Here is a 55,559-nt window from a genome sequence, read left to right as displayed (position 1 = left end):
AGCAGGATGAGTGCGACAAAGAAATGCCCCAGCTCCACGCCCGACAGCGCCACGGCCCCCGCGGCCCCGAGGATCAGGAGCCCCAGCCCCATGATCCGCTCGACCCCGAACTTCACGATCAGATGCCCGGTGAAGAACGAGGGCGCAAACATCGCCAGCACGTGGCCGGTGACCACATTGGAGGCATCCGCTACGGCAAAGCCGCAGCCCACGACGGCCAGGGGCGTCGAGGTCATCACCAGGTTCATCAGCGCGTAGGACACCATCGCGCAGATCACCGCCACGGCGATGCGCGGCGTCTTCAGGAGCTCCGCGACCGAGCGCCCGCGCGGCGACTCTTCAGTGGGCTTCGGCGGCGTCGGAATGTCGAGAAACGCAAAGAGCAGCATCCCCAGCACGTTCAGCGCCATCGCCGCCATATAGACCGGGAAGAACCGCATCACGGTCGCATCCGGGTTGGTGCTGGTCAGATACCCTACCAGCTGTGGCCCGATGATCGCCGACAAGAGCCCGCCTGCCATCACATAGGAGATTGCCTTGGGCCGAAAGGCATCCGATGCGGTGTCGGCGGCGGCAAATCGGAAAAAGCCCTGGCTCGACATATAGATGCCGGTCAGATAGCTGCCGACGAGGAAGATCCAGAAATTCGACAGCGTCAGCGCAAATGCGCAAATCGCCGCTCCGACCAGCCCGCCGAGCGCACCTACGATGAAGCCTGCGCGTCGTCCGAACCGCTGCATCAGGCTCGAGAGCCACGGCGCCGTGGTCATCGAGCCGAAGACGATCATCGAGATCGGCAGCGTCGCCAGACAGGCGTTCACCGCCATCTGCTGCCCCGCAAGCCCGCCGATCACGAAGATCATCGTGATCTGGCTGCCGAGGAAGGCCTGCGCCATCACGAGCACCATCACGTTGCGCTTGGCGCGGCTGTCATCGGGGGTCATCATGGGCATTGAGTATTGCTCTGGGCAGGCCGGGGCAAGCCCTCTTGCGTCGTCTGTCTCGTGGCCTAAAGTCGCGGCATGGGTGGCACCGGCACAATTCTCGTGATGGCAGGCGCGCGCGAGGCGCATGGGATCGTCGCCCGGCTGCTCGGACGCGGGCGCGATGTCATCGCAAGCCTGCCGGAGCCCGAACGCAGCTTTGGCCCGCTGCCGGTGCCAACGCGGATCGGCGCCTTCCCGCACCAGATGGCGTTCGACGCGTGGATGGCGCGCAAGAACGTTGTCTCGGTCATCGATGCCAGCCATGCCTTTGACGCGGACGTCTCGCATATGGCCGCCCTGATCTGCCGCGCACGGGACCTCAGGTACCTGCGGGTTCTGCGTCCGCCCTGGCGCGCATCGCGGCTCGATGTCTGGACCGCCTATCGCAGCGTGCGGCGCGCGGCCGAGGATATGCCGGAGGGCGCGCGGGTCTTCAGCAACACGGGCCGCGCCACCCAGGGCGCCTTCGAAGGCTTCCGCGGCGAGGCACTGTTTCTGCGTCAGACCCGGCCGCAGACCGAGCCGCCGCCGTTCGAGTTCCTCACCTATGTGGAAGGCACACCGCCATTCTCGCAGGGCGATGAAGAGGCGCTGTTTCGCGAATTGCGGATCAACCGGCTGATCTGCCGCAACGTGGGTGGCAGCGCCAGCATTTCCAAGCTGCTTGCGGCGCGGCGCCTTGAATTGCCGGTCGCGATGATCGAACGGCCCGCGCCACCGCCGTCGGCAACCGTGGTCGAGACTGTGGTCGATGCACTGGCCTGGGAAGCAAGCTTGTGAGCGTGGGGCGGCTCGTCGAGACCGAGGATGACGTCGCAGAAGGGGCCGCCTGGCTTGCGGCGCAGGATCCGCGGCTGGCCGCGGCGCTCACGGCTTGCGGGCCGCTGCCGCTGCGCCGCAAGCCCGACGGCTTTGCCGAACTGCTCAGCGCCATCGTAAGCCAGCAGGTCAGCGTCGCCTCCGCTCGCGCCCTCTGGTCGAACCTGGAGGAGGCGCAGGTGATCACGCCTGAGGCGGTGCTGCGCCAAAGCCCGGAGGCGCTGCGCGCCCTCGGCCTCAGCCGCCAGAAGGCGCGTTATGCCCATGCGCTTGCGGCGGCGGGGATAGACTACGACGCCCTGCGCCGCGCCCCCGACAGCGAGGTGATCGAGACGCTCACGGCAGTGACCGGTATCGGTGTCTGGACGGCCGAGATCTATGCCATGTTTTCCCTGGGCCGCGCCGATGTCTTTGCCCCGGGCGATCTTGCGCTTCAGGAGGCCGCGCGCGCGATCTACGCGCTGCCGGAGCGACCGACCGAACGCGCGCTGCGCGAGATGTCGCTGGCCTGGTCGCCCTGGCGTGCGGTTGCGGCGCGGCTGTTCTTTACCTACTACCGGCACATCAAGCAGAGGGACGGGATCACATGACACGGGTACTCAACGCAGGTCGACGCGATCCGGCCTCAGGCGACACGCGCTCGGTCGTCGTCTTTCTGCACGGTTACGGCGCGAACGGTGCCGACCTTCTGGGCCTCGCCGACCCGCTGGCCGAGCACCTGCCCGATACGCTCTTTGTCGCCCCCGATGCGCCCGAAGCCTGCGCCGGGGCGCCGATGGGGTTCCAGTGGTTTCCGATCCCCTGGATCGACGGATCGTCGGAGGAGGAGTCCATGCGCGGCATGATGCAGGCGGTCGACGACCTCAACGCCTTCCTCGACGCGCTGATGGTGGACGAGGATGTGCTGCCCGAACAGGTGGTGCTCTTCGGCTTTTCCCAGGGCACGATGATGGCGCTGCATGTGGCGCCGCGCCGCGAGGATGCCGTGGCCGGCATCGTCGCCTTCTCGGGCCGGTTGCTGAGCCCCGACACCCTCGCCGACGAGGTGGTGGTGCGCCCGCCGGTGCTGCTGGTGCATGGCGATGCCGATGACGTGGTGCCGCCGCAGTCGCTGCCGCAAGCCGCCGAGGCGCTCCAGGCCGCGGGCTGGCAGGATGTCTATGCGCATATCATGAAGGGGACAGGCCACGGCATCGCGCCCGATGGCCTCTCCGTGGCGTTGGCCTTCATGCGCGACAAGCTGGGGCTCTGAGCGAGGGCAGGGCGGTCAGACCGCGATCTCTGCTGCCATACCTGCGCGCACCAGCACCGCAAGATGGTTGCGCGCCGCCTGCGCGGTCAGCCCGCTGATCGTTTGCTTTGCCGCAAGCGTCGTCAGCCCGTGAACGGACGCCCAGAGCAGCGTCAGCCGCATCGCCTCGGGCCCGTCCGTCTCGGTCACGCCTGCTGCCCCGCGCAGCATCGCCAGAAGCGTGTCCTGCACCGCGAAAATCCGCCCGTCGGGGGGCGTCTGAACCGGGTAGTCGAAGAGCGCGCGCCAGCGTTGCGGCTGGGTGACGGCGAAATCGAAATAGGCCTCCGCCATTGCGATCAGCCGTGCTTCCAGCCCCGGTGGTGCCTGCTCCAGCGCCTCCGTCAGGACCCCCTGCAAGAGCTTCGCCGAGCGCAGGTTCACTTCGCGCACAACACCGTCGATATGTCCGAAGGCATTATAGAGCGCACCCACGGAACAGCCCGTCGCCTTCGCCAGACCGCGGGCGGAGAGGGCTTCGTAGCCCTGCTCCAGCAACAGACGCTCGGCCACTTCGCCACCTTTGCGGCGGATCTCGGCCAGATTGCGATCCCGGCGTGACGTAACGTTCTTTTCCTCCATTACGTGAACATGGTTCACAGAATTGACTTTGTCAAATATGAACAATGTTCATGAACGATGTTTTCAGTATTTGATAGAGGAGGGTCCACCATGCCGCGATTTGCAACCCCCCGGGCCTTCGCCCGCGATGTCCGAGAGCAGGGCCTCGCCTATCTGCGCCACCAGCCGGGCGGGCGCTGTGCCTCGCCGGGCCAGTGGGGCACGGCCGCGTTCTGGACCACGGCGTTCGGTCTGTCGGTCGCGCTTCTGCTCAGCACGACAGGCCCGCCGGGCTTTCTTTGGTGCGCTTTGGCTGGTCTTTTCGCCTTCTTCATGCTGGCCACGCTCTGCCATGACGCCGCGCATGGATCGCTGTCGCGGCACGCGGGCGTCAATCGGACGGTACTCACGCTTGGCTTCGGGCTCTTCGGCGTCTCGGGCGCGCTGTGGCGCTGGCGTCACATCCGGCTGCATCACATGTTCCCGAACGTCGAAGGCACCGACATCGACGGCGAAGGTTCGCTGCTGATCCGAGTCGCGCCCTATGGGCCCTGGCGCGTCTGGCATCGCGCGCAGGCCCTCTATGCGCCGCTTCTCTATGCGCTTTTGATGGCACATCTGGCCTGGATCGAAGACTGGAAGAACCGCGCGATGGCTCGCCGGATGGCGCCAGAGCTCTTCGCCACCCGGGCTGCGACCATCGAGTTCCTTTTGGTCAAGCTGCTGCATGCGGCCCTGGCGCTGGGTCTGCCTTGGCTGGTGCTGCAGCCGCCGCTCTGGGCGCTGGTGCTCGGCTATCTGATCTACACCGGGGTAGCCTCTGTCCTCTTCATCGTGATCGTCGCGGGCTCGCACCTGAGCGAGGAGGCGGAGTTCGTCTCGCCGCAAGACGGTCAGATCGCCCATGACTGGGCTGCGCACCAGCTGCGCACTTGCCTCGATTGGGCGCCACAGAGCCGGGCCGCCGCGCTCTTCTCCAGCGGATCAAACGCGCACACCGCGCATCACCTCTTTCCGCAGGTGGCCCATTGCCACAACGCAGCGCTGAGCGAAATCGTCTCGGATGCGGCGGCGCGGCACGGTCTCACCCACAACATCACCAGTTTTGCAGGGCTCATCCTTTCTCATGTCCAGCACCTGCACGCGCTTGGGCGCTGCCCGGCGTTGCCCGATCCTCAAACCAAGGAGACACACCCATGAGATCCCTTCCATCCCATATCCGTTGCATCGGCCTGATCGCCGGGCTTGCAATCACCCTCACCGCCTGCACCGCACCCTGGGGTGGCGGCGGGCCGCCTGTCCCGGTGCAGCCGAAGCTTGCGGGTGCGAAGGGGCTCGATGTCTACGCGGGGCTGCCCGCCGACACCCGCCCACGGTTCAGAGGCACCCGCTCCACGGAGGTCACAGCCTATCACAACGGCAGGGCGGTGCCGGACGCGGAATGCCAGATCAGCAACGACGCCTTCGGTCTGCGGTTCAAGAGCCTTCAGGTTCTCGACCTGCCCGACTATGGCCGCGCGTCACCGCCGGCAACCGTGACCTGCCGCAAGGGCGATCTTGGCGGCGAGGCGCGGCTGGAGGTCGTGAATGTGTCTGCGGAACTGCGCCAGCGCCGCTCGGGTCGCGGTGCACTGCCCGGCGCGCCGATGATCACACTTCGCGTTCCGCTCGGCCGTGATGACCGCCCTGACGATATCTGGGTCTATCCGCAAAAGGTGCGTGTACACTTGAGCTAGGTCTGGGCCGCCTTGCGGTAGGCGCCGGGGCTCTGCCCCATGACCCGGTTGAACTCGGCATAGAAGTTCGACCGGGTCAGAAACCCTGCAGCCTCGCCCACCGCGCCGACCGGGTCGCTGCTCTCCCGCAACAGCTGCGCGGCCTCGGCGACGCGAAACGCGTTGATGAATTGCGAGACATTCTTGTCCCGGGCCCGATTGACCGCTTCCGAGAGCGCCCGGTCCGTCACGCCCAACCGCCGCGCGAGCCGAGTGAGCGAGAGTTGCGGATCCACGAAGAGGCGGCTCTCCAGCAGGAATTTCTCGGCCCGATCTGCAAGCTGTGTATCCGCATGGCTGCGGTGGCTTTGCACCGCGTCTGCGGGACCCGTGCGCAGGCTGAAAACCGCGGCGACGGCCAGCACCGCGATCAGCAAGAGGCTCGCGAGCGACAGCAGCCAGCCCACATTCGCGCCTTCGTTGCGCGCAAAATCCACCGCGATCAGCGTGTCCATGATCAGCGTGATGCCGAGGAGCCCGGCGCCGACGAGGATCATCCGGCGCATGAAGCCGACGCGCGCGAGGCTGAGCTGCGACAGCCGGTCCGGCCCGCCGCGCCAGAGCCGGAGCAGCAGCACCGCATAGACCGCATAGCTGAGCCCGATCAGCAGATCGAGTGCGACGCGGACGGGCGGCACCGCCGCCACAAGCGCAGTCATCATCGCGGCGACGCCCAGATGCAGCGTCATCGCCCTCCGCAAACGCCCGACCCGGTCCGACAGTGCCAGGAACCCGAGGGCCAGCAACGGCCCGATCCAGAAGGGCAGCAGCCGCTGGATCACCAGTACGCCTTCGACCTGATAGGCGAAGCGCAAAGCCACGAGCAGCGTTTCTACCATGATCAGCCCGGCCAGCAGCGCAAAGAGGGCCTTGGCCCTGGTGGTCAACCATGGGCGCGTCAGCACCAGCGAGCCGAAGATTGCGGCCAGAGCGGTCAGAAACAGGGGCAAGGGGACGGAAATCACCGCGCGGTCTGTCCTCGATTGCGTCTCAGCTGTCCTGAAACGGCATTCAGGACAGCCAAGCCATTGCCCGAAAACGGCTCTTTGCTCAAGTCAGGACCATCGCAAACACACCCATGAGGTTCGACATGACCACTCCCCTTCGCCAAATCTGCCTCTCCGCCATGATCGCGATTGGCTTCGCTCTGCCCGGAGATGCGGGCGAGTTCGCCCCTGCCGTGGCCGAATTCGAGGCCGAACATCCCGATATGGCGCGCAGCCTGTCGGGGCACATCTGGTATCCGTCAGAGGCCGACGGCGCCGAAGCCCTGCTGCGCGGCAGCGCGGTCTGGCGCGACATCACCGGCCATCTGGACGCGCGGATCGCCCCCGGGGTCTTTCCGGTCGTCCTGATATCGCACGGGATGTACGGCAATTCGATGAACCAGGCCTGGCTTGCCAAACGTCTGGCCGCCAAGGGGATCATTGCGATCCAGCCGAACCATCCCGGCACCACCAGCTTTGGCCGCGATCCGGATCAGGCCCGCCAGCTCTGGCTGCGCGCGACCGACCTCAGCGTGGCGCTCGACGCAGCACTTGCGGACCCGCGCTTTGCCGACCACATCGACCCGACGCGCGTTGCGGCTGCGGGGCATTCGCTGGGTGGTCACACGGTGATGGCCGCCGCCGGCGCACGCCATGACGTGGCCGGTTTCGCGACCAGATGCGCAGACACGCCCGAGCGCCCGGACTGCGCGGCGCTGGCCATGTGGAATGTGGGCGCTGATCCGGCGGATCACGACGCGCTGCAGAGCGACCGGTCCGATCCGCGGATCCGTACGGTGATCGCGCTCGATCTCGGCGGGGCGCAGACCTTCGCGCCCGACAGCCTCGCAGCCATCGACATCCCGGTGCTGGTGCTTGGGGCGGGACGCGGCGACATGCTCGACCAAGAGATCGAGTCCCGCGCGCTGGCCGCGGCACTGCCAGACAGGATGGTCTCGCATATCGAGGTCGAGGATGCAGGGCATTTCGACTATATGGGCCTCTGCACGGAGACCGGCTATGAGGTGCTCAAGCGCGAAGAGCCGGGCGACGAGATCGTCTGCGTGAAGGGGCAGGCGGAGCGGCAGGCCCAGCACGAGCGCATCTTTGAGTTGATCGTGACCCATCTGACTGCAACCAGAGTGCTGCCGACCCCCTGACACCGTCCGCCGGCCCGCAAAACCGGGCCGGCGGCCTTGTGGATAACTGTCACGCGACCGTTACGGAATCATCTTAACCGTTCTGCGACATCTTGTGGTCATGCTGGGGCTTGTCAGCTTATGGCCACGATATATAGTCATAAAAAGACTCGTGCGCTGGTGGCGCGGCAGGCGCGAAAGGCAGAGGCAAATCGGCAAGGGGTGTGCCTGACCATGGACGGCGATTTCAGAACGGACTTCACGCGCAATCCGGCGAGTTTGCGACACCGACCCGCCTTGGTTCTGAACGCGGACTACCGGCCGCTGAGTTATTACCCGCTGTCGCTCTGGCCCTGGCAGGAGGCGGTCAAGGCGGCCTGGCTCGACAGGGTGGACATCGTGGCCGAGTACGACGATATCGTCCGAAGCCCAAGTACCGAAATCAGGATCCCGTCGGTCGTCGTCCTGAAAGACTATGTGAAACCTCAAAAGCGCGTGGCCTTCACGCGCTTTAATTTATTCTTGCGGGACGAATTCCGCTGCCAGTACTGCGGCGCCCGCGGTGAGCTGACATTCGATCACGTGGTGCCGCGCTCGGCCGGAGGGGTGACAAGCTGGCAGAATGTGGTGGCCGCCTGTTCGCCTTGCAATCTGAAAAAGGGCTCCAAACCGCTGCATCGCACGGGGCTCTCCTTGCGCAAACCGCCGCGTCAGCCCGGCGCGGAAGAGCTGCGCAACATGGGCCGGAAATTCCCGCCCAACCACCTGCATGAAAGCTGGATGGACTTCCTCTATTGGGATGCCGAGCTCGAGGCCTGAGCCTGCCAGACCCGGCCCCTGCCTCCCGCGAGCGTTGAAATTTTTGAAAGGCCATGCTAGAAGGCTGATGCGACGGGCATTTTTCGCTCGACGCATTTTTTGTTTTTGAAGTTATTTTAATTATCTATTTCAAGGAGATGCATTGTGTCAGGTAGGCATCATGGGCTGTCTCGGCTCGACCAACTCACTAAAATCTGTCTGCAAGGTGGGGGGCCGTCGAAGCCTTTCGCCCAAACCCTGGGCCGCCTCATGCCGCCCAATCCGGTGCAGATCAAGAACATCACCCATGCCGATGTGATCCAGGCCTTGCATGACCTCTCCGAGACCATGCGCGCCACCCACAACGAAGACGGTCACGCCGATGCGGGCATGACCTTCCTCGGCCAGTTCGTCGATCACGACGTCACATTGGATGCCACCTCGGCGCTCGGCACCCGGATCGATCCGGCGACCATCCCGAATGTGCGTACACCCAGCCTGGATCTCGACTGCGTCTATGGCGCCGGCCCCGAAGCCTCGCCGCATCTCTATGGTGCCGGCGAGCAGGACCACATGCTGATGTTCGGACGCCACGACAACCCGCTGGATCTGGCGCGCACCTGCGCTGGCAAGGCGCTGATCGGCGACCCGCGCAACGATGAGAACGTGATCGTCGCGCAGGTGCAGGGCATCTTCATCGAGCTGCACAACATCCTGATGAGCAAGCGTGTCGAGGGCGGCGATGCGGCGAAGGACATCGAGGCCTGCGCCCATGACGGGATCGCCAAGCAAGTCTGGCACGATCACGTGGCGCCGAAGCTGACGAACTTCGAGGAGGTGCGGCGCTTCATCCGGCTGCACTATCAGTGGATCGTCTGGAACGAGATGCTACCCGCCTTCGTCGATCAGGCCCGCCTCGATCACGCGATGCAGCACCACCTCTTCGGCTGGGATGCACCGGTGATGCCGGTGGAGTTCACCGGCGCCTGCTACCGCTTTGGCCATGCGACCACGCAGCACGAATATGCGCTGAAGCACGGCGAGGCGGCGAAAGGTCTCTTTGCGACCGTCGGCTTCGGGCCGCGTCCCACGGATGCCAATATGGACATGGATCTCTTCTTCGAGATGTCCGGCGGCAATCCGGTGCAGAAAGCGCGCCCGGTGGGTCCGGGCCTCGGCTCGCCGCTCTTCGAGCTGCCATTTGTCAACAGCACCATCGAATTGGCAGAGATCGAGCATACGATGACGGTTGAACAGTCGCGCAACCTCGCTCTGCGCAACATGGTGCGCGACCGCTACACCTATCAGCTCGCCAGCGGCCAGCAGGCGGCGGCGCGCCTGGGCATCGACAAGCACTTGCATGTGCCCGACGTGCTCAAGGCCAAGGGCATCACCAAGACGCCGCTGTGGTTCTACGCCCTGCAGGAGGCGAAAGAGCATGGCGGCGGCAAGCTGACCGGGGTCGGCGGCACCATCGTGGCAGCGGTCTTCGCCAATCTGCTCAAGCGCGATTCCACGACGTATCTGCACATCCCGCACTTCAAGCCCTGGGGCGGGTTCGGCGGGCAGCCCTCCTGCATGGCGGGCATCGTCGCTTATGTGGAGAAACACCGCGGCCACATCAAAGATCCCAAATCGCTGATGTGCGGCTGAGGCCACCCCCGGCCCGGCGTGCAGATGCACGCCCGGCCCAGGGGCGGAGGCACGCTGCGGCAGGCGATGTCCGGGTTGTCGATCGTGGTTAACGCGCAATGAATGGGCGGGCGGTCTTTCGGGCCGCCCGTTAACCTTTTGAGGCAACGTCCGGTTGTGTCACGATTGCTTAAGGATTTACCGGAACCCGTCACCGTCCCGGCCGGGTCGGCGTCCGCACCGGCGCGACATCTACGTGACTTCGATCTTCGATTTGGCCGCCGATGCGGCCTTCGCTTAGCAGTTCGGGGGATGTCGCTTGACGGCAAGAGCGGCCTCGATCAGGCCGCCAGATCGACCCAGACCGGCACGTGATCCGACGGCTTGTCCCGTCCGCGAACATCCTTGTCGATCATGCAGCCCTGCAACATATCCGCCACCTGCGGGCAGAGCAGCAGGTGATCGATCCGGATGCCCAGATTTCGGTTCCACGCTCCGGCCTGGTAATCCCAGAAGCTGTAGTGGCCGGGTCCTTGTGTCCGCGCCCGGAACGCATCGGTCAGCCCGAGGTTGATCAGCGCCCGGAAGGCGGCGCGGCTCTCGAGGCGAAATAGCGCGTCCTCGCGCCAGCTGTCAGGGTTGGCGGCATCTTCCGCCTGCGGGATGATGTTGTAGTCTCCGGCCATCAAAAACGGGGTTTCTTCGGCCAAAAGGGTCTCTGCGCGTCGTTTCAGCCGCTCCATCCAGGACAGCTTGTAGTCGTATTTCGGTCCCGGCACCGGGTTGCCGTTCGGCAGATAGAGCCCGCAGATCCGCAGCGCATGGCTGTCTCCGACCACCGTGGCCTCGATATAGCGGGCCTGGTCATCCTCGGGGTCGCCGGGCAGGCCGCGTGTCACATCTTCCAGCGCCAGTTTCGACAGGATCGCAACCCCGTTGAAGCTCTTTTGCCCATGGGTCTCCACATTGTAGCCGCGCTCCTCGAAGAGTTCCGACGGGAAGGCGTCGTCGACCGACTTGATCTCCTGCAGCAGCACCACATCCGGCTGCGCCTCATCCAGCCAGTCGGGCAGCGCGGCGATGCGCGCCTTGATGCCATTGATGTTGAATGTTGCGACTTTCATCCCACGCGCTCCGACAGTCTGTGGTCAAGCTATCGCGCAGCCAGCCTGCGAGAGCAAGGGGCAGGTGCCGGATCTCGGCAACCCACGGGCGAGTGATTCTTGTTAACGCTTCGCCGGAATGGCGACAAAGCCGTTAATATCCCCAGAGTTATCCACTGTGGATAAAAAAAAATTAACCAAATTATCCACTGCAACTTTCAAGCTTCCGCCGACCCCTAGCACGGAACGCTCGTGTGGATAACCAAGGGTTAACACATTCTTAACGCGAAAAAATCTTGGAAACTCGCCTTAAACGAGCAAGCGTTGCCGGGCGAAAACTTCATTTGAAAGGGATATGCAATGAAGACGAACGCTTTACTGAAAACACCTGCGATTGAAGACACCTTTGACCGTGAATCGGACCTGCACTCTGGGAAGGGGACAGAACTGTTCACAACGAGCATGGGGCCAGTGGACGCCGACATGATGAGCGGCGCGGGCACAGGGCTCTTTACCACCTCGATGGCGCCCCCGGCCGACACTCTCAGCGGTGCCGAGACCGGCCAGTTCACCACCAGCATGGTGGCGGGCCGCGATGCGCTGCGCGGCGATGCAACCGGTCTGTTCACGACCTCAATGTAACCCAAGCGATTTGGCGCGGCCTTGCGACTACCCCTCGCGGACCGCGCCAGACGCAATGCGCGGCAGGCCTTCAGGACAAAGGAAGAACCCCCATGTCTAACGTCGTCTCTTTGGGCCTGCCGCGCAGACCGTCTCTGGCCGAACGGCAGGCGGTGCTATTGGGCAATTTCGCCCGCAATCGGCGGAAGCTCGACGATGTCTTCTGGCTGAAGGAGAATGCCGAGGTCCTGAATGTGCTGGCCAGCAGCGGTGCGATGCTGCCGGACGACGCGCTTGAGCCCTATCGGCGGATTTACGACGGGCTGGAGGAGCGGTTGCGCTTCTTTCCACAATACTACCGATTTTTGCTGTCGATCTGCCTCGACCTCGAAGACCTGGGCATCGGCAAGAGCAAGGGCGCGGCGCTGTGCCGCTGGGCGGTGAAGGCCGGGCTGGTGGAGGCGGAACTGTCCGATCTGCAGCGGGCCGAAGCGCAGCGGCTGCTCAACCGCCGTGGCGCCGGGATCGAGGACAAGCCGCTGCGGGCGCGGTTGCGCAGCTTCATGGACCGCTCCGAGACCTTCGCGCTTCCGAACAAGAAGGCGGCCTACGAACTCACGCATATCGTGTTCTACCTCTCAGACTACGGTCTGAACGATCCGCAGATCGGCGAGGATGCCATCGTCAGCCTCGAGTTTGCCGGCCTGCTGGCCTATCTGGATCAGGACGTCGACCTGCTGGCCGAAACATGTGTTGCCATGCGCTTCGCAGGCCGGCGGACCAGCCCGATCTGGGAGGACTGGATCGCCGCTCAGATGGGTGGATTCACGCTCAGCGCCCGGGCGTCGGGCCAGGCAGATGCTTATCACGAATACCTGGTGACGAGTTGGTGGGCGCTTTTTGCCGATCGCCCGAGCTTTCCCGGCACACCGCAGGCCGCGGGCTTGCATATTGCACGCAACGCCGCAGGGCGCAGCCCTTTGCGGGCGATGTCAGAATGCATGTTTCACCTTGGCCCCGCGCGCAGCAGCGATTGGGGCCGGATGCGTCAGGCGATGTCGGATGCCATTGGTGCAGAGGGCGAGGATATCCTCACCGGGGCCGAGCAGTCCTCGGAGCGGTTCGATGCCTTCTTTGAAGGATTCTCGCGCGCGGATATGTGAATAAAAACAAGGTCCTGTGTGATGAAGCTCATCTACATTGAGAAGGACGTCCCGCAGCCACAGGAGCTGGAGGCGTTGGGGTTGTCGATCACGAAGCGCGCACCGATCAGCTCTTCCGAGAAGTCGATGGTCGCACCGCCCAGGAACGGCAGGGAGACCGCATCGACGACCACCTTCTGGCCAGCGCCTTCCAGGATCAGATCGTCTTCGCGCGGCTCGTCCAGCGCGATTTCATACTGAAACCCCGAGCAGCCCCCTCCTTCCACCGCAACGCGCAGCGCCTTGCCTTCGGTCGCAGCGCCAATCTCGGCCAAACGGTCGAAGGCGCGGGGGGTCACTTTCGGTGGGACTTGCATCTCAAGGTCTCCGGCGGGCGGTTTCATTCAACACTCACCTGCAATATAGAAGCTGTCGGAACAGGCGACAAGGATCAGCCATGATGGCGATTTACGCCTCTGATCCGGTGCGCGCCAGGGGACGGCGCGTGCAGGAGGAGGAAAGCACGTTCCGGTCCTGCTTTCAGCGCGACCGGGATCGGATCATCCATGCCAGCGCCTTCCGCAGGCTCAAGCACAAGACGCAGGTGTTTATCGAGCATGAAGGCGACTATTACCGCACGCGGCTCACCCATTCGATCGAGGTGGCACAGGTGGCGCGCACGATCTCGGGCGCGCTGGGGCTGAACGCAGAGCTGACCGAGGCTGTGGCGCTGGCGCATGATCTGGGCCACACGCCCTTTGGGCATACTGGCGAGGATGCGCTCTCGGCCCTGATGGCGCCCTACGGCGGGTTCGATCACAACGCCCAGGCGATCCGCATAGTCACTCATCTGGAGCGGCACTATGCGCGCTTTGACGGGCTCAATCTCACGTGGGAGACGCTGGAGGGGCTGGCCAAGCACAACGGCCCCGTCACGGGCGAGATCCCCTGGGCGCTGCAGGCCTGCACCGATGAGTTGGACCTGGAGCTGCACACATTTGCCAGTGCAGAGGCGCAGGTCGCGGCCATTTCCGACGACGTGGCCTATAACCACCACGATCTGCACGACGGGCTGCGGGCCGAGTTGTTCTCGACCGATGAGCTGGCGGAGCTGCCGATCCTCGACGGCTGCTTCCGCGAAGTTGATGCCCTTTATCCCGATCTCAACTACTACCGGCGACGGCACGAGGCGCTGCGCCGGTTCTTCGGCGTTCTGGTGGAGGATGTCATCGGTTTTGCGCAGGCCCGGCTGGACCAGATCAAGCCGCAGTCGGTGGATGACATCCGCGCAGCCGGGCAGACGATCATCCGCTTTTCCGATCCGGTCTTTGCCGATCTCAAGGTGATCCGCGCGTTTCTCTTTGACCGGATGTACCGTGCGCCCAGCGTGGTGGAGATGCGCGCGCGCGTGACCCGTGTGGTGGAAGAGCTCTTTCCCTATTTCATGGCGCACACCGACCAGCTTCCCAAGCAGTGGCGCAAGGATGTGGAAGAGGCGCAAGGCCAGGTGGCGCTTGCCCGGATTGTCTCGGACTACATCGCCGGGATGACCGACCGCTTTGCGCTGCAGGAGCATGAGCGACTGATCGGCACCGGCTGAGCGCCGCCGCGGTTGACCCGCCGATCCTGCGTGATACACCGCGCCAATCTTTGCCAAAGGACGCCCGAGATGAACCTTTTTGCCGATATTCGTGCGCTTGTTCTGGACTGTTTGCAGGGCATGGCCGCAGACGGGCAACTGCCCCACGGCATGTCGTTTGACAATGTAACGGTCGAGCCGCCACGTGACGCGGCGCACGGCGATATGGCGACAAATGCGGCGATGGTTCTGGCAAAACCGGCCGGGCAAAAGCCGCGTGACATCGCAGAGGCGCTGGCCGAACGGTTACGCACCGATGCGCGGATCAACCGTGCCGAGGTGGCGGGGCCGGGCTTTCTGAACCTGCGGCTCCTACCCGGCGTGTGGCAGAGCATGATCGGCAATATCCTGACCGCGGGGACTGACTTCGGGCGCGCCACGCTGGGGCAGGGCAAGCGGATCAATGTGGAATATGTCTCCGCCAACCCGACTGGGCCGCTGCATGTCGGCCACACGCGCGGCGCGGTGTTCGGCGACGCCCTTGCCTCGCTGCTGGAGTTCGCGGGCTACGACGTGACGCGCGAATATTACATCAACGACGGCGGCGCGCAGGTCGATGTGCTCGCGCGGTCGGTCTACCTGCGGTATCTCGAAGCGCATGGGCAAAAGGTCGCCTTCCCCGATGGCACCTATCCGGGCGACTACCTGATTGCTGTGGGCGAGGCGCTGAAGGAGAAGGTGGGCGACAGCTTTGTCGACAAGGGAGAGCAGTTCTGGCTTGCCGACGTGCGTGACTTCGCCATGGACGCGATGATGACGATGATCCGCGAGGATCTCGCAGCACTTGGCGTCGAGATGGATGTGTTCTACTCCGAAAAATCGCTCTACGGCACCGGCCGGATCGAAGCGGCGATTGACGATCTGCGCGAAAAGGGCCTGATCTACGAAGGCGTGCTGGAGCCGCCCAAGGGCAAGACGCCCGAGGATTGGGAGCCGCGCGAGCAGACGCTTTTCAAGTCCACCGAACACGGCGACGATGTCGACCGGCCGGTGAAGAAATCCGACGGCTCCTGGACCTATTTCGCACCCGACATCGCCTATCACTATGACAAGGTGCAGCGCGGTTTCGACGCGCTGATCGACGTCTTTGGTGCCGATCATGGCGGCTATGTCAAACGGATGAAAGCGGCGGTCTCCGCGCTCTCCGAAGGCGCCGTGCCGCTGGACATCAAGCTCTGCCAGCTGGTGAAGCTCTTCAAAAACGGCGAGCCGTTCAAGATGTCCAAGCGGGCAGGGACGTTCGTGACCCTGCGTGATGTGGTCGATCAGGTCGGCCCGGATGTGACCCGCTTTGTGATGCTCACCCGCAAGAACGACGCGATGCTGGATTTCGACTTCGACAAGGTGATGGAGCAGAGCCGCGAGAACCCGGTGTTCTACGTGCAATACGCCCATGCGCGGGTGGCGAGCGCGATGCGCAAGGCGACCGAGGCCGGGATTCCCGTGGATGACGCAACGCTGCGGGCCGCCGATCTCAGCCTGCTGGATCACGAGGCGGAGCTGGGGCTGGCGGCCAAGCTCGCAGAATGGCCCCGGCTGGTGGAGGCGGCGGCCCAGAGCAACGAACCGCATCGGGTGGCCTTCTACCTCTATGAACTCGCGGGCACGTTCCATGCGCTCTGGAACAAGGGCAATGATGTGCCGTCCTTGCGTTTCGTACAGGATGACCCAAAAGTCACAGCGGCGAAAATCGCGCTCGCCCGGGCTACGAGCGTTGTAATTGCGGCCGGTCTTGGTATTCTTGGCGTTACACCGGCGCAGGAAATGCGGTAGCAAATCGCAGCCTTCGCCAGAGCAGGCAAATCGAACGAGAGACCGGCGGGGCACGCATCTTGTCGGCAGCGAGGCGACGATGGCGGATATCGAATTCTCCCATGGCATGGGGGCGTATGGGCGTGAGCCTGCGCCCGATCGGGCGGATGAGCCCACGCCCAACACCTTTGTCATGATGACCAATGTGGCTGGCGCGGTTGTGTCGCTTGCGCTGATCGCGGGCATTGGTGTCTGGGGCTACAAGCTGATGGTCCGGGATGTCTCTGGCATTCCCGTGGTCCGGGCGGCGGAAGGCGAGATGCGGGTGCGGCCCGAGAACCCGGGCGGGCAGCTCGCACGCCACCAGGGGCTTGCGGTGAATGCAGTAGCGGCCGAGGGCAGCGCCGCAGGTCCGGTCGATCAGGTGGTGCTTGCGCCGCGCGACACCGATCTCGCCGAGGAGGATCAGCCCATCACCGCCGAGACGGTTGCACCTGTCGCGCAACCCGAACCATTGGCACCCGCTGCCGAAAGCCTCGATGGGCCGAAACGGGTGCCGGCGCGCACCGACAGCACGGTGGCCGAAAACCTGCACGCCGGCGCCATTGACGCGGTGGTCGCAGAGCTGACCGCGGGCAGCACGCCGCTTGGGGATGCCGAGGCGGAAGAGAGCCAGCCGCCGGCAGCTTTTGCAGAGACAAGCGAGGATGAGGCGGCCGAAACACCGCCCGTCATTGGGCAAACCGTCAAACGCCCGCAACTTCGCCCGCGTGCCGTGGCGCGGATGCAACCGGCGGCCTTTGTCTCTGAAACGCCCACATCCGAAGTGGAGGCCGCCGCCATCCCCTCCGGGACCCGCCTCGTCCAGCTTGGCGCCTTTGACAGCGCGGATGTGGCGCGCAGCGAGTGGTCGCGGCTCGAAGGGCGGTTCGGCGAATACATGCAGGACAAATCGCGCGTCGTCCAACAGACCGAGTCAGGCGGGCGCACGTTCTACCGCCTTCGGGCCATGGGGTTCAGAGACCTCGCCGACGCCCGGCGCTTCTGTTCGGCGTTCAAGGCAGAAGGGGTGGATTGTATCCCGGTCGCCGCGAAGTGAGCCGCTTTGGCGCGACCATCCTCGATGCCGACGGGCTTGCGCTGAGCCGGGAAGAGGTTGCGGTCTTCAGGGAGGCGAACCCCTTCGGCTTTATCCTCTTCGCGCGCAACATCGACACGCCCGACCAGGTGCGCCGCCTCTGCGATCAGATGCGCGAGGCCGTGGGGCGCGCGGCACCGATCACCATTGATCAGGAAGGCGGGCGGGTGCAGCGGCTGCGAGGGCCGACCTGGACGGACTGGACACCACCACTGGATTTCGTGACCGCCGCCGGGGATCGGGCCGAGGAGGCGATGTACCTGCGGTACCGGCTGATCGCGGCGGAGCTTCACGCGCTTGGCATCGACAGCAACTGCGCGCCGATGGTCGATCTCGCCGGCCCGCAGACGCATGACTTCCTGCGCAACCGCTGCTACGGCGCGCGCCCCAAGGCCGTGGCTCGTCTGGGACGCGCGGCGGCTTCCGGGCTGCTGGCAGGCGGCGTGCTTCCGGTTCTCAAACACATCCCCGGCCATGGCCGCGCGACGCTCGACAGCCACTACGATCTGCCGGAGGTGGAGGCCGATGCCGCGACGCTGGCGGCCGAAGACTTTGCCCCGTTCAAGGCGCTGGCCGATCTGCCCATGGGCATGACCGCCCACCTGGTCTATCGCGCCTATGACACAGCACCCGCGACGCTGTCGCCAAGGCTCATGCAGGTGATCCGCGACGAGATCGGCTTCGACAACCTGATCATGACCGACGACATCAGCATGAAGGCGCTCTCCGGCACGCCCGAGGAGATCGCCACTGGCGCGCTCGCCGCGGGATGTGACGTGGTGCTGCAGTGCAACGCACCGCTTGAGGCGCGCAGACGGGTGGCGGAGGCGGCAGGCGAGATGACGGAGGCTGCGCAGATCCGGGCCGAGCGCGCACTCGCCTTCCGCAAACCGCCGGACGATATTGACATAGTCGCCGCACGCGCGCAGCTTGACACGCTGTTAGCGGAGCAAACGACGTCGTAGTCATGGCTGAAACACCTTTTGAGGAAGACACCCTATCGGTCGCGGATCGGCTGGCTGCGGAGGCGCTGATCGTCGATGTGGACGGTTTCGAAGGGCCGCTGGACCTGCTGCTGACGCTCAGCCGGACGCAAAAGGTCGACTTGCGCAAGATCTCCGTTCTTGCCCTCGCTCAGCAGTATCTCGCCTTCGTGGAGAGGGCAAAGGCGCTGCGGCTGGAGCTGGCGGCAGATTATCTCGTCATGGCGGCCTGGCTCGCCTTTCTGAAGTCCCGCCTGTTGTTGCCGCCGGACCCGACCGAGGAGGGGCCCACAGGCGAGGAACTCGCCGCGCATCTGGCCTTCCAGCTCGAACGGCTGCAGGCCATGCGCGATGCGGCAGCGCGGCTCATGGGCCGCGACCGGCTGGGCCGCGATTTCTTTGCGCGCGGCCAGACCCATGAGGTCACGCGCACCCGCAAGATCCGCTACACCGCGACGCTGCTTGATCTGATGCAGGGCTATGCCCGCATCCGCACCCGCGACGACTTCCGCCCCTTCACCATGGACCGCGATGCGGTCTTCACCATGGAGCAGGCGCTCGACCGGATGCGCGGGCTGATCGGATTTGCAGGCGACTGGACCGATATCTCCAGCTATCTGCCCGAAGGCTGGGAGATCGACCCGGCGCGCCGCCGATCCGCCACCGCAGCGACCTTTGCGGCCTCGCTCGAGCTTGTTAAAGAGGGCCATCTGGAAATCCGGCAGTCGGAGACCTTCGCGCCGATCCAGCTGCGGAAGAAGGACACGCCCAAGTGAGTGAAGATCAAGCGCCAGAGCCGGAAGAGAGCCTGTTCGAAGCGCCGCCTATGGGCGAACAGGAGCGGATGGTCGAAGCGATCCTCTTTGCGACGGCCGAGCCGGTGAGCCTGCGCGAGCTTGCCGCCCGCATGCCCCATGGCTCTGATCCGGCAGAGGCCCTGGTGTACCTGCGCAAGCGCTACGAGGGGCGGGGCGTGACCCTCTGCAAGATCGGCGATGCCTGGGCCATGCGCACCGCGCCCGATCTGGGCTTTCTGATGCAACGCGAAACGGTCGAGACCCGCAAGCTCAGCCGTGCGGCGATCGAAACGCTCGCCATCATCGCCTATCACCAGCCGGTCACCCGCGCCGAGATCGAGGAGATCCGCGGCGTCTCCGTCAGCCGCGGGACGGTGGATCAACTGCTCGAGATGGAGTGGATCCGCTTTGGCCGCCGAAAGATGACACCGGGACGGCCGGTGACCTTCGTGGTCACGCAAGGTTTCCTCGACCATTTCGGGCTGGAAAACGCACGCGATCTGCCGGGCCTGAAGGAGCTGCGCGCAGCAGGTTTGCTCGAAAACCGCCCGCCGCCCGGCACCGGACTGCCGGGCCCCGAGGAGGAGCCGGAGGACGAAAGCACAGAAGGGCAGAGCGAGCTTTTCGAGGATTGACCGCAGCCTGTCCTGAAAAAACCGCATTCCGCGCTATAATCACAAATGAAAAGCGCAAGGAGGCAGAGCCATGGACAGATTGATCAGCATGATCCTGCGCCAGATCACCCGGCGTCTGGTCAACAAGGGCATCAATGCGGGGTTCAGGAAAGCGGCGTCGATGAACAAGGGGCGACAGGACAGCAAGCGCCCTCTGCCAGAGCAAAACCCGCAGAGCAAAGAGCAAATCAGGCAGGCCATGCGCGCCCTGCGCCGCACGACACGCATGTAGCGGCGGCTAGCCCGCGCGGAAGTGCTTCGAAAGTTTCAGCCCTTGGCCCTGGTAGTTCGAGGCGATGCCCGCACCGTAGAGATGCGTGGGCACTTCGGCCATCCGTTCATAGATCAGCCGGCCCACCACCTGCCCGTGCTCCAGCACGAAGGGCGCCTCGTGGCAGCGCACCTCAAGCACGCCGCGCGAGCCTGTCCCGCCCGCTGCATGGTGACCAAAACCCGGATCGAAAAAGCCTGCGTAATGCACGCGGAACTCGCCCACCATGGCGAGATAGGGCGCCATCTCGGCGGCATATTCTGGCGGGATCGTGACCGCCTCGCGGCTCACCAGAATATAGAAGGCCCCCGGATCGAGGATGATCTGGCCGGTTTCGCTGTGGACGTTTTCCCAATAATCCCGCGGATCGTAATGGTTGATCAGGTCCAGGTCGATCACACCGGTATGCGGCTTGGCCCGGTAACCGACCAGCGTGGTCTCCGGCAGGCGCAGATCGACGGAGAACCCCAGGCCATCGTCAATCACCGCCGGGCCGTCCACCAGCGGTGTTTCGGTGTGCAGCGCGCGCAGCGCGTCATCGTCGAGCACGGCCTCGCCGTCCCCAAAGCGGATCTGATTGAGCCGCATGCCCGGACGCACCAGAACCGAAAACGACCGCGGGCAGATCTCGGCATAGAGCGGGCCGCAGTAGCCCGCGGCAATCCGGTCGAACTCGGTGCCGCCATCGGTGATGGTGCGCGTGAGCAGATCGAGCCGGCCGGTGGAACTCTTGGCGTTGGCAACGGCTCGGACGCCTGGCGGCAGCGCCAGGGACTCCATCAGTGGCACCACGTAGACGCAGCCTTTCTCCAGGACGGCGCCGCCCGAGAGGTCGACGCTGTGCATCTCGAACTCGCGCAACCGGTCGAGCACGCGCGCGCCTTGACCGGCCAGAAAGGAGGCGCGCACCCGGAAGGCGGTGGTGCCCAACCGCAGATCGAGGCTGGCGGGCTGAACCTGTGCTGGATTGATTTCCCGCGTCGCCGCGATCTGGCTGTCCGCAATCATCTTGCTGATCATTTGATTGGGCAGCACGCCGCTCATCGGATCGCTTCCTGACATGCCATGCGCCGCGCTGCAGCACGGGCTTTTCTCGTATGTCGGATGGTCGGGCTAGCAGGACTTGAACCTGCGACCTTCCGTCCCCCAGACGGACGCGCTACCAGGCTGCGCCATAGCCCGACATGAGGGGCTACATACCCGATCTGAGGGCCGAGGCAAGAGCGAATTGGCATCTTTCAGTCTTTGGCCGCGTCTTTGCTGGCGTTGGTCAGGCTGGCCCTCAATCGGATCAGTTGCGCCAGCAGCGGTTTGACCGCGTCGCGCTGCGCATCATTGAGCGACGGGCTGCTCGCCAGGGCGGAAAGTGCGGCCGGTTCGGCGGGCATGTCCGCTTCGTTGGGCAGAGGGCCCACCTCGATGATCCTTGGCGTGGGGGCCTGCTCGGCCTCGACCGGGACAGCGGAGACCTCTTCGTCCTGCTGTATCGACGCTGCACCCTCTTCCTGCGCCTCGGCAGGCTCTTCAGCAGGCGGAGCCTCGGCCTCGGGCGCCGGTTCCGGCACTGGCGCGGGATCGGCCCGCGGTCTGCGGATGAAACTTGGCAAGGCGTCGTCGGTGTCCTCCGCCGCATCTTGAGGCTCGGGCTCCGCGGGTTGGGTGGGCGGCTCGGCAGGCTCAGGGGGTGCGGGGTCGTCCGCCGCAGCGGCCTCGACAGGCGGCGGGGCCTCTTCGGCGGGCTCCTCGGGGGGCGCATCGCGCATCGGTTCCGGCTCGGGTGCGTCGGTCTCGTCAGGTGTTTCCGCCAGCTCGACAGCGGGCTCATCCTCCGCGACGGGATCTGCCTCTGCGCCCGGCTCGGGCGCTGCCGCCTGCGCAGCCGTCTCATCCTCCGCGACCGCCCCTTGTTCTGGTTGTTCTGGCTCTGGGCTCGCCGGTTCAGGCGCGGGCTCCGACTGATCTGGTTCTGCCGCGTCCAGCTCGAGTTCCAATTCCAACTCGGTTTCGAGATCAAGCTCCGGTTGTGCGGGCTCTGCCTCTGCCTCGGCTTGAGGTGGATCGGCCTCCTCCTCGAGGGCGGGTGCCACCTCCTCTGACGGCGCAGCTGCCACCTCTTCCACGGCCTCCGGCTCAGGAGCATCATCGATCTCCTCACCCTGCGCTGGCGTATCCTGGGGCGGCGTGTCCGCTGGTGGCGGAGGGGCGGCCGGCGGTGCGACCTCTGCCTCCTGCTCCGGGGTGGCGACATCGCTTTCGATGACCGCCATGGTCAGGTCGTCCAAGGGTTGCGACTGGTCTGCCACATGGCTGACCCCGTGCTCGCGCAGCAGTTTCTGCACGCCCTTGATCGTCAGCCCGTCATCATGCAGCAGCTTCTTGATGCCCCCCAGCAGGAGCATGTCGGCCGGGCGGTAGTAGCGGCGGCCCCCAGCGCGTTTGACCGGTTTGACTTGGGCAAACTTGCTTTCCCAGAACCGCAGCACATGCGCTTGCACGCCCAACCAGTCGGCAACCTCCGAGATCGTGCGAAAAGCGTCGGGGGATTTTGGCATCAGATCAGGACTTGTTCCCGTCGGCCACGCGGTCCTTCATCAGGTGCGACGGGCGAAAGGTCAGAACCCGGCGCGGGTTGATCGGCACCTCTTCACCCGTTTTCGGATTGCGTCCGATGCGGGCCGACTTGTCACGGACGGAGAAGGTGCCAAATGACGAGATTTTCACTTGTTCGCCGCGGACCAGCGCATCTGAGAGATGTTCCAGTACGGATTCGACCAGCTGCGCGCTTTCGTTGCGCGACAGGCCGACCTCCCGGAACACCGCCTCGCTTAAATCCATACGAGTCAATGTCTTTTCGGCCATGGCTGTCCCCCTGTGGTTTTCAGCAACCATAGGGGAGAGGGATTTTCAGAGTCAATATCAATGACTTGGCCGCTGGCGTTTGAGCAGGAATTTCCGCTCTACCAGCGCAGCACCACCGCGCCCCAGGCCAGACCGCCGCCGATGGCTTCGGTGACGATCAGATCGCCTTGCTGGATCTGGCCGCGGTCGCGGCCCACGGAGAGCGCCAGGGGAATCGATGCGGCCGACGTGTTGCCGTGGTCCTGCACGGTGACGACGACCTTTTCCATGGGCAGACCGAGCTTCTTCGCGGTGCCCTGGATGATGCGGATATTGGCCTGATGCGGCACGATCCAGTCCACGTCCTGCGGCGCCACCCCGGCGCGCTCCATCGCCTTGGTCGCTGTCGCGGCAAGCTTCTCCACCGCATGGCGGAACACCTGGTTGCCCTGCATCCGCAGATAGCCCGTCGTGCCCGTCGACACGCCGCCATCGACATAGAGCAGGTCCTTGTGCCGGCCGTCGGAGTGAAGGTCGGTCGACAGGATCCCGCGATCCGCGGCAGTGCCGGCACCCTCATCCGCCTCCAGCACCAACGCGCCGGCCCCGTCGCCGAAGAGCACGCAGGTCGAGCGGTCGGTCCAATCCATGATCCGGCTGAAGGTCTCGGCACCGATCACGAGCACGCGTTTGGCCTGGCCGGAAATGATCAGCGCATTGGCGTTGCTCAGCGCATAGATGAAGCCTGCACAGACGGCCTGCACGTCGAAGGCAAAGCCGCTGTCCATGCCGAGATCGGCCTGAACCATCGTGGCCGCTGAAGGGAAGGTGAGGTCGGCAGTCGAGGTCGCCAGCACAATGGCGTCAATGTCGGAGGGCTCAAGATCCGCGTCTTTCAATGCAGCCCGCGCAGCGGTGGTCGCCATTGTCGATGTCGTCTCGCCTTCGGCCGCAAAATGCCGCCGTTCGATGCCCGAGCGGGCGCGGATCCACTCGTCATTGGTGTCGAGCGTCGCCTCGAACTCTGCGTTGGGCACGATGCGCTCGGGCAGGTAGTGGCCCACGCCCCTGACAACCGCGCGCAGGCTCATGATATGCTCTCCTCTCCGGGCAACCCGGCCACCCGTGCGGCCAGCTTGTCGGTGAATTTGATATCGGCAAGCTGCGCGGCCAGCTTGATGGCCGCCGAGACGCCGGTGGCATCCGCGGCACCATGCGACTTGACGACAGTGCCGTTCAGCCCCAGGAAGACGCCGCCGTTCACCCGGCGCGGGTCGATCTTCTTCTGCAACCGGCGCAGCGAGGTATAGGCCAGCACCGAGGCGAGCCGCGACAACGGCGAGAACTTGAAGGCCTCGCGCAGCCGGTCGCCGATCATGCTCGCGGTGCCTTCACCGGTCTTGATCGCCACGTTTCCGGTGAAGCCGTCCGTCACGATGACATCGCAGACATCGCCAGAGATATCCCCTCCCTCGACGAAGCCGACGAATTCGAACCCGGCGAGGTCGCGCTGGTCGCGAATGAGCTCATAGGCTTCCCGCAGCTCGGTGCGGCCCTTGTGCTCTTCGGTGCCAACATTCAGAAGACCCACGCGCGGTCGCGGCAGATCGAGGCCGTTGCGCGCATAGGACATGCCCATCAGCGCGTAGCGCAGCAGGTCATCGGCATCGGCCTTCACGTCGGCTCCCACATCCAGCATCACGTTGAACCCCTGCGGGTTCGACGAGGGGTAGAGCACGGCAATCGCAGGCCGGTTCACACCCGGCAGCTTGCGCAGGCGGATCATCGACAGGGCCATGAGCGCGCCGGTGTTCCCGCAGGAGACCGCGACGGTTGCAGTCCCATCGCGCACCGCCTCGATGGCCGACCACATCGAGGTTTCCTTGCCGTTGCGTACGATATGGCTGGGCTTGTCATCCATGCTTACCACGCCGGTGGCATCCCAGATCTCGACGCGGCCGCTGAGCGCCCGTTTGCGCGCAACAAGGCCGGACAGCTCGGCTTCCGGGCCGTGCAGGATAAACTGGATATCGGGGTTCTTGCGCGCCGAGACATCACAGCCCGCAACCACGGCGGCGGGGCCTTCGTCCCCGCCCATCGCATCTACGGAAATGGTGATGCGTCTGGCTTTTGCGGATGCCTGATCGGTCTGCGCCGTCATGGTGCGACTGCCCCCAAACCTTCTGCCCTTATTGTTTAAGGGAAAGGTTTAGGCCGCGTCGTCTTCCAGATCAATCTCTTCCGTGAGCGCGACCACTTCCTTGTCGTCATAATGGCCACAGGCGGCACAGACGTGGTGCGGGCGCTTCAGCTCGCCGCAGTTGGTGCATTCGTTCGGGTTTGCGGCAACCAGAGAATCATGCGCGCGACGATTGTTGCGGCGCGACTTGGAGACCTTGTTCTGTTGAACAGCCATTGTCTTGGGCCTTTTGTCGTTCGGGGCCGGGCGCGCAGGTGTGGCGCGGGGCCGGGTTTCTATTCCTGTCCCAGATGTCGGGTGTGACGTGCGTTTAGGCCCAAGCCCGGCGCTTGTCCAACCCTATTTGGGTGAGCGGCGCAAAATACTGTGATTGCGCTGCGGTGCAAGCGGTTTTTTAGTCTGGATGGCCCCGCTGGACCAGCGCGGGCAGATCGCCGGCCACATGCGCTTTGATGAACCGCGCAAAGAGTTGCGGGTCCTCGCCGGCCCATCCGTGACCCAGACCCGGTACAATCGCCGAGACGCTGCCCTCGAAGCGGCGTTCAAAGGTCGCAAGCCCCTCCCGGATCAGCGGATGTTCCCGCCCGCCCGCAATGAAGGCCAGCCGGGTCTGAGGTGGGGCGGCATCTGCCGGACATTCGAAGTCCACCACATCATTCGTCGCGCGTCGAAAGGCCGAAACCCGCGTTTGGGCCGCGGCCTCAACAAACCCGTCCACATCGACATCCGGGCCCATCATCCGGGCCGTGCGCCGGGCGAAGAAGGGGCGCGGAGCCAGCGGTGCCGTCAGCGCCGAGACGAGCTTCATGAGCGCCCGCTTCGGCATACCTCCGGGATGGATGCCGCTGAGAAGTGCGGACTGGCAGAGGGCGGGGTGGCGCAGGCAGAGATGCAGGCCCACGTAGGACCCCAGTGACAGGGCGGCGAGATGAAGCGGCGCGCTGCGGCCCGTGGCTGCGACCGCCTCGGCCACCTTGTCGGCGCTCTCTTCCAGGGATCGCCAGGGCAGGTCGCGGCTTTGACCGTGGCCCGGAAGATCGATCAGCAGCAGGCGGTACGCCGGCAAGGCCGCGGCGACATCGCGCCACATCCAGCTGCTGATGCCAACCGCATGCAGGAACAGGAGTTCCGGTGCGCCCTCCGGACCGGTCTGCGTTGTGTGAAGCACGGCATTCGCCTTCTTTGTGGGTCAGTCTTTCGCGTCTTTCGACATCTGCGCCTTGAGATCGGCCAGCCCCGCAAAGGGCTTTGTGTCTTCATCGCGCATCGGTGTGACGCCCGGCTCTGCAAAGACCTGTTCGCCCAGATCCGCGCCGGCGCTGCGCGGGTAGAGCGGCAGGGACAGCACGAGCGCTTCGACCATCACCGCATGGGGTTCGATCCAGCGCCCAAGAGGTTCGGTGCTGTCATCCTCCGGCATCTCGACTTCGGGGGCGGTGATCTCTTCATACTGGGCGAGGTAGTGACGCTCCACCGGGGTTTCGATGCGGGTGGTGACCGGCTCCAGTGTCACGCCACAGGGCTGCACAACGGTTGCGCCCAGCTGGCCGGTCAGCCTCCAATCACGGTCGCCCTGCGCGCTGACGTCACCGGTGAAGGTGAGCTTGCGCAGACCCAGCAGGTCGAGCTCGGCGGCCAGCGCCTGCAGCGTTCCGGCATCGGGGCTCAGGGCGAAAGGCGTCGGCCTGTTCTGGGTTAACTCGGCGACACGCAGGGCGCCGGGCGAGGGGGGAGGCTGCTGGGCCATAAGCACTTTCGTTTCTTGAACCTCGGGCGGTCCATGGTGTAAGCGAGATAAAAGCCGCAGTGCGTAAGGGCAAGAGGGCAGGTGGAATGGGTTTCGGAAATGCGGTGATGGGGATGATGCCGCCGAGCGTACGCAGATTGGTGCTGATTGCCGCCTGCATATCGTTGACGGCATGCGGCGGGATCTATCGGGATCACGGCTACTTCCCGCCGCCGGAAGATCTGGAGCAGATCGTCGTGGGCATCGACACGCGCGACAGCGTGGAAGAGACGCTGGGCTCGGCCGCATCGGGCTCGGTCCTTGGCGACGATGCGATGTATTTCGTGCGCAGCCGCATCCGCACGGTCGCCATGCTGGAGCCGCAGGTCATCGACCGGCAGGTCCTGGCGATCAGCTTCAATGAGGCCGGCGTGGTGACCAACCTGGAGACTTTCGGTCTGGAGCGCGGCCAGGTCGTGCCGCTGACGCGCCGTGTGACAAGCTCGGGTGTGCGCGATACGACCTTCCTGCGGCAGCTTCTCGGCAACATCGGCCGCTTCACACCCGGGGCGGCAGATATCGACAACTAAGAGTGTCACGCGACCGTCAAGAAGCCTGTGATAGAAGCGCGGAGACTGGCAGCGCTGCACCGGAGGCTGCGATGATCTCTTTTCGGAGGGGCCGCCATCTGGCGCGCACCGCATCGACGCCGCAGGATATCGACGCGGCACAGCGGTTGCGCGCGTGCTGCTTCGGCTTGCCGGTCGATCGCGACATCGACGCCTTTGATGAGCGGTGCACACATATTCTGATCGAAGAGGAAGCGACCGGGACGCTGGTCTGCACCTTCCGGATGCTCGAACTGACCGGCGCGGAGCTCTCGGCCAGCTACGCTGCGCAATACTACGAGTTGTCGGCGCTCGAGACGTTCGAGGGTCGGATGGTCGAAATGGGTCGCTTCTGCATCGACCCCGATCTGCGCGATCCGGATATCCTGCGGGTCGCCTGGGCGGCGATGACCGCTTACGTCGACGCGCATGACGTTCGGCTGCTCTTCGGCTGCTCGTCCTTCGCGGGGACGGAAACGGCCGACTACCTCGATGCCTTTGCGATGCTGAAGGCCCGTCACCTCGCGCCCAAGCACTGGCTGCCGCGGGTCAAGGCGCCGGACGTCTTCCGCTTTGCCGCGCGGCTGCGGCGCAAGCCGGATCTGAAGAAGGCCATGGCGCGGATGCCGCCGCTGCTGCGCACGTATCTCATGATGGGGGGGTGGGTCAGCGACCATGCCGTCGTGGATCGTCAGATGAACACGCTGCATGTCTTCACGGGCGTGGAGATCGGCGCGATTCCCGACGCCCGCAAACGCCTGTTGCGGGCGCTGGCCTGAGACTTCTTGCCTTCGGCGAGGATATTTTTGGCCAGAAGAAACAGCCCAAGTTGACCTTCGGTGCCGTGCGGCTTAGCTGGCGGTCATGGCCCGCGTTCCCCTTCTGCAACTCACCGAGATTTCGCTCACCTTCGGTGGCGATCCGGTGTTCGACGATCTCAGCCTCGTCATCCAGCCCGCAGACCGGGTGGCGCTGGTCGGACGCAACGGTTCCGGCAAATCGACCCTCATGAAGGTGATGGCCGGGCTTGTGGAGCCGGACCGGGGCGAGGTTGTGCCCGGGCCGGGTGTCTCTGTCGGCTATATGGAGCAGGATCCGGATCTGGCCGGCTTTGCGACGCTGGGTGATTTTGCGGCCGACGGGCTGGATCCGTCCGAGATGTACCTGGTCGAACGCGCGGGGGCAGGGCTCAAGTTCGACCCGGCGCGCCCGGTCGAGACCGCAAGTGGTGGCGAGCGGCGGCGCGCCGCGCTTGCGCGGCTGATGGCGGGCAGCCCGGACCTGATGCTGTTGGATGAACCGACCAACCATCTGGATATCGAGGCAATTGCCTGGCTCGAAGAGGAGCTGGCGCAAAGCCGCAAGGCCTGCGTGATCATCAGCCATGACCGCGCGTTTTTGCGTGCACTGACTCGTGCGACGCTCTGGGTGGACCGTGGTGTGGTGCGGCGCCAGGAGAAGGGCTTCGCCGCCTTCGAGGCGTGGCGCGATACGGTCTGGGAGGAGGAGGACACGCAGCGGCACAAGCTCAACCGCAAGATCAAGGCCGAGGCGCGCTGGGCGGTCGAGGGGATCTCGGCGCGGCGCAAGCGCAACCAGGGCCGGGTGCGTGCCTTGCAGGACCTGAGGGCGGAGCGCGCGGCCCAGATCAAGCGGCAGGGCACGGCGGCCATGGCGCTGGACGCGGGGCCAAAGTCGGGGCGCAAGGTGATCGAGGCGCAGGGCCTCTCCAAGGCCTTCGGCGACAGGATCATCCTGCGGCCCTTTTCGCTGACCGTGCAGCGCGGCGACCGCATCGCGCTGGTCGGGCCGAACGGTGTGGGCAAGACGACCCTGCTCAACATGTTGATCGGCCGGGAGCCGCCCGATGCCGGTACCGTCACGCTGGGCACCAACCTCGCGCTTGCGCTGTTCGATCAGGCGCGCGCGCAACTCAACCCCGATCTCAGCCTCTGGGAGAGCCTGACCGGTGATCCGGAAATGCGGGTCTCGGGCAAGGCCGATCAGATCATGGTGCGGGGGACGCCGAAACATGTGGTCGGCTATCTCAAGGAGTTCCTCTTTGACGAGGCGCAGGCCCGTGCGCCGGTGCGCGCGCTCTCGGGTGGTGAGAAGGCGCGGCTGCTGCTGGCCCGGATTATGGCCCGGCCCAGCAACCTTCTGGTGCTGGACGAGCCGACAAATGACCTCGATGTGGAAACGCTCGACCTCTTGCAGGAGCTGCTGGCGACCTACGATGGTACGGTGCTGCTGGTGAGCCACGATCGCGATTTTCTCGACCGCGTGGCCGCAACCACGATCGCGATGGAGGGGGACGGACGCGCGACGGTCTATGCGGGTGGATGGAGCGACTACCAGCGCCAGCGCAAGCCGCAGGACGCATCGCAGAGCGCGCCGAAAGCCAAACCTGCGGCTGTCGCCGAGAAGCCGAAAGCCGCCACCAAACCCGGCCTGAGCTTCACCGAACGGCATCGTCTCGAGGCCCTTCCGGACGAGATCGCGCGGCTGGAGGCGGAAATCGGCAAACTTGAAGAGTTGTTGAGCGACCCAGCGCTCTTTTCCGAGCAACCGGTGAAGTTTCAGAAGGCCAGCGAGGCGCTGATCGAACGCCAGCACAAGCTCGCGGCGGCGGAAGATGAATGGCTCCTGCTGGAGGAGAAGGCGGCTTCCTAAAGCGTTTCGCCCTTGACCTGAGACAACACATGTCACCAATTGCGTTGATTTCATTGAAATCAGGCAGCGACAGGGGATGCAAGTTCAACGCGAATTGCGTCAGCGCATCCGCAAGGCTCCGTCGATGCGGATGACCTCGCCGTTCAGATAGCCGCAGCTGACGATGAAGGCCGCGAGCCGTCCGAATTCCGCCGGATCGCCGAGACGTGGCGGGCAGGGGACGTCTGCAGCCAGCTCCGTCTGCACCTCTTCGCCCAGGCCCGCCAGCATCGGCGTGGCGAAGATGCCCGGCGCGATGGTCATCACCCGGATGCCGAGCTTTGCCAGATCCCGCGCCATCGGCAGCCCCAGCCCCACCACACCGCCTTTCGAGGCGGCATAGGCCGTCTGCCCCTTTTGCCCGTCGAAGGCGGCGATGGAGGCGGTGTTGATGATCACACCCCGCGCCCCCTCCGCATCCGGCGTGTTGTCCTGCATGGCTGCAGCCGCCAGCCGCGCCACGTTGAAGGTGCCCACGAGGTTGATGTCGATGGTGCGCTGAAAGAGCGGCAGGGGGTGCGGCCCTTCGCGCCCGATTGTCTTCGCTGCATCGGCGATCCCCGCGCAGTTTACCGCGACGGTAATGCGCCCCATCTGCGCACGCGCGTGCTCGAGTGCCGCGCTGACCGAGGGTTCGTCGGTCACGTCGGTCTCGGCGAAATGCCCCCCGATCTCCTCTGCGACTTGCCGCGCCCGCGTTGCGTCCCGGTCGAGCAGTGTCACCGTGGCGCCCTTCGCCGCGAAGTGACGCGCGGTGGCTTCCCCAAGGCCAGATGCGCCGCCGGTGATCACCGCGGCCGTGTCTTTCAGGTCCATCGCGCCCTCCCTGATCTGAACGCGCGTTCAGATCATCATGCCCGCAGCGCGCTGTCTAGTCGAGGCCCATCAGGCGGCGGTCGATCCTTGCGACGGGGCGGGCGAGGGTCGTCAGCGGCGGCCACCAGACCCAGGTGCCGCCCAAGGGTCGCGCGCGGGCGCCGGTGCCAAGCTTGAACCGCTCCAGCCCTTTCGCGTCCTCGCTGTTGATTGTTCCCAGATCAAGAAACTCCACACCTTTCGACTTGGCCCAGAGCATCACCGACCACATCAGCACCGTATGCGCGGACATCAGCCGCCCGGACGGTCGCGTGTGGCCGATGTGATAGGTGGCGCCGCGGCCATGCCGCAGGATCAGCATCGCGGCGACTGGCTCGCTGCCCCAATGAGCCACGAAAAGCTTCGATTTGCCGGGATTGGCGCGGCCAAATGCCAGTGTCAGTGGGGTGGGCCAGCCGCGATAGCCGCGCGCTGCCTGCTGCACCAGATCCGCCTGCACCAGCCAATGGCCGGGATCGGCCGGCATGTTCTGACGGGTGATGCGCAGGCCATGTGCCTGGCCGTGGCGCAGCCGGTTGCGCCACTTCGGGTGGAGGCCACCCATCAGCGTCTCCTCATCGGGTCGCAGGTCGAGCACAGCGACGGTCGCGGGGCTGATCAGAGGCAGCGCGCCGATCTCGTGCAACGGCAGGGGCCGGTCCGGAGAGAGGAGTCTCGGCCCCTTCACGGGCACAGCGCGGGCCAAGCCGGCGAGGCCCGAAGCGGTTGTGGTCAGCGGTCGCGTGATCATGCTGACGGGGAGCGGCCCGAACTGCCGTCGCAATACCAGCGTGCCATCGGGCAATTGCAGGGCGGGCGTCCCCGCCTCTTCAAGCGCGCGGGCGAATTCGGCGCTTTGCTGCAAGGCGGGCGGGGTGTCCTGGGGCGCGCTGTCAAACATGGCCACAGTTAACCGAACCGAAACCTAAATCGGCGTTAATGAGGTCATGAAAAAATCTGCAATGAGCATTGCTGCCCCCGCTCCGCGTCTGACCAAGACAGCTGCAACACTGATCGCCGTGGGGATGTCGATCCCCGTTTTCGGCATCCTGAGCCTGGTGGAGTTGCTCTGGTTCTAGAGCGCGTTGCGGCCGATCAGACGCGTCCGACAGTCAAACCCGTGGTTGCGCCACCGGCGGGACGCAGCGCGTTTGAAATCGTCTCAACGCGAGCCGCTCTAACCCAGTTGCACCAGAGCGTGGCGTTTCTTGCCAGCGCTCAGCTTGATCGGGTTTGAAAGCGCGCCTGCGTCGATCATAAGGCCTGCGTTGGTCAGCGGCTGGTCATCCATGCGGGCGCCGTTCTCGGCAATGAGACGCTTGGCCTCCTTGCCGGAGCCTGCAAGACCCGACCGCACGATCAGTTGTACGATTGAGATCCCGTCGCCCAGATCGTCCGCGCTCAAGGTGAGCGTCGGCAGATCGTCCCCCACACCGCCCTTCTCGAAGACCTCGCGTGCGGTGGATTCTGCGGCCGCCGCGGCCTCAGCGCCATGCAGAAGCGTGGTCACCTCATTGGCCAGCCGGATCTTCGCTTCGTTAATCTCAGAACCTTGCAACGATCCTAGCCGCTCACACTCGTCCACGGCAAGCTCGGTGTAAAGCTTGAGAAACCGGCCCACGTCCGCGTCCGTGGTGTTTCGCCAGAACTGCCAGAACTCATAGGGCGCCAGCATCTCTGCGTTCAGCCAGACGGCGCCCGACTGCGACTTGCCCATCTTCTTGCCGTCCGAGGTGGTCAGCAGCGGTGAGGTCAGCCCGTAGACTTCTCCATCGATCACCCGCCTGGTCAGATCAATCCCGTTCACAATATTGCCCCACTGATCCGAGCCGCCCATCTGCAGAATGCAGCCATAGCGGCGGTGCAGCTCCATGAAGTCATAGGCCTGCAGGATCATGTAGTTGAACTCGAGAAAACTCAGCGACTGCTCGCGGTCGAGCCGCGACTTCACGCTCTCAAACGACAGCATCCGGTTGATCGAGAAATGCCGCCCGATGTCGCGCAGGAAATCGAGGTAATTCAGATCATCGAGCCATTCGGCGTTGTTGATCATCATCGCGCCGGTCGGCCCGTCGCCATAGGTCAGATAAGCCGAAAACACCTGTTTGATGCCCGCGATGTTCTCGTCAATCTCGTCTGGGCTCAGGAGCGGGCGCTCGTCTGCGCGAAAGGACGGATCGCCTACCTTCGTGGTGCCGCCGCCCATGAGGGTAATCGGCTTGTTGCCTGTTTTCTGCAGCCAGCGCAGCATCATGATCTGGATGAGCGAGCCCACGTGCAGAGACTTTGCCGTGGCATCAAACCCGATGTAGCCGGGCTGCCCGCCCTTCAGCAGCGCCTCGTCCAGCCCTTGATAGTCGGTGCAATCCGCGAGGAACCCGCGCTCCATCATCACGGTCACAAAATCCGACTTCGGGTGGTAGGTCATCGTGCTTGCTCTCGGCTGGAATTGCGCACACTCTATAGGCGGTGCGCAGACAAAGGAAAAGGCTTTGAAAAGGGCCATTCGCAAATCCGGCGATGTGACGGCGTTGGGCGCCATGAGCGGCACCTCGCTCGATGGTGTGGATGCCGCGGTGGTGGTCACCGACGGGCACCGGATCGGCCGTTTCGGGCAGACGCTCTACCGCGCCTATAGCGAAGCCGAACAGACCGTGTTGCGCGCAGCCCTGGGCCTGTGGACTGGCCCGGCGGTCGAGGCGGCGCGCGAGGTTGTCGAGCAGGCGCATCTGGAGCTGCTGCAGGGCGTCGGAGGCGTTGATCTGATAGGATTTCACGGCCAGACACTCGCCCATGCGCCGCGGACCCACGGGACCTTGCAGGTGGGCGACGGCGCCTGGCTGGCCGAGGCGCTTGGCCGGCCCGTCGTCTGGGATTTCCGCAGCGCTGATGTGCAGCTTGGCGGCGAGGGCGCGCCACTTGCGCCCTTCTTCCATTTCGCCTGCGCGCATCACATCGGAGCAGAGGCGCCGCTTGCGTTTCTGAACCTCGGCGGCGTGGGCAATCTGACCTATGTGGATCCCTCGTTTGATCGCCCCGAGACGCCCGGCGCACTGCTCGCCTTCGACACCGGGCCAGCCAATGCACCGATCAACGATCTGTTGCTGACCCGGCAAGGCCTGCCCTTCGACGAAGGGGGCCGGATCGCACGCCAAGGATCGGTGGAAAGCGGTGCGTTGGAGCGGTTTCTCGCCGAGCCCTACTTCGCGCGCATTCCGCCCAAGTCTCTGGATCGCAACGATTTCGCCGAGATGATCGGCATGATCCGCGACCTGAGCGATGCGGATGCCACCGCGACGCTCACCGCCATGTGCGCCGCGGGCGTCGCCGAAGGCATGCATCATTGCCCGACACCGCCTGCCCGCGTTCTGGTGACGGGCGGTGGCCGTCACAACCCGGTCCTGATGCAGATGCTCGCGGTCTCGCTCGACTGTCCGGTGATGCCCGTCGAGGAGGTCGGGCTCGATGGCGATATGCTGGAGGCGCAGGCCTTCGCCTATCTGGCCGTGCGCGTGGCGCGCGGTTTGCCGACGAGCTGCCCGGGCACCACGGGCGTCCGCGCCGCGGTCGGTGGCGGAACCCTGAGCTGGCCGCAGGCGACCGGCGTCGCGGTCTAGCGCCCGGTATCGGTCGCCGTGGGAATGTCGAAGCCTGGTGCTGCGAGGGTGAACCCCTCGAACCGAAACCCCGGAGACACGGTACAGCTGACCAGCGTGTAATCGCCCGTGCTCCGCGCCGCCTGCCAGTGATCCTCGGGCACGATGATCTGCGGCGCCCCCCGGGTCAGATCCGGGGTCAGCAGATGCTCGGTTGCGGGTCCTGCCTCCGTCTCGCTGATCGACAGCACCAGAGGCGCTCCTGCGTGGTAGAGCCAGATTTCGGTCGCATCCACCCGGTGCCAGTGGCTGCGCTCGCCCTCTGCCAACAGGAAGTAGATGCAGGTGCCGCTCGGGCGTCCGGCGTTTTCCGCCACCCAGGTCTGGCGGAAGTGGCCACCTTCGGGATGCGGGCTCAGACCCAGATGCGCAATGATCTCTTGTGCTGTCATGGGCGCAGGCTAGTCTGGGCGCGCAGGCGGGCCAAGGGACTTTTGCATGAAGATCATCGTTGTCGGAGCGGGCATCATCGGCGCATTGACCGCGTACCGCCTTGCGCAGGCCGGTGCCGAGGTCACCGTGATCGAGGCGCGTCAGCCCGCGAGTGCGGCGTCCGGCGCCTCCTTCGGCTGGATCAATGCAAGCTTCTACCTCGATGAGGATCACTTCCGCCTGCGGTGCGCAGCGCTTGAGGCGCATCGCCGGGCGCAGGACGATCTGGGCACGACGGCGACGGTCTGGTCCGGGTGTCTCTGCTGGGAGGAAGCGGGCCCGGGCTTTGACGCGCAACTGGCCGCGCTGGAGCGGCTGGGATACCCCGTCCAGGTCGTGGAGCGCGCCGCTTTCGCAAAGCTGGAGCCCGCGGTGGCGCCACCCGAGCGCGCGCTGCTTTTCGAGGCGGAAGGTGCGGTGGATCTGCGACAGCTGGCCGCTGATGCGCTGGCCGCTGCGGCAGCGCGAGGTGCGCGGTTGATCACGGGCATCGAAGTTCTTGATATTCAAGAGAGATCGGGGCGCGTTACGGCGGTCGAAACAAGCTTGGGCGCACTCCCGGCGGACCATGTGGTTGTCGCGGCTGGCGTTGCCACACAGAGGCTGATGCAGCCCTTCGAGGTGCCCTTGCCGATGCTGCACCGGCCCGCGCTGATTCTCAGGTCAGAACCGATCGAGCCGGTTCTGGCCCATGTGCTGGTCGCGCCCGGGCAGGAGCTGCGGCAAACGCCGGACGGGCGGCTGCTGGCGCCCACCGTGGCCAGTCATCAGAGCGATGACAGCGCCCGGATCACCAGCCGGCCGGATGTGCTGGCAGAGGCCGCAATGGCGCGTGTGTCGGCGCTGCTGAACCGCCCGCTGACCTGGCAGGAGGTCACGCTGGCGGCCCGGCCGATGCCCGAGGATGGGCTGCCGGTGATTGGTGCCTGCGGGCCAGAGGGTCTTTACGTGAGCACTATGCATTCCGGCGCAACGCTGGCGCCTCTGGTCGCGGAACTGGCCGCCGCGGAGGTGATGGAGCGCGGACTGACCAACGCGCAAGCCGCGCTACTGGCGCCTTACCGTCCGCAGCGGTTCACAGCTTGAGCTCGTAGAACACAAGCTTGTCCGCCGTGTCGGGCGGCAGCTCCGCATAGGGCCCGCGGGCCTGAAACCCAAGCCGTTCGTAGAGCCGCTGTGCACCCTTGAAGTCGGCTGATGTGTCGAGAAAAACGCGGGCATACCCATCTGCCCGTGCCTGATCGACCAGCGCTTGTGACAGGGCCTGGCCCGCGCCGGTGCCACGGGCTTCGGCACGCACGAAAACGCGTTTGATTTCAGCGTCTTCGTCGTTCAGCGCATGGGTCATGCCACAGCCCACCGGGCGGTCATCGAGCTCGGCCAGCAGGATGATCCCGCGCGGGCGCGCATGTTTCTCCGCGATCCCGTGCATGAGACGGGCATAGCCCTCCTCGGGATAGAAGGTCTCCATCAGCGGGCGGTGCTCCGGGCTGAAGCTCACGAGGTAGTCGCGGTACTCCCAGCAGAGGGTGCGCACCGCATCCAGATCCGCCGGGCTGGTCGCCGGGCGTATGTGCAGCGCGCCCGTCACCGCAGGATGGCGCGCCCGGCATATTCTGCCGTCTCACCGAGCGCTTCCTCGATCCGGATCAGCTGGTTGTATTTCGCCAGCCGGTCAGAACGCGCGAGCGAGCCGGTCTTGATCTGGCCGCAGTTGGTTGCAACTGCGAGATCGGCGATGGTGGCGTCTTCGGTCTCGCCCGAGCGGTGCGACATCACGTTGGTGAAGCCCGCGCGATGCGCCATATCGACTGCTTTAAGTGTTTCCGTCAAGCTGCCGATTTGGTTGACTTTTACGAGCATAGAATTGGCCGATCCGCGCGTGATCCCCATGGCGAGGCGTGCCGGATTGGTCACGAAAAGATCGTCGCCCACCAGCTGCACCTTGCCGCCGAGCGCATCGGTCAGCGCCTTCCAGCCGTCCCAATCATCCTCTGACATGCCGTCTTCGATGGAGATGATGGGGTAATCGCCCACAAGCGCTTCAAGATAGGCGACATTTTCGTCGGAGCTCAGCGATTTGCCTTCGCCTTTCAGCTCATATCTGCCGTTCTTGTAGTATTCGGTCGCGGCGCAATCCATGGCCAAATAGATGTCGTCACCGGGCGCATAGCCCGCCTTCTCGATGGATTTCAAAATGAAATCAAGCGCGTCCCGCGTGGAGTTGATGTTGGGTGCAAAGCCGCCCTCATCGCCGATGCCGGTGGAAAGCCCCGCCGCCGAAAGTTCCTTCTTCAGTGTATGGAAGACCTCCGCCCCCATGCGCACGGCCTCGCGGATGTTGTCCGCGGCGACCGGCATGATCATGAATTCCTGGATGTCGATCGGGTTGTCCGCGTGCTCGCCGCCGTTGATGATGTTCATCATTGGAACCGGCAGAACCCGAGCCGAGGTTCCGCCCACATAGCGGTAGAGCGGCTGGGTGCAGAAATCTGCTGCGGCCTTGGCCGTGGCCAGCGAGACACCGAGGATCGCGTTGGCGCCGAGGCGGGATTTGTTTTCGGTCCCGTCGAGCTCGATCATCGCGCTGTCGATCTCGACCTGTTCGGTGGCGTCGATGCCGACCAGCGCCTCGGCAATCTCACCGTTCACGGCGGCGCAGGCTTCCAGCACGCCCTTGCCCATATAGCGGGCCCTGTCGCCGTCGCGCCGCTCGACAGCCTCATAGGCGCCGGTGGACGCGCCCGAGGGCACAGCGGCCCGTCCCATGGTGCCATCTTCGAGGATCACATCCACTTCCACGGTCGGGTTGCCCCGGCTGTCGAGTATTTCGCGCGCATGAATGTCGATGATGGTGCTCATGTCCGGCTCCTGTGAAATTTGTTGCCAGCGTCTTAACGGCGCAGCCCGCCGATGGAAAGCCTCAGCGCGCGTTAGCGCCAACATTCCGCTCGCGCCAAAGCGTGTAGAGGCCGGAGGCCACGACGATGGCAGCACCGAGCAGGGTCAGCCTGTCCGGGCGCTCGCCGAAGATGACGGTGCCGATGATCAGCGCAAAGAGGATGCGCGAGTAGCGGAACGGGGTGACGAAGCTCACTTCGCCGATGCGCATCGCGGCGATGATGCCGTAGTAGGCGACGATCCCGACCAGGAGTGCGATTGTGAAGTAAAGCCAGTGTATCGCTGGGGGCGAGGCAAGGTCGGTGCCATTGATCAGCACGAGGATTGCAGCGGCCGGGATCAGCACCAGGAAGGCGAGAAAGCTCAGTTGCAATGTGGAGGTCTGTGGCGGGACGCGGCGGGTGGCGAGGTCGCGCAGGCCGAGCCCGACAACGCCCTGTAGCGCGAAGAGCGACAGCCAGCTGAACCCCTCCAGACCCGGGCGGATGATCATCAGCACTCCGATGAAGCCGACCAGAATGGCCATCCAGCGGCGCCAACCAACCGCCTCTCCGAGAAACAGGGCAGCACCGAGCGTCACGAAGAGCGGCGTGGCCTGCAGGATCGCCGAGGCGGTCGAGAGCGGAATGAGCGCGATGGCGGTCACGAACCCCAGCGTGCCAATGAGCTCGCCCAAGGACCGGATGGCAATGACCGGGGTCAGCATGCTGCGCGAGAGCAGCGGCTGGCCCTGGATCGACAGAACGAGGCCCACGACCACCGCGCTACCAAGACCCAGCATGCCGACGATTTGCCCCACGGGCAGCACCGTCGCCATCAGCTTGATCAGCATGTCTTCGATGGCAAAACCCAGCATGGCCAGAACCATGAAGATTGCGCCGCGCAGGTTGTCCATGGGATATCCTTCAAGGGGTCCGGTGCCTCCTTTCAGAAATGACGGCCGGGGTCAATCTGGCCAGAAGTGGGCCGCGAGGGGACAAAGAATGGGAAAGTGCTGACCGAACCGCGTGCCGGCGGCGAGGCTTGCTCGAGCGAGGCGAACCGGTCCTTTGCGCCCAACCCGCGAAAGACCGGTTTGGGCGGCGCAGATCAGATGATGCGACGTGCGTTCAACACGAGACCTCATGCGCGGCTTGCTTTGCCCCGAGGTCCTGAGAGCTCAGGTTCACTGCGGTCTTGTTATCTTCGGGCAGCGCGAACAGGCCGCATGTGATCGACAGCGCCCCAAGCTTTGGATTGGTCGAGATCACGGCGATCGGAATGGAAAAGCAAAGAGCGAGCAGAATGGGTGCGCCGAAGGCAAGTGCCCATGGTGCCGTGGCCACAAGCCAGGCGGCCAAAGAGACGCCAAGCAGCGTTTGCGGCCACAGAACGCGGGCCGCCTCCGGCCAATGCAGCCGTTCTCTGGTGCGCTGTTGGGCATCCCATCCGACGCGCTTTCCGAAAGCCAGACCAATGAGGAAGATCGACAGCGCAACTGCCACGATGGGTGCCGTGAGCATCGAGAAGAGTATCTCGGTGACACCGCCCCAGATCACGCGGTCTCGCCCGCCGTAGGCGCGGGCCCGCGCCGGGTCCGCCAGGATCTGACCCAGACCCATGAGCTTTGGCATCAGGCTGAGGGTCATGATGACCCCGAAGAGGGCGATGCCGCTCCACACCGGCAGATCCGACAATTGGTCAGGCCGGGTCTGAACGAAGGCGCCCAAAACGATGAAGAGCATCCAGGCCGGGGCTGCGAGATACATCTGAATGGCCAGGAGCAACTGCATGCGGCTCACGGGCTTCAGCCCTGCCATGCCCAGCAGACGAAAATACTGCATGTTGCCATTGCACCATCGCAGCTCGCGGCGGATAAAATCGGCAATGCTCGGCGGGTTCTCTTCGTAGCTTTCGCTCTCCTCGGCCATGACGCGCACCTCATAGCCCGCCTTTCGCATCAGCGCGGCTTCCAGCTGGTCATGGCTCAGGATGTCGCCGGAAAGAGGCCCGGTACCCGGCAGGACCGGCAGCATGCAATGGGCTTTGAACGGTGCGGTCCGGATGATCTGGTTGTGCCCCCAGTTCGGCCCGCAATCGGCTTGCCACCAGGCGGACCCGAGCGTGTAGGAGCGCATGCCGTGCCGCATGCCGAACTGGAAGGCGCGCGTGAAGAACGTCTTCGACGGCAGGCCGGTCACCAGGGATTGCAGGATCCCGATCTCGGGCGACGCCTGCATGACCCGCACCATGCGCAGGATTGTCTCGGCGCCCATCACGCTGTCCGCGTCGAGCGCGATGAAGAGGTCGTAGTCCTCCGCGCGGCGGTCCAGGAATTCCGCGATATTGCCGGCCTTGAAGCCGGTATTGTCAGTGCGCAGACGGTAGCGAATGGTCGCGCCTGGCGATGACGCGGCCCAGGTGTCGAGGCCGATCTGCTCACGCGCGATGATGTCCGGACGATCGCTGTCGCTCAGCACGTGGTACTCGAACCTATCGGCCCAAGGGGTTTCGGCCAGGGCCTGCTGCACGCCCGCGAACCGATCCAGAGAGGTGACTGGGTCCTCGTTCCGAAGCGGCATGACAATGGCAATTCTTGTATGGATCGGCTCGTCGCCGGTGATCCGTGTGAGCGCTGGCAAGACAAAACCAGCGGCGGATGCGCCATGCCTGCGGTCCAGCGCAAATCCGATCACGCTGTTCCAGAGACCGATGGAGAGCCACGGCAGCGTGACCGCGTAGGCGGCCAGCATGAGCCACTCCACCATCAGGAAGCCACCGGACGCCAGAACGCCGGTCATGGCTGCGAGGAGCACCGCGACCGTGATGACATTCAAGGACAAGACCAGCAGCCTGCGGCGCGCGACGGTTGGCTGGGCTGTGGCCTCGATCCGCTCCGCAGGGTGATGCAGGGCGCGCGCCGGGGCCGGGCTGGGCTGCGCGGCCTCGATGCGGTCGGACGGAATTTTCAGATGGGCGTTCACGCTCGGGCTCCTAAGGTATTCTGATGTAGTTGCGCCGAGCGCGCTTGGCGTCCAGTTACATTTCCGTTGATTTTGTTACGGAATTCATCGCAGGCGGTTTCCAGCCGACCTGTTCGACTGCTTTAGGTTGTGTCGATGCCCAAGGGCGCTTTGTCCTGTGCAATACCTGAACGGCGCCTTCATGATCCCGTGTTACTCGGCCCTGATCGCTTCCGTTTCGATGTTGATCGCGACCTCATCGCCGACCAGGCCATTTGCCACGGCGTAGTCCATGCCAAAGTCGCTGCGGTTGATGGTCGTTTTCATCGACAGCCCGAGGACTTCCTTCTGGTGACCAAAAGGATAGTCGGCCACCTTATTGAGCGTCACGTCGAGGGTCACTGGGACCGTGACGCCGAGGATGGTCAGATCGCCGGTCACGGTCCCGGAGGTGTCATCGGTCGGCGTGCCGCCACTGGCGACAAAGGTGATTTGCGGGTGCTCCGATACATGCAGGAAGTCCTGGTTGCGCACATGGCCATCGCGCGCCTCGTTGAAGGTATTGACCGACGCGGACTGGATCGTGACCGCGACATCGCCCAGGTCTTGCGTATCGACATCGTAGGAAAAGCGCCCCTCGATCTCCGTGAAAATGCCCAGCGTCTTGGCAAAGCCGATATGATCGACGGTGAAGTAGACGGCCGTATGCGTTGGATCGAGCGTGTATTGCGCCATATCGGCCCGCGCGGCCGAGGATACGGCACCCAACATTGCCACGATTGCGAGAAATATGCGTATCATAGGTCCGTCCTGTGTCTGAGCAAACGTGCGGGGTGCATCATGTCGGCTGGCGCTGGCATGTCTCACCCCGCATTAGATTTAGGGCTGAAAAACAGAAAATCAGGGTTCAAAATGATCGTCACCTGCCGACCTGCAAAACAACGCCCAATTTCCGCTCGTTTGCGGCGGACCGCAGCGCGCGGAAACGGGCCTGTCCCTGCCGGCTTGTGCCGTCCGGCTCAATTGCCGCATTCCAGCGCCGCGATTAATCAGAAACACTTCGGGCAAAGGGGTCGGCAGCGCGCGTCTGCGGACCCGGTCGCGAAAGGAGCCCAAATCTCTCGCTGCACATGAGGCCCACGCGCCGCCATACCCGAGCTTTTGCGTCACAGCTTCACTCCAACAAAGGACATGGTATTTCAATGACACAACCCAGGCATCTCACCCGACGTTTCTTTTTGCAGACCAGCGCGGTCGCCGCAGCTTCGGCGGGCGTCCCCGCCTTTGCGGCCAGTCCCACGGCGGTCAATTTTCAGCTGTCGTGGCTGCATTCGGTCCAGTTCGGCGGCAGCTACATCGCCAAGCAGCGAGGCTATTGGTCCGATCTGGGGCTCGATGTCTCGCTGAGCCAGGGGGGACCGAACGCGCCGGTCGAGCCGCCGGTGGTGTCCGGCGCTGCATTGGTCGGGATCTCGGCTGCGGACTACACAGCCGCTGCCGTCACCCAAGGGGCGCCGTTCAAGATCATTGCCGTGGCCATGCAGAAAAACCCCTTTGCCATCGCCTCGCTGGCGGGCAACCCGGTCAACGAACCCGCCGACCTCGTCGGCAAGAAGATCGGGATGGCAGTGGCCAACACGCCGGTTCTGCAGGCGCTCTGCACGCTCAACGACGTCGACATCGACGAGATCGAAATCGTGCCCACCCAATACGACCCGGCGCCGCTGGTCAGCGGGCAGGTGGACTGCCTTTTGTCCTGGGCCACGGATCTGCCGGTTGCGATGACCGTACAGGGGGTCGACAACACCACGATGCTGATGGCGGATTACGGCTACGCGTTGCATTCGCAAACATATATCGCCACCGATGACGCCATCGCGAACCGCCGCGCCGATCTCGTGGCGCTGCTCAAGGGTGAAGTGATGGGGTGGACCGACTATCTGGCAGACACCGATGCGGCCGCCGTTCTGACCGCCGAGATGTTCCCGGACGCCGGTCTCGATCTTGAAGCACAGAAGCTGCAAGCCGCGCGGCAGGTGCCGTTGATGTTCACCGATCTCACCGAGCAGCACGGGTTCGGCTGGTTCACCGACGAGACGGTCGCCGCCAATATCGAAACGCTTGTGCTGCTCGGCCAAGAGGTCTCGGCAGACCTGTGGGACCGGTCCTTGCTGGAAGAGGTGCACGGCTGAGCCTGCGCCCGCTGCCGCGATGATCAGCCCGGACATCATCTGCGATGCCGTCACCAAGAGCTTCGGCGCGACCCAGGCCGTCTCTGAGTTTTCCGCGACTCTGAAGGCCGGGCATACCACGGCCCTCGTGGGGCCGTCAGGCTGCGGGAAGTCGACGATCCTGCGCATGATCGCGGGGCTGGAGACCCCCGAACGCGGCGAGGTCTTGGTGGGCGACGAAGCGCCCGACGCCGTGGCGCGGCGCGGTGCGCTTGCGATGTCCTTTCAGGACCCGTCCCTTCTGCCTTGGCGCAGCGTGTCGGCCAACATCGCTCTTGGGGCAGAGCTTGCCCGCAAGCCGGCTGATCAGGTCGACCACTTGATCGATCTGGTCGGGCTGAGCGGTTTTGCAGACCACCGCCCCGCGGCGCTCTCGGGCGGTATGCGGCAGCGCGCAGCCATCGCCCGCAGCCTGATCTCCAAGCCGGAGGTGCTGCTGCTCGATGAGCCCTTTGGCGCGGTCGACGCCATCACCCGCCGACGGCTCAACGTCGATTTGCCGCCGCTCTGGCGCGCGCGGGGCACCACGGTCGTTCTGGTCACCCATTCGGTCGAAGAGGCGCTTTTGCTCTCGGACCGGGTGATCGTTTTGTCCTCAAGGCCGGCCTCTGTGGTCGCCGACATTGCGGTCGATGCGCCCGGCCCGCGAGACAGCGCATTTCTCGACACCCCTGCGGTTCAGGATCACGCCCGGGCGCTCTATTCCGCATTGGAGGGGCGATGATCGGCGTAAACCTTTGGCGCAAACTCCTCGCTGCGGGCGCGCTCTTGCTGTTGTGGGAGGGGGCGGTGGCGCTGTCCTCCGACGCGGTGCTGATCAGCAGCCCGTCGGACATCGCCGGCTACCTGAGCGAAAACTTCGCCCTCATCGCGCGCGCCAGCGTCGAGACCTCCCGAAACGCCTTCTGGGGTTTTCTGTGGGGGAATGCCGCGGCCATTGTGCTGAGCGCGACCATGCTCGTTCTGCCGCGGAGCGAGCGGTTTCTGCTGGCGCTCGCCCTTTTGGTCTTTTGCGTCCCGCTCATTGCCAGCGGGCCGATCCTGCGCGTGCTCTATGGGCCCGGCACCGGCCCGCAGGTGACGCTTGCTGCGCTGGCGGTCTACTACACCACACTTCTGGCGCTGCTGGTCGGTCTGCGCGCGGTGTCGCAGAACTGGATCGACCTCATGCGCGTCTACGGTCGCGGACCGCTTGCGACCCTGATGCGGGTGCGGGCGCGCGCCAGCCTGCCTTACCTCTTTGTTGGTCTCCAGATCAGCGCGCCGGCGGCTTTCCTCGGCGCGATGATCGGAGAGTTCACCGGGGCCGAGCGTGGGCTGGGTGTGCTGACCCTGCGCGCCATGCGCGGACTTGAGACCGACGCGACCTGGAGCCTTGCGCTGCTCTCCGCCGCGATTGCCATGACCGGCTATGGCGCCTTGGGATGGCTGGGCCGGCGCGCCGTGGGCTACGCGCCAGAGATCCTGCTGTCCGCGCCCAGGCAAGATGCCGATCAGACCTGGTGGCGCAGCCTGGGTCAGACCCTGCTGATCGTCGCTTGCGTGGTGGCGGTGTGGCAACTCACCATGGATGCGTTCGACCTCAATCGGTTCTTTGCCAAGCGTCCCGGCGATGTCTGGGGCTTCTTGATCGTCGCCGAAAACCGCGACACGCTTGTCGCGGCACTGGCACAGACACTGGGCTCGGCCTTGCCAGGATACTTGGCCGGTTTGAGCCTCGGCGCGGGGCTTGCGGCGCTGCTGATCCTGTGGCCCGGTCTGGCGCAAGCCACGCTGCCCTTCGCGGTCGCCTTGCGCGCCATCCCGATCATCACCACGGCGCCGCTGCTTGTCCTGGGCTTCGGACGCGGTCTTGCCGGGACAACGGTCGTGGTGGCGGTTATGATCTTCTTCCCGACCCTTGTCGCCTGCCAACAGGGCCTGCGGCAAACCCCCGGTCAGGTGGCGGATCTCTTCAGAAGCTACGGGGCGGGGCGGTTCGTGTTCCTGTGCAAAGCGCAGATCCCTGCGATGCTGCCCGCCTTCTTCGCCTCGGCCCGGATGGCTGTGCCCGCCGCCTTGCTCGCCGTGACCACCGTGGAATGGTTGGCCACGGGCAAGGGTGTCGGCGTTCTGATGGCCACCACATCCAGCACGTCGAATTACAACATGCTCTGGTCCTGCGTGGCCGCCCTCGCGGGTGTCGCCGCCGCGGCCTATGCGCTGGTTGCCGCGCTCGAGCGCGCGATACTGCGCGTCTATGCAAGTGAGCAGCTGACATGACCAAGGCCGTCTTTGCCATTCCCGGAGACAAGGAGCGTCGCACCGGCGGGTTCATCTACGAGGCCCGCGTCTTGGACGCGTTGAACGAGATCGGCTGCCCGACCGCACATCTGCAATTGCCCAACAGCTTTCCCGATCCCTCCGATGCCGATATGGAGGCGGCGCTCGCGGCGCTGAGCCGGGTTCCGCCAGACCAGCCGATCATCCTCGATGGGTTGGTTTTCGGGGCAATCGATCCAAGCGGCCTCGCGGAAGTTCCGGCCCCGGTGATCGCGATGATCCATCATCCGCTGGGCCTCGAGACCGGTTTGCCCCGCGACCGCGCGGCGTTTCTGTTGCAGAACGAAGCGGCCGCCTTGCGCCATGCGGATCATGTCATCGTGCCCAGTTCTGAAACGGCGCGCGTGCTCCGCTCTGACTTCGGCGCCCAGGGTGAGCGGATCACGATCGTGCCGCCCGGGTTCGATCGACCGCGCGTCCACCGCGGGCCCCTTGATCCGCCGCTCATTCTCTCGGTCGGTCTTCTGGCGCCGCGCAAGGGCCATGACGTCCTGCTCGACGCCCTGGCGCAGATCAGCGACCTGCCCTGGCAAGCCGAGATCGTCGGCAAGGCGCATGATCCCGGCTACGCGCTCGCACTCTCGGCGCAAACGCGCGATCTGGGGCTGCAGGGGCGTGTCCGGTTTTTGGGCGAGCTTGAGGCCGACGCCCTGACCGCGCGTTTCAACGCAGCGTCGATCTTCGCGCTTGCGACACGCTACGAGGGCTACGGCATGGTCCTGAGCGAGGCGATGATGTACGGGCTCCCGATTGTCTCCTGCGATGCGGGGGCGGTTGCGACCACCGTGGGCGATGCGGGGACCATCGTTCCCGTGGACGACGCCGCCGCTTTCGCGTCGGCCTTGTCCGACATCCTGACCAACCCCGGCACGGCGCGCGCACTGTCCCGGTCGGCGCAGGAAGCCTCTCTGCGGCTGCCGTCCTGGCACGCGACGGCGCGGAGCTTCGAAACCGTCATCGACACCCTGCGCGGTTGACGCGCCCGAGGTACCACGCGGGTACTGGATCCATGTCGGGATGGAGTCGTATTGCTGCATCTCTCTGCGAGGGCAAAATATGGGGCGTTCGAACGCTCGAAAAGCGGGACAGACCGGAAGTCGGTCTCGCCTAGGCGCACGACCCCCCGTGAGAATAGGTCAGAGAAGGGCATTGATGCGACCCGTCTTCTGCCAGACACTCTGGGAATAACCCAGGCTTATGGCTTTTCAGACAGTCTTGGCTATCTGCTCAGCCGCTGTGCGTCGCGCCTGGCCGCCCGATTTGAGACGGAGCTTGCGCCATATGACATCAGCTTGGCGCAGTGGGGCGCGCTCTTGGCGATCAACGAGACGGGTGAGGCGTCGCCATCCGTTGTCGCGGATCGCGTCGGGATTGATCGCGGGGCGACGATCCGGCTCTTGTCGCGCATGGAGGCAAAGGGGCTGGTCAAACGGCGGTCGCACCAGGAGGACGGACGATCTGTCGTCTTCGAATTGTCGCCAGAGACAAAGCAAAAATTGCCCGAGCTTCTTGCCCTGTCCAAATCCGTGAAGCGCTGCAGGCACTCCCGCACGCCGAGGCAGACGCGCTTCTGGCAACGCTTGCGACCCTCCTCGCGGCACTCAAGACATAGGTTCAGTTCGACCGCCATCCTCCTGACATTCGCTTCAGGCAAAATAATTGCCTAGGCAGCCGTGTTCCGGATGCCCGCATGGACTGCTAACCCCGACCGGGCGAGAGCGATCGCTGTCAACCGCCCGAACCCCGAACTGCAGCCCGTGACCAGAGCAGTCCGCCGCAGGTCTTGCTGTGCCTGCGCGGTATCGGCTGGCATCGATGCTGCGACCGCCGGTCCGGCCCCTGTCACAGCCATGGCATCGCGTCGTGTGAACGTATATTGTGTAATGATGATCTCCCGATGCTCAGATAAGGAGACGCGGAATGCGGACGCGGTCGCCACTCTGACGTTGCTGGCGGACACAGAAGACCTTGCCCTCGCCGTTCTCGACCTCGACATACGCGAAACAGACCGCGTGGAAAGAGCGGTCTAGATCGTTGGGCCGGTAGATGTGCTGGTGAACAATGCCGGTTACATCCTCGCGGGCTCCATCGAGTTGCACGAGGAGGAGGATGCCAGGGCTCAGTTCGATACGAATCTTCCTGGCTATCATCGCCTGATCTGTGCCGTTCTGCCACAGATGCGGGCCCGCGGCACCGGCCTGATCGTGCAGGTCAGCTCCGGTCTCGGCAGGCTCGTCTTCCCGACACAGGGTTGGTATGTCGCCACGAAATTCGTGATCGACGGCATGTCCGAAGCGCTTGCCTATGAGTTGGCCCCATTCGGTGTCGATGTCTGCATCGTGCAGCCGACACAATACCCCACGCAGTTCCTGCCGAACGAGTGCAGATACTTCGAAGAGCTTTTGGTGCGTCTCGACGATGAGCGCAGCGCGGCCTATGTGGATCAGATCCAGAAGACGCGTTTCGGTCTACAAGATGGATCGGGGCAGGATTCTACAGAGGTCGCCGGGGCCATTCGGGACTTGCCGGACATGGCATAAGGCGCGCGGCCGCTCCGCCGGATCGTTTCACCCTTCCCGGAAGGACTGCAACAGATCAATGCCGGGCTGTCGGCGGCGCAGGATGCCGTGTTCGAGGGAACACCTTTTGCGGAGTGGCGCAGCGCTGTCATGGAGTAGGGCGTGGGATCTTGGTGAAGGTTTCGGCACGGATCACTATATCTGAATGCGATGATGGTCGATTTCAGTTTTCTACCGCCCGTCCGGGCCGTTTTGTCCGACGAGCCGACAAAGCTGCGGCTGCCGGGCGGCCGCGATCTGGCATTCACCCAGTGGGGGGACGGCGCCGGCTTTCCCGTCTTCTATTTTCACGGCACACCGAGTTCGCGTCTGGAAGGGGCTTTCGCCGATGCGGCTGCACGTCGTCACCGGTTCCGCCTTGTCGCCGTAGATCGGCCCGGCTTCGGGCAGTCGACGTTTCAGCACCATCGCCGCTTCCTGGATTGGCCGGAAGATGTTCTGGCTTTGGCGGATCACCTGAAGATTGATCGCTTTGCTGTTGCGGGTCACTCCGGCGCCGGACCTCACCTTCTTGCCTGCGGCGTGTGCATCGATCCGAAGCGCCTGGCGTGCATCGGGGCGCTCGGTCCCTGGGGGCCGGTGGCGTCTGCGGATATCGCGAAAAGCCTCAATCGGCTCGATCACGCTTTCGCCAATGCGGCGCGCCAACGGCCTTGGCTTATGCGAATGGGTTTTGCGCCGATGGGATGGGCAGCGCGTTGGTGGCCAGACCTGTTCTTCGGGCTGATGAAAAGATCGGTGGCAACCGCGGATCGCAGAGCGTTGGAGGACCCTGGCTTTACTGCCATTTTCCGCTCTGCGCTGCGCGAGGCCTTTCGCCAAGGCAGTCGCGGCGCGGCTCATGAGGCCCATCTGGCCTATACCGATTGGGGCTTTGACATTGCGTCGGTCCGGGTTCCGACGCATATCTGGCTCGGTGATCAAGATGTCTTCGTGTCCAACACGATGGGCCGCTATCTCGAACAGCGCATTCCCGGCGTCGATTTCCACTGGGTGGCGGCGGCGGGTCATCTCAATGTCGAAGACTGGCACCAGATCTTCGCCGCGTGCCGCGAAAGCATCGGAAGGGCGGCCCCGTGACAGGCGCGTTTGCAGCGTGCATCATGGGCCCAAGATGTTCGCGTTCCGAAACGCGAGCATCCGACTGGCCACCCTCCGCGCGCTCGACCTAGAGCTTGTTGATCGACGTCCCACCGTCCGCGACCATCGCACTGCCTGTGACGAAAGACGCATGGTCGGACAACAGGAAAAGCGCCGCCTGCGCAATTTCGGACGGCTCTGCCATCCGCTTCAGCGCATGGAAGCCCCGAACGACCTCGTGGAAACCGGCATCATCGCCAGCCATCGGCGTCAGTGTACCTCCCGGAAGGAGCGCGTTGACACGGATGTTCTCGGACCCGTGCTCTGCCGCCAGAACCTGGGTCATGCCGATCAGACCGGCCTTTGCGGCCGCATAGGCCCCCATGCCGGGCAGACCGATTGTGTGGCCGACGAAAGAGGATGTGAAGACAATCGCGCCGCCCCCGCGTTTGCGCATTGCCGGTATCTGGGACCTGGCCGCATAGAACCCGCTGTTGAGATTTACCGCCATGACCTTGTGCCAGTTGGCCTCGTCCATATCGGGGATCGGCCCCATATCGCCGGTCGCGCCGGCATTGTTGAACGCCCCATCGAGGCCTCCGAAGCGCGCCTCAGCCCGTCTCACCAGCTCGTCTGCGTATCCGCTCCCTTCGACATCTCCCGCGACCACATCCGCTTCGCCACCATCGGCTGAGATCTCGTCGCTGATGTCTTCAAGCAACTCAATGCGGCGCGCACCCAGGACCAGTCTCGCGCCTTCCGCCGCGAAAATCTTTGCGGCAGCCGCTCCAATACCGCTGCTCGCGCCCGTAATGATGATCGTCTTTCCGTCGAGAATCATGCCCTTCTCCGTTTGTTGAGCTTTGGGAGATGCTTAATGAGATCGAGCTGGCCGACCGACCCGCTTCCTGCGGAAATGCCGATGCTGAGTGGTTCGTTCTCTCAGGGCAGGAGTATCGCTTTGTATCCGTCTCGATGTTCCTGCAGCCATCTGTGGCTCTGACGGGCGTTCTCCAGTGCAAAGGTTCTGGTGGGCGGCTGTTTCAGAAGCCCGTTGGAACAGGCCGCGAAGACGGCATCGGCCGCGTGTTGTCGTCGTACCGGCGTGTCCAGATAATCCCCGAGACTGGCCCATTGCACACGGAGCGAACCCGCGAAATCCTGATCCAGGAAACCCGACAAGGCGGCGACAGAGAACGGCGGCATCACGCCTGCAGCAAGACCGTAACTGATGTAGTGACCCCTGGGGGCCAGCGTCGTCAGGCTTGGGATGCAGATCGCGCCGCCAACGCCATCGAACACGGTCGTGACGGCCTTCGGAGCACCGAGCCGCTCTGCGACCCGCCTGGCCAGGTCCCGTGGATCGTCGACTTGAATCGCATGATCGACCCCGTCGGCCCGCATCATGTCGACGCCGGCGGACCGACGGCTCGTTCCGATGACAATTGCCCCTTTGGCTTTCAACCAATGGGCAAGGTGACGCCCAACACCGCTCGCGGCGGCGTGTACGACAACAATGTCCCCTGGACCACAATCGGTGACGAGGTGAGACAAGTAGTAGGCCGTCATGCCTTGCATGAGTACGGCTGCTGAACGCCGGGCCGGCATCGTTTCCGGGATCCGCACAAGATCATCCGCAGCAACAACGGCGTGGGATGCATAGGCTCCGGGCATGGGGCCTGCGTATCCGACATAGGCATCGGACCAGTCAGGCGCGACGTCCGGCCCAACAGCGATCACCCGGCCGACCGCCTCTATCCCCGGAACAAACGGGAGGGTCACAGGATAGGGAGCGCCAGCACGATGGTTCAGATCGACGAAGTTGACGCCGATGGCCTCTTGCGCGATCAGGACCTCGCGGGCGGCAGGCTTAGGCGTTGGGCGTTCAACGAGTGTAAGCACCTCTGGTCCTCCGAACTCGTCTGCCCTGATCTGCCGTATGGTCGTGGCCGCAATCATGCCGTCACCAAGCAAACTTGTTCGGTCGGAAATCCGCGAAGGCGTCATCGAGGTAGTAGGGCACGGTCACGCCGCCGAACGGCACTATCGCATCGATGGCGTTCAGTGTTTCATCCGCCAGATCCACATCGGTTGCAGCGAGTTGCTGCTCAAGCTGGGCCACGCTGCGCGCACCCAGAACAATCGAACTGACGCCCGGTTGCCGCAGGGTCCATGCAAGCGACATTTCGGTCAGCGTATGTCCTGAAGCGGTTGCGAGTTCGTTGAGCCTCTTTACCGTTTTGGTGGCGTGGTCGCTAAAGTGCTTCGCGCCCCAATCCGCATCGTCGGCGCTCAGTCGGTTGGCGTCGTCTACGTTCTTGAGATACTTGCCCGTCAGCAAACCTCCAGCGAGAGGCGACCAGACCGTCACACCCACCCCACAGGAGCGGGCGGCGGGTATCAGCTCCCGTTCCACGCGGCGGTCGAGTAGATGATAGGGGGTCTGCTCGGCTGTTGGGCGGGTCAGGTTGCGCAGATCGGCGCACCACTGCGCCTCGACCAATTGCCAGCTCGCGAAGCTTGATGCGCCAATGGCGCGCACTTTCCCGGCGCTGAGCAAGTCTTCGAGGGCACGAAGGGTCTCTTCTATCGGGGTCTCTGTGAAGGGGCGATGGATATAGAAGATGTCGATGTGATCTGTGCCGAGCCGGCGCAAGCTGGCCTCGCAGTTCGCGATGACGCTGTAGCGGCTTGTTCCGCCGGTGTTTGGCATGTCTTCTGCCACTGGGACGGAAAACTTCGACGCCAGAAGCATACGACCCCGATGCGGAGCGATCAGTCGTCCGACGATCTCTTCACTGCGGCCGGCTGTGTAGCAATTCGCGGTATCAACCATTGTGACGCCGCGATCGCGTGCGCAGGCAAAGACATTCGCGGCTTCAGCGTCGGAGACCTTGCCACCGAACTCCATGGTCCCAAGCGCAAAGGCCGAGACCGTTAGACCCGACCGTCCCAGTTGCCTGCTTTCCATCGAAACGCCCTTTTTTCTTCAGTGCGGACGTTGATCTAGCATACCGGAGCATCTCAATAATGATCTAAAAACGAAAGGTGGCTTTCAGTCGTGAAAGGCTTTCCGTTCGCGATGATCTGCACTGTTTCCGGGGTGGCAGAGGCGAGACGTCTGGCGAACGCCGCTGCCAAAACAGAACCAAGCCCGCCGACAATCGGTCGTAGTATGGGCCGGCTTGAACAGTCACAGGCGATGAAACCGGTCGAATGCCGAGGTCTGATCCCCATGATCTTTGCTGTGGACCGGCCTTGAACGAGAAACGTCGGACCAAACGCAATGCACAGTTCAGGACAGCAACGCTGCAACCCGCTTGGCTTCTGTCGAGGCGGCCTTTGAAAACATGAAGATCGCCCGGCTCTCGCTCGTGCCAAACGCTTCTGTTGGCGCACAACGGAGCGGGGTTCAAAAAAAGGAACGTGTCCCGTTTCCGTGAAGAACTTGTCAACACTTGGCCCTTAAGTGTCGCGCGGTCAGACGGAAAGAGGGGCATCTCTATGTCGATCATCACCCGGATTTACTTGGGCATGGGAGCCATGACGCTCCTGATCCTCGCTGTTGGAGGCTTCGCGGCCTTTCAGACCAACAGTCTGGCCAACACTTTCGAGGGGTATCGCGGAACGGCGAAAACCAGTCTTGTCGCAAACGAGATGACCGAGGACCTCCTCGAAGCGAAATTTGTGTCCCAGCGGTACTGGATGACGAAGAACGAAGACTATCTGGCCTCTATGGAAGAGAACCTCGCGGAGGTCCGTGAAGTAGCGAACCAGCTGTTTCAGAGCATGGCAGGATATGCCGAACAATCCGAAGTGGTCGCTGTCACCGAGCTGGTCACCCTCTTCGAGACCACGATGGCAGAAGCTTTGGGCTATCAGAAGGAGCGTGATGCGCTGCTGGAACAGAGCAAATCGTTTGGCGCGAAGGCGCGCGAACAGCTCGATAACCTCTCGGACATGGCCTTGCGCAGCTCCGACATGGACGCGATTTCAGCGACATCGACAGCCAGGTCCGCGCTTCAGGATGCGCTTGTCTTCGTAGAGAGGTTTTTGGTTACAAGCGACGCGATGGATGCCATTAGCGCGGCCGAGCAGATCGCGCTGGCGCGGGATGAGCTCTACTTCCTCGAAGAAGACACACAGGATGACGCACGCCTCAGCCTGATTGCGGCAACAATCGAAGATCTTGATGGCTTTGAGGGCGCGGCCATTGAATTGATTGCAGCAGAGGAAAGCCAGAACGATCTTTACAATCAATTGGACGAAATCGGCACGGACGCGCTCATCAGGATGGAGACCGCCCTCGATGCCGTCGTTGATCTCCAGAATACGCTTGGTCCTATCGGGCAGGACACCGCAAGAGCGTCCATCATGATTGTTCTTGGGATCATGGCCCTCGGGACGGTCGCCGGTGGATCGCTCGCGTTCTTCAGCGGATTCATGATCTCTCGCGAGTTGAAGGGTGTGACCGACAACATGGCAGAGTTGGCCGAGGGCAATCTCGACGTCGATATCGCGCCGAGCGATCAGACTCACGAGGTCGCGCAGATGAACAATGCGATGGTGGTCTTCCTGGAGAACGCGCGCAAGGCGCGAGCGCTCGATCTGGAGGTGAAAGAAAACGAGAAGCAAGAGCGCGAACGCGCTGAGGCCGAGCGGGCCCGCGAAGCCGAACTGGCCGCGCAGAAACGCGCCGATGAAGAGCGCGAGCGCGAGGTCGAGCGCAAACGCATGGCAACACTACAGAGCTTCCAGAAAGAGATGGAAGGTGTTTTGGCCGAGGCTGCGGCGGGAGACTTCTCGAACCGGATGTCGCTGTCCTTCGATGATCGGGGCCTTGTTGAATTGGCCGGCGTGATCAACACGCTTCTCGAAGCCACTGAATCGAATATTGGGGACATCGTGCGCAGTATTGGCGAACTCGCCACTGGGAATCTCGGCATCCGCATCGACGGCAAGCGCGAAGGGGCTTTCGAGCGTATGCAAAATGATTTCAACGACGCGCTCGAGACCCTTGCAAGCACAATGGCCAGGATCATGGAAACCGGGCAGGGGGTTTCGAACACCGCAGCGGATCTTGAAGCATCGTCGGTGGCCATGGCCAAACGCGCCGAAGACAGTGCCGCCGCCATCGAAGAAACTTCCGCGGCCGTCGAGGAAATCTCGGCCAGCGTGCGTCAGGTCGTGGAGAATGCCAAGATGGCCAATGAGGCGACCGAACGCGTGCGTCAGAGCGCGGATCGCTCCCGTCAAGTCTCGGACGAAACGGAGGCGTCGATCAGCGAGATGACCGAAGCGTCCGCGGAGATTCACCGTGTCATGAAGGTGATCGAAGACATCGCTTTCCAGATCAATCTTCTGGCACTGAATGCGGGCGTCGAGGCGGCTCGTGCGGGCGAGGCCGGCCGCGGATTCTCGGTGGTTGCGTCCGAAGTGCGCGCACTAGCGCGGCGGTCGCAGGACGCAGTTCAGGAGATAGGAACCGTGATCGACCGGAATACGCAGAGCGTTGAAGCCGGCGTCGAGAAAGTTGGCCAGTCACGTAAGGCGCTCGAAGACATTATCTCTGAAGTTGAGATCGCCTCTGGTCAGATCAGTGATATCACGACGGCCGTGGAACAACAGGCGCTCGGTGTGGATGAGGTCAATAGCGCCATTCAATCCATCGACAAGACGGCCCAGACCAACGCAGCGGCACTTGGAGAGATGACCGCGTCATGTGTGTCCCTGAACGGTGAATCGACGGCCTTGTCGGACGACCTGCGCCAGTTCCGTGGCGTCTCCTTGACCAGCAAAGCGACCAATGAGGTCAAGCCGCGCGCTCCCGAAGACGGGGCGACAGAAACCGCAAGGCCCCCTGCGAAAGTTGCTGCGGCTGCCGGCAGCGCTGCCGTCCTGGACGATGGGTGGGAGCAGTTTTGATCCGCAAAGTGTTTCATCTTGGATCCCGGGCGGATGCGCCGACGACCGTCTGGCTGTAGCGCCGCTTTGTCCGGGACCCGGTCTTCTTGGCGGTTCTGGAAACCGGGTTCGTCATCAGTGAGCCGGGGCAATCCGTCTATCAATAGGACGGCCATCCGCACCAAGACCTCGAATTCGAAGAGCTCACCCCGAGACAGTTGAAACGCCAGTTTCAAAACAACGAGGTCGGCAGCTGAGTTGCGCCCTTTGCTGGAAGCAAAAGGGTTCGGGCGAGGCTGCTTCGATCTGGACTGTTGGCGCCAAACCCCATGTTGACCACATACCTTGTCATAGGGCGCTACGTTGCCTCCGAGGTCCGGTTCCCGCCGATTCTGTTCTCTAATCTGTCAATGCGTGTTTTCTGAACTTCCTTCTTCTTGCGTCTGAGGTTGCCTTTGTTCTCTTC

At 64.1% G+C, this 55,559-nt stretch carries 55 protein-coding genes and 1 tRNA gene (1 of these 56 running past the window's edge); 30 read left to right on the top strand and 26 right to left on the bottom strand.

Annotated elements, in window-relative coordinates:
- Window positions 1-947, bottom strand: the 5' portion of a protein-coding gene (locus tag MUB52_RS13120; RefSeq protein ID WP_263844824.1) for an MFS transporter. The gene continues 277 nt to the left of window position 1, outside the view; only the first 947 of its 1,224 coding nucleotides appear in the window; the start codon lies at window positions 945-947; its stop codon lies beyond the left edge, outside the window.
- A gap of 75 nt (window positions 948-1,022) precedes the next feature.
- Here MUB52_RS13120 and MUB52_RS13115 point away from each other — a divergent pair, with 75 nt between their 5' ends.
- From MUB52_RS13115 to MUB52_RS13105, 3 genes are read left to right on the top strand one after another with little or no spacing between them, the layout of a single operon-like run.
- The gene (locus MUB52_RS13115; protein ID WP_263844683.1) at window positions 1,023-1,766 is read left to right on the top strand and encodes a precorrin-6A/cobalt-precorrin-6A reductase; all 744 of its coding nucleotides are present in this window, start codon (window positions 1,023-1,025) and stop codon (window positions 1,764-1,766) included.
- Window positions 1,763-2,395 carry a DNA-3-methyladenine glycosylase family protein gene (locus MUB52_RS13110; protein ID WP_263844682.1) on the top strand — a complete coding sequence of 211 codons (633 nt, stop codon included), beginning with the start codon at window positions 1,763-1,765 and terminating at the stop codon, window positions 2,393-2,395. The genes MUB52_RS13115 and MUB52_RS13110 overlap by 4 nt, the downstream gene beginning before the upstream one ends.
- Entirely contained in the window at window positions 2,392-3,057 is a 666-nt protein-coding gene (locus MUB52_RS13105; protein WP_263844681.1) for an alpha/beta hydrolase, read from the top strand. The genes MUB52_RS13110 and MUB52_RS13105 overlap by 4 nt, the downstream gene beginning before the upstream one ends.
- Window positions 3,058-3,072: 15 nt before the next feature.
- On the opposite strand, the gene MUB52_RS13100 is transcribed toward MUB52_RS13105, so the two are convergent.
- Window positions 3,073-3,678, bottom strand: a complete 606-nt coding sequence (locus tag MUB52_RS13100) for a TetR/AcrR family transcriptional regulator (protein ID WP_263844680.1) — start codon at window positions 3,676-3,678, stop codon at window positions 3,073-3,075.
- 90 nt (window positions 3,679-3,768) lie between these two features.
- Here MUB52_RS13100 and MUB52_RS13095 point away from each other — a divergent pair, with 90 nt between their 5' ends.
- Both MUB52_RS13095 and MUB52_RS13090 read left to right on the top strand, forming a co-directional pair.
- Window positions 3,769-4,857 (top strand): fatty acid desaturase family protein, encoded by a 1,089-nt coding sequence (locus tag MUB52_RS13095; RefSeq protein ID WP_263844679.1) that lies wholly within the window; start codon window positions 3,769-3,771, stop codon window positions 4,855-4,857.
- Window positions 4,854-5,393 (top strand): hypothetical protein, encoded by a 540-nt coding sequence (locus MUB52_RS13090; protein WP_263844678.1) that lies wholly within the window; start codon window positions 4,854-4,856, stop codon window positions 5,391-5,393. Before MUB52_RS13095 ends, MUB52_RS13090 begins: the two co-directional genes overlap by 4 nt.
- Here MUB52_RS13090 and MUB52_RS13085 read toward each other — a convergent pair.
- The gene (locus MUB52_RS13085; RefSeq protein WP_263844677.1) at window positions 5,390-6,397 is read right to left on the bottom strand and encodes a helix-turn-helix domain-containing protein; all 1,008 of its coding nucleotides are present in this window, start codon (window positions 6,395-6,397) and stop codon (window positions 5,390-5,392) included. The genes MUB52_RS13090 and MUB52_RS13085 overlap by 4 nt on opposite strands.
- A 125-nt stretch (window positions 6,398-6,522) precedes the next feature.
- On the opposite strand from MUB52_RS13085, the gene MUB52_RS13080 reads away from it, so the two are divergent.
- The 3 genes from MUB52_RS13080 to MUB52_RS13070 all read left to right on the top strand — a co-directional run bounded on the left by MUB52_RS13080 (window position 6,523) and on the right by MUB52_RS13070 (window position 10,008).
- Complete coding sequence (locus MUB52_RS13080) at window positions 6,523-7,578, top strand: alpha/beta hydrolase family protein (protein ID WP_263844676.1); 1,056 nt, start codon at window positions 6,523-6,525, stop codon at window positions 7,576-7,578.
- A 213-nt stretch (window positions 7,579-7,791) separates the two neighbouring features.
- A complete protein-coding gene (locus MUB52_RS13075) occupies window positions 7,792-8,376 on the top strand; it encodes an HNH endonuclease (protein WP_263844675.1) in 585 nt (194 codons plus the stop codon).
- Between the two features lie 249 nt (window positions 8,377-8,625).
- A complete protein-coding gene (locus tag MUB52_RS13070; protein ID WP_263844674.1) occupies window positions 8,626-10,008 on the top strand; it encodes a peroxidase family protein in 1,383 nt (460 codons plus the stop codon).
- A gap of 320 nt (window positions 10,009-10,328) precedes the next feature.
- Here the strand turns inward: MUB52_RS13070 and xth are convergent, their stop codons facing one another.
- The gene (xth, locus tag MUB52_RS13065; protein ID WP_263844673.1) at window positions 10,329-11,111 is read right to left on the bottom strand and encodes an exodeoxyribonuclease III; all 783 of its coding nucleotides are present in this window, start codon (window positions 11,109-11,111) and stop codon (window positions 10,329-10,331) included.
- A 339-nt stretch (window positions 11,112-11,450) separates the two neighbouring features.
- Here xth and MUB52_RS13060 point away from each other — a divergent pair, with 339 nt between their 5' ends.
- The gene (locus MUB52_RS13060; protein ID WP_263844672.1) at window positions 11,451-11,732 is read left to right on the top strand and encodes a DUF6749 family protein; all 282 of its coding nucleotides are present in this window, start codon (window positions 11,451-11,453) and stop codon (window positions 11,730-11,732) included.
- 92 nt (window positions 11,733-11,824) lie between these two features.
- Complete coding sequence (locus MUB52_RS13055) at window positions 11,825-12,874, top strand: DUF6902 family protein (RefSeq protein WP_263844671.1); 1,050 nt, start codon at window positions 11,825-11,827, stop codon at window positions 12,872-12,874.
- Window positions 12,875-12,906: 32 nt separating this feature from the next.
- Here the strand turns inward: MUB52_RS13055 and MUB52_RS13050 are convergent, their stop codons facing one another.
- Window positions 12,907-13,230 (bottom strand): HesB/IscA family protein, encoded by a 324-nt coding sequence (locus MUB52_RS13050; protein ID WP_263844823.1) that lies wholly within the window; start codon window positions 13,228-13,230, stop codon window positions 12,907-12,909.
- A gap of 80 nt (window positions 13,231-13,310) precedes the next feature.
- Between MUB52_RS13050 and MUB52_RS13045 the strand changes: the two genes are divergently transcribed.
- The 7 genes from MUB52_RS13045 (at window position 13,311) to MUB52_RS13015 (ending at window position 20,068) form a co-directional block, all read left to right on the top strand.
- Window positions 13,311-14,453 (top strand): deoxyguanosinetriphosphate triphosphohydrolase, encoded by a 1,143-nt coding sequence (locus MUB52_RS13045; protein ID WP_263844670.1) that lies wholly within the window; start codon window positions 13,311-13,313, stop codon window positions 14,451-14,453.
- Between the two features lie 69 nt (window positions 14,454-14,522).
- The gene (argS, locus tag MUB52_RS13040; RefSeq protein WP_263844669.1) at window positions 14,523-16,265 is read left to right on the top strand and encodes an arginine--tRNA ligase; all 1,743 of its coding nucleotides are present in this window, start codon (window positions 14,523-14,525) and stop codon (window positions 16,263-16,265) included.
- A gap of 79 nt (window positions 16,266-16,344) precedes the next feature.
- A complete protein-coding gene (locus MUB52_RS13035; RefSeq protein ID WP_263844668.1) occupies window positions 16,345-17,343 on the top strand; it encodes an SPOR domain-containing protein in 999 nt (332 codons plus the stop codon).
- Entirely contained in the window at window positions 17,340-18,347 is a 1,008-nt protein-coding gene (gene nagZ, locus MUB52_RS13030; RefSeq protein ID WP_263844667.1) for a beta-N-acetylhexosaminidase, read from the top strand. Before MUB52_RS13035 ends, nagZ begins: the two co-directional genes overlap by 4 nt.
- Before the next feature lie 2 nt (window positions 18,348-18,349).
- Window positions 18,350-19,141 (top strand): segregation and condensation protein A, encoded by a 792-nt coding sequence (locus MUB52_RS13025; protein ID WP_263844666.1) that lies wholly within the window; start codon window positions 18,350-18,352, stop codon window positions 19,139-19,141.
- 50 nt (window positions 19,142-19,191) lie between these two features.
- Window positions 19,192-19,797, top strand: a complete 606-nt coding sequence (gene scpB, locus MUB52_RS13020) for an SMC-Scp complex subunit ScpB (protein WP_263844822.1) — start codon at window positions 19,192-19,194, stop codon at window positions 19,795-19,797.
- Between the two features lie 70 nt (window positions 19,798-19,867).
- Complete coding sequence (locus MUB52_RS13015; protein WP_263844665.1) at window positions 19,868-20,068, top strand: hypothetical protein; 201 nt, start codon at window positions 19,868-19,870, stop codon at window positions 20,066-20,068.
- A 6-nt stretch (window positions 20,069-20,074) separates the two neighbouring features.
- Here the strand turns inward: MUB52_RS13015 and MUB52_RS13010 are convergent, their stop codons facing one another.
- From MUB52_RS13010 to MUB52_RS12970, 9 genes are all read right to left on the bottom strand, one after another.
- Complete coding sequence (locus MUB52_RS13010) at window positions 20,075-21,151, bottom strand: 2'-deoxycytidine 5'-triphosphate deaminase (RefSeq protein WP_263844664.1); 1,077 nt, start codon at window positions 21,149-21,151, stop codon at window positions 20,075-20,077.
- A gap of 61 nt (window positions 21,152-21,212) precedes the next feature.
- Window positions 21,213-21,289 (bottom strand) — tRNA-Pro (locus MUB52_RS13005).
- Between the two features lie 56 nt (window positions 21,290-21,345).
- Complete coding sequence (locus MUB52_RS13000) at window positions 21,346-22,659, bottom strand: MerR family transcriptional regulator (RefSeq protein ID WP_263844663.1); 1,314 nt, start codon at window positions 22,657-22,659, stop codon at window positions 21,346-21,348.
- Window positions 22,660-22,663: 4 nt separating this feature from the next.
- Complete coding sequence (ihfA, locus tag MUB52_RS12995; RefSeq protein ID WP_159979738.1) at window positions 22,664-22,966, bottom strand: integration host factor subunit alpha; 303 nt, start codon at window positions 22,964-22,966, stop codon at window positions 22,664-22,666.
- A gap of 98 nt (window positions 22,967-23,064) precedes the next feature.
- A complete protein-coding gene (locus MUB52_RS12990; protein WP_263844662.1) occupies window positions 23,065-24,036 on the bottom strand; it encodes a beta-ketoacyl-ACP synthase III in 972 nt (323 codons plus the stop codon).
- Window positions 24,033-25,106: a phosphate acyltransferase PlsX gene (gene plsX / locus MUB52_RS12985; RefSeq protein ID WP_263844661.1), complete on the bottom strand. Its 1,074-nt coding sequence runs from the start codon at window positions 25,104-25,106 to the stop codon at window positions 24,033-24,035. The genes MUB52_RS12990 and plsX overlap by 4 nt, the downstream gene beginning before the upstream one ends.
- A 48-nt stretch (window positions 25,107-25,154) precedes the next feature.
- A complete protein-coding gene (rpmF, locus tag MUB52_RS12980; RefSeq protein ID WP_195820411.1) occupies window positions 25,155-25,361 on the bottom strand; it encodes a 50S ribosomal protein L32 in 207 nt (68 codons plus the stop codon).
- A 178-nt stretch (window positions 25,362-25,539) separates the two neighbouring features.
- Window positions 25,540-26,313: an alpha/beta fold hydrolase gene (locus MUB52_RS12975; RefSeq protein ID WP_263844660.1), complete on the bottom strand. Its 774-nt coding sequence runs from the start codon at window positions 26,311-26,313 to the stop codon at window positions 25,540-25,542.
- A 21-nt stretch (window positions 26,314-26,334) separates the two neighbouring features.
- Complete coding sequence (locus MUB52_RS12970; RefSeq protein WP_263844659.1) at window positions 26,335-26,892, bottom strand: YceD family protein; 558 nt, start codon at window positions 26,890-26,892, stop codon at window positions 26,335-26,337.
- 107 nt (window positions 26,893-26,999) lie between these two features.
- On the opposite strand from MUB52_RS12970, the gene MUB52_RS12965 reads away from it, so the two are divergent.
- The 3 genes from MUB52_RS12965 to MUB52_RS12955 all read left to right on the top strand — a co-directional run bounded on the left by MUB52_RS12965 (window position 27,000) and on the right by MUB52_RS12955 (window position 30,152).
- Window positions 27,000-27,461 carry an outer membrane protein assembly factor BamE gene (locus MUB52_RS12965; protein ID WP_263844821.1) on the top strand — a complete coding sequence of 154 codons (462 nt, stop codon included), beginning with the start codon at window positions 27,000-27,002 and terminating at the stop codon, window positions 27,459-27,461.
- 71 nt (window positions 27,462-27,532) lie between these two features.
- Window positions 27,533-28,258, top strand: a complete 726-nt coding sequence (locus tag MUB52_RS12960; protein ID WP_263844658.1) for a GNAT family N-acetyltransferase — start codon at window positions 27,533-27,535, stop codon at window positions 28,256-28,258.
- 85 nt (window positions 28,259-28,343) lie between these two features.
- The gene (locus MUB52_RS12955; protein ID WP_263844657.1) at window positions 28,344-30,152 is read left to right on the top strand and encodes an ABC-F family ATP-binding cassette domain-containing protein; all 1,809 of its coding nucleotides are present in this window, start codon (window positions 28,344-28,346) and stop codon (window positions 30,150-30,152) included.
- Window positions 30,153-30,251: 99 nt separating this feature from the next.
- Here MUB52_RS12955 and MUB52_RS12950 read toward each other — a convergent pair whose 3' ends face one another.
- From MUB52_RS12950 to tyrS, 3 genes are all read right to left on the bottom strand, one after another.
- Window positions 30,252-31,007, bottom strand: a complete 756-nt coding sequence (locus tag MUB52_RS12950; RefSeq protein WP_263844656.1) for an SDR family NAD(P)-dependent oxidoreductase — start codon at window positions 31,005-31,007, stop codon at window positions 30,252-30,254.
- 55 nt (window positions 31,008-31,062) lie between these two features.
- Window positions 31,063-31,947 carry a GNAT family N-acetyltransferase gene (locus MUB52_RS12945; RefSeq protein ID WP_263844655.1) on the bottom strand — a complete coding sequence of 295 codons (885 nt, stop codon included), beginning with the start codon at window positions 31,945-31,947 and terminating at the stop codon, window positions 31,063-31,065.
- 276 nt (window positions 31,948-32,223) lie between these two features.
- On the bottom strand, window positions 32,224-33,474 hold the full coding sequence (gene tyrS, locus MUB52_RS12940; RefSeq protein WP_263844654.1) for a tyrosine--tRNA ligase: 1,251 nt from the start codon (window positions 33,472-33,474) through the stop codon (window positions 32,224-32,226).
- Window positions 33,475-33,538: 64 nt separating this feature from the next.
- Between tyrS and MUB52_RS12935 the strand changes: the two genes are divergently transcribed.
- Window positions 33,539-34,663: an anhydro-N-acetylmuramic acid kinase gene (locus MUB52_RS12935; RefSeq protein ID WP_263844653.1), complete on the top strand. Its 1,125-nt coding sequence runs from the start codon at window positions 33,539-33,541 to the stop codon at window positions 34,661-34,663.
- On the opposite strand, the gene MUB52_RS12930 is transcribed toward MUB52_RS12935, so the two are convergent.
- Complete coding sequence (locus MUB52_RS12930) at window positions 34,660-35,094, bottom strand: cupin domain-containing protein (RefSeq protein WP_263844652.1); 435 nt, start codon at window positions 35,092-35,094, stop codon at window positions 34,660-34,662. The two genes, MUB52_RS12935 and MUB52_RS12930, sit on opposite strands and share 4 nt — an antisense overlap.
- A gap of 46 nt (window positions 35,095-35,140) precedes the next feature.
- Here MUB52_RS12930 and MUB52_RS12925 point away from each other — a divergent pair, with 46 nt between their 5' ends.
- Window positions 35,141-36,220, top strand: coding sequence for an NAD(P)/FAD-dependent oxidoreductase (locus MUB52_RS12925; RefSeq protein WP_263844651.1), 1,080 nt, complete (start codon window positions 35,141-35,143; stop codon window positions 36,218-36,220).
- Here MUB52_RS12925 and MUB52_RS12920 read toward each other — a convergent pair.
- From MUB52_RS12920 to MUB52_RS12900, 5 genes are all read right to left on the bottom strand, one after another.
- Window positions 36,210-36,725, bottom strand: a complete 516-nt coding sequence (locus MUB52_RS12920) for a GNAT family N-acetyltransferase (RefSeq protein WP_263844650.1) — start codon at window positions 36,723-36,725, stop codon at window positions 36,210-36,212. The two genes, MUB52_RS12925 and MUB52_RS12920, sit on opposite strands and share 11 nt — an antisense overlap.
- A complete protein-coding gene (eno, locus tag MUB52_RS12915) occupies window positions 36,722-37,996 on the bottom strand; it encodes a phosphopyruvate hydratase (RefSeq protein ID WP_263844649.1) in 1,275 nt (424 codons plus the stop codon). Before eno ends, MUB52_RS12920 begins: the two co-directional genes overlap by 4 nt.
- A gap of 61 nt (window positions 37,997-38,057) precedes the next feature.
- Window positions 38,058-38,930 (bottom strand): DMT family transporter, encoded by an 873-nt coding sequence (locus tag MUB52_RS12910; RefSeq protein ID WP_263844648.1) that lies wholly within the window; start codon window positions 38,928-38,930, stop codon window positions 38,058-38,060.
- 214 nt (window positions 38,931-39,144) lie between these two features.
- Entirely contained in the window at window positions 39,145-40,998 is a 1,854-nt protein-coding gene (gene mdoH, locus MUB52_RS12905) for a glucans biosynthesis glucosyltransferase MdoH (protein ID WP_263844647.1), read from the bottom strand.
- Between the two features lie 192 nt (window positions 40,999-41,190).
- A complete protein-coding gene (locus MUB52_RS12900; protein WP_263844646.1) occupies window positions 41,191-41,778 on the bottom strand; it encodes a YceI family protein in 588 nt (195 codons plus the stop codon).
- Window positions 41,779-42,179: 401 nt separating this feature from the next.
- Between MUB52_RS12900 and MUB52_RS12895 the strand changes: the two genes are divergently transcribed.
- The 7 genes from MUB52_RS12895 (at window position 42,180) to MUB52_RS12870 (ending at window position 49,189) form a co-directional block, all read left to right on the top strand.
- Entirely contained in the window at window positions 42,180-43,169 is a 990-nt protein-coding gene (locus MUB52_RS12895; RefSeq protein ID WP_263844645.1) for an ABC transporter substrate-binding protein, read from the top strand.
- 19 nt (window positions 43,170-43,188) lie between these two features.
- Window positions 43,189-43,932 carry an ABC transporter ATP-binding protein gene (locus MUB52_RS12890; RefSeq protein ID WP_263844644.1) on the top strand — a complete coding sequence of 248 codons (744 nt, stop codon included), beginning with the start codon at window positions 43,189-43,191 and terminating at the stop codon, window positions 43,930-43,932.
- Window positions 43,929-45,470 (top strand): ABC transporter permease, encoded by a 1,542-nt coding sequence (locus MUB52_RS12885; protein WP_263844643.1) that lies wholly within the window; start codon window positions 43,929-43,931, stop codon window positions 45,468-45,470. Before MUB52_RS12890 ends, MUB52_RS12885 begins: the two co-directional genes overlap by 4 nt.
- The gene (locus MUB52_RS12880) at window positions 45,467-46,507 is read left to right on the top strand and encodes a glycosyltransferase family 4 protein (protein ID WP_263844642.1); all 1,041 of its coding nucleotides are present in this window, start codon (window positions 45,467-45,469) and stop codon (window positions 46,505-46,507) included. Before MUB52_RS12885 ends, MUB52_RS12880 begins: the two co-directional genes overlap by 4 nt.
- A 51-nt stretch (window positions 46,508-46,558) precedes the next feature.
- Window positions 46,559-47,197 carry a MarR family winged helix-turn-helix transcriptional regulator gene (locus MUB52_RS24070; protein WP_404818223.1) on the top strand — a complete coding sequence of 213 codons (639 nt, stop codon included), beginning with the start codon at window positions 46,559-46,561 and terminating at the stop codon, window positions 47,195-47,197.
- 363 nt (window positions 47,198-47,560) lie between these two features.
- Window positions 47,561-48,070 carry an SDR family NAD(P)-dependent oxidoreductase gene (locus MUB52_RS12875; protein ID WP_318527432.1) on the top strand — a complete coding sequence of 170 codons (510 nt, stop codon included), beginning with the start codon at window positions 47,561-47,563 and terminating at the stop codon, window positions 48,068-48,070.
- Between the two features lie 189 nt (window positions 48,071-48,259).
- On the top strand, window positions 48,260-49,189 hold the full coding sequence (locus MUB52_RS12870; protein ID WP_318527428.1) for an alpha/beta fold hydrolase: 930 nt from the start codon (window positions 48,260-48,262) through the stop codon (window positions 49,187-49,189).
- 88 nt (window positions 49,190-49,277) lie between these two features.
- On the opposite strand, the gene MUB52_RS12865 is transcribed toward MUB52_RS12870, so the two are convergent.
- From MUB52_RS12865 to MUB52_RS12855, 3 genes are all read right to left on the bottom strand, one after another.
- A complete protein-coding gene (locus MUB52_RS12865; protein ID WP_263844640.1) occupies window positions 49,278-50,030 on the bottom strand; it encodes an SDR family oxidoreductase in 753 nt (250 codons plus the stop codon).
- A 101-nt stretch (window positions 50,031-50,131) separates the two neighbouring features.
- Complete coding sequence (locus tag MUB52_RS12860) at window positions 50,132-51,091, bottom strand: zinc-binding dehydrogenase (RefSeq protein WP_263844639.1); 960 nt, start codon at window positions 51,089-51,091, stop codon at window positions 50,132-50,134.
- 61 nt (window positions 51,092-51,152) lie between these two features.
- On the bottom strand, window positions 51,153-52,100 hold the full coding sequence (locus MUB52_RS12855; protein WP_263844638.1) for an aldo/keto reductase: 948 nt from the start codon (window positions 52,098-52,100) through the stop codon (window positions 51,153-51,155).
- A gap of 593 nt (window positions 52,101-52,693) precedes the next feature.
- Here MUB52_RS12855 and MUB52_RS12850 point away from each other — a divergent pair.
- Complete coding sequence (locus MUB52_RS12850; RefSeq protein WP_263844637.1) at window positions 52,694-55,114, top strand: methyl-accepting chemotaxis protein; 2,421 nt, start codon at window positions 52,694-52,696, stop codon at window positions 55,112-55,114.
- Window positions 55,115-55,559 lie beyond the last annotated feature (445 nt).

This window comes from Roseobacter sinensis (assembly GCF_025755255.1).
Lineage (GTDB): Bacteria > Pseudomonadota > Alphaproteobacteria > Rhodobacterales > Rhodobacteraceae > Roseobacter > Roseobacter sinensis.
This window is presented reverse-complemented; position numbering and strand designations above follow the sequence as displayed.

Coding starts and splice junctions, on each gene's coding strand:
- MUB52_RS13115 (WP_263844683.1), top strand. CDS start 1,023: ATGGGTGGCACCGGCACAATTCTCGTGATGGCAGGCGCGCGCGAGGCG.
- MUB52_RS13105 (WP_263844681.1), top strand. CDS start 2,392: ATGACACGGGTACTCAACGCAGGTCGACGCGATCCGGCCTCAGGCGAC.
- MUB52_RS13100 (WP_263844680.1), bottom strand. CDS start 3,678: ATGGAGGAAAAGAACGTTACGTCACGCCGGGATCGCAATCTGGCCGAG.
- MUB52_RS13095 (WP_263844679.1), top strand. CDS start 3,769: ATGCCGCGATTTGCAACCCCCCGGGCCTTCGCCCGCGATGTCCGAGAG.
- MUB52_RS13090 (WP_263844678.1), top strand. CDS start 4,854: ATGAGATCCCTTCCATCCCATATCCGTTGCATCGGCCTGATCGCCGGG.
- MUB52_RS13080 (WP_263844676.1), top strand. CDS start 6,523: ATGACCACTCCCCTTCGCCAAATCTGCCTCTCCGCCATGATCGCGATT.
- MUB52_RS13075 (WP_263844675.1), top strand. CDS start 7,792: ATGGACGGCGATTTCAGAACGGACTTCACGCGCAATCCGGCGAGTTTG.
- MUB52_RS13070 (WP_263844674.1), top strand. CDS start 8,626: ATGCCGCCCAATCCGGTGCAGATCAAGAACATCACCCATGCCGATGTG.
- xth (WP_263844673.1), bottom strand. CDS start 11,111: ATGAAAGTCGCAACATTCAACATCAATGGCATCAAGGCGCGCATCGCC.
- MUB52_RS13060 (WP_263844672.1), top strand. CDS start 11,451: ATGAAGACGAACGCTTTACTGAAAACACCTGCGATTGAAGACACCTTT.
- MUB52_RS13055 (WP_263844671.1), top strand. CDS start 11,825: ATGTCTAACGTCGTCTCTTTGGGCCTGCCGCGCAGACCGTCTCTGGCC.
- MUB52_RS13050 (WP_263844823.1), bottom strand. CDS start 13,230: ATGCAAGTCCCACCGAAAGTGACCCCCCGCGCCTTCGACCGTTTGGCC.
- MUB52_RS13045 (WP_263844670.1), top strand. CDS start 13,311: ATGATGGCGATTTACGCCTCTGATCCGGTGCGCGCCAGGGGACGGCGC.
- argS (WP_263844669.1), top strand. CDS start 14,523: ATGAACCTTTTTGCCGATATTCGTGCGCTTGTTCTGGACTGTTTGCAG.
- MUB52_RS13035 (WP_263844668.1), top strand. CDS start 16,345: ATGGCGGATATCGAATTCTCCCATGGCATGGGGGCGTATGGGCGTGAG.
- MUB52_RS13025 (WP_263844666.1), top strand. CDS start 18,350: ATGGCTGAAACACCTTTTGAGGAAGACACCCTATCGGTCGCGGATCGG.
- scpB (WP_263844822.1), top strand. CDS start 19,192: ATGGGCGAACAGGAGCGGATGGTCGAAGCGATCCTCTTTGCGACGGCC.
- MUB52_RS13015 (WP_263844665.1), top strand. CDS start 19,868: ATGGACAGATTGATCAGCATGATCCTGCGCCAGATCACCCGGCGTCTG.
- MUB52_RS13010 (WP_263844664.1), bottom strand. CDS start 21,151: ATGAGCGGCGTGCTGCCCAATCAAATGATCAGCAAGATGATTGCGGAC.
- MUB52_RS13000 (WP_263844663.1), bottom strand. CDS start 22,659: ATGCCAAAATCCCCCGACGCTTTTCGCACGATCTCGGAGGTTGCCGAC.
- ihfA (WP_159979738.1), bottom strand. CDS start 22,966: ATGGCCGAAAAGACATTGACTCGTATGGATTTAAGCGAGGCGGTGTTC.
- MUB52_RS12990 (WP_263844662.1), bottom strand. CDS start 24,036: ATGAGCCTGCGCGCGGTTGTCAGGGGCGTGGGCCACTACCTGCCCGAG.
- plsX (WP_263844661.1), bottom strand. CDS start 25,106: ATGACGGCGCAGACCGATCAGGCATCCGCAAAAGCCAGACGCATCACC.
- rpmF (WP_195820411.1), bottom strand. CDS start 25,361: ATGGCTGTTCAACAGAACAAGGTCTCCAAGTCGCGCCGCAACAATCGT.
- MUB52_RS12970 (WP_263844659.1), bottom strand. CDS start 26,892: ATGGCCCAGCAGCCTCCCCCCTCGCCCGGCGCCCTGCGTGTCGCCGAG.
- MUB52_RS12965 (WP_263844821.1), top strand. CDS start 27,000: ATGGGGATGATGCCGCCGAGCGTACGCAGATTGGTGCTGATTGCCGCC.
- MUB52_RS12960 (WP_263844658.1), top strand. CDS start 27,533: ATGATCTCTTTTCGGAGGGGCCGCCATCTGGCGCGCACCGCATCGACG.
- MUB52_RS12955 (WP_263844657.1), top strand. CDS start 28,344: ATGGCCCGCGTTCCCCTTCTGCAACTCACCGAGATTTCGCTCACCTTC.
- MUB52_RS12950 (WP_263844656.1), bottom strand. CDS start 31,007: ATGGACCTGAAAGACACGGCCGCGGTGATCACCGGCGGCGCATCTGGC.
- MUB52_RS12945 (WP_263844655.1), bottom strand. CDS start 31,947: ATGTTTGACAGCGCGCCCCAGGACACCCCGCCCGCCTTGCAGCAAAGC.
- tyrS (WP_263844654.1), bottom strand. CDS start 33,474: ATGACCTACCACCCGAAGTCGGATTTTGTGACCGTGATGATGGAGCGC.
- MUB52_RS12930 (WP_263844652.1), bottom strand. CDS start 35,094: ATGACAGCACAAGAGATCATTGCGCATCTGGGTCTGAGCCCGCATCCC.
- MUB52_RS12925 (WP_263844651.1), top strand. CDS start 35,141: ATGAAGATCATCGTTGTCGGAGCGGGCATCATCGGCGCATTGACCGCG.
- eno (WP_263844649.1), bottom strand. CDS start 37,996: ATGAGCACCATCATCGACATTCATGCGCGCGAAATACTCGACAGCCGG.
- MUB52_RS12910 (WP_263844648.1), bottom strand. CDS start 38,930: ATGGACAACCTGCGCGGCGCAATCTTCATGGTTCTGGCCATGCTGGGT.
- MUB52_RS12900 (WP_263844646.1), bottom strand. CDS start 41,778: ATGATACGCATATTTCTCGCAATCGTGGCAATGTTGGGTGCCGTATCC.
- MUB52_RS12895 (WP_263844645.1), top strand. CDS start 42,180: ATGACACAACCCAGGCATCTCACCCGACGTTTCTTTTTGCAGACCAGC.
- MUB52_RS12890 (WP_263844644.1), top strand. CDS start 43,189: ATGATCAGCCCGGACATCATCTGCGATGCCGTCACCAAGAGCTTCGGC.
- MUB52_RS12885 (WP_263844643.1), top strand. CDS start 43,929: ATGATCGGCGTAAACCTTTGGCGCAAACTCCTCGCTGCGGGCGCGCTC.
- MUB52_RS12880 (WP_263844642.1), top strand. CDS start 45,467: ATGACCAAGGCCGTCTTTGCCATTCCCGGAGACAAGGAGCGTCGCACC.
- MUB52_RS12870 (WP_318527428.1), top strand. CDS start 48,260: ATGATGGTCGATTTCAGTTTTCTACCGCCCGTCCGGGCCGTTTTGTCC.
- MUB52_RS12865 (WP_263844640.1), bottom strand. CDS start 50,030: ATGATTCTCGACGGAAAGACGATCATCATTACGGGCGCGAGCAGCGGT.
- MUB52_RS12855 (WP_263844638.1), bottom strand. CDS start 52,100: ATGGAGTTCGGTGGCAAGGTCTCCGACGCTGAAGCCGCGAATGTCTTT.
- MUB52_RS12850 (WP_263844637.1), top strand. CDS start 52,694: ATGTCGATCATCACCCGGATTTACTTGGGCATGGGAGCCATGACGCTC.